The organism is Persicirhabdus sediminis (assembly GCF_016595495.1).
GTDB lineage: Bacteria > Verrucomicrobiota > Verrucomicrobiia > Verrucomicrobiales > Akkermansiaceae > Persicirhabdus > Persicirhabdus sediminis.
Genome location: NZ_JAENIM010000023.1, coordinates 1 through 57,671 on the forward strand (window position 1 = coordinate 1; position 57,671 = coordinate 57,671).

Sequence of the window (57,671 nt, forward strand, 5' to 3'; positions counted from 1 at the left end):
CTACGTAAGTTACTCGGAGATCATAAGTTCAAGCAGTCGATGTCAGCCAAAGGAAACTGCTACGACAATGCGACATGTGAGAGTTTTTTCGGCTCACTTAAAGCAGAACTACTTCCGAGCTGTGGCTATTTCGCAAGCAGAGAACTAGCTCGCAAAGCTATTTTTGAGTACATTGAGGGCTTTTATAACACCTACAGACGCCACTCATCACTGGGCTATATATCGCCATTTGAGTACCTCAAAAAACAAAATCAGGTTGCTCTAGCAGCCTAATTCAACTAAAAAAATTAAAGGAGACTTGCTGTACGAAATTTGAGGGGAAGATCATAGTCTCTCGGTCCTTCGGACCTTTTGTCATCACTAGCACCAGCTTGATAAATGCAAATAAAACTAGCTTGTGCCGCTGATATGCGACTCTAGCTGGTGCCGCTGACATGCTCTCCTTTTTTTATGCTATCTGCTAGTCTGGGGCTGGCTGCAGTCTCTCGGTCCTTTGGACCTTTTTTCATCACTAGCCACCAGCTTGATAGATACAAATAAAACTAGCTGGTGCCGCTGACATGCTCTCCTCTTCTTATACTATCTGCTAGTCTGGATCTGGCTGCAGTCTCTCGGTCCTTTGGACCTTTTGTCATCACTAGCACCAGCTTGATAGATACAAATAAAACTAGCTGGTGCCGCTGATATGCTCTCCTTTTCTTATGCTATCTGCTAGTCTGGGGCTGGCTGCAGTCTCTCGGGCCTTTGGACTTTACGTCATCAATATCACCAGCTTGATAGATGCAAATAAAACTAGCTTGTGCCGCTGATATGCGACTCTAGCTGGAGTCAATGATATGCAGCCACCTCTTATGCGATCCGCTGGCATGGGCACTAAAGTGCCTAGGGCACCGTTAGTGAGTCATGTTAGCTGGCTAATGAAAGCGGTGCTAAAGCACACGCACTCTAGACGCCTCTCCTACCTTAACACTTGAAAAATCACGCTGCCATCGAGCATTCGTACCTCTACCTAGCCCCCTGCGCCATTTTCCGCCTGAAAACTGAAAACTGAAAACTGAAAACTTTCCAACTAAGCGAAGCGTCCCAGCTAGCAAACTGTGACCATCACAAGCTGAATGGCTTGTGAGTATGTGGCGGAGCTAGCTGGCGGATATGCGTGAAATTACTAAAAAACAAGATTGCCAAGAATGCCGCTATGCTTATATTCGCGCCGCAAGAAAACGGGGCTGTAGCTCAGTTGGTTAGAGCAGGGGACTCATAATCCCTTGGTCCAGGGTTCAAGTCCCTGCGGCCCTACTTTTCTTCCAAGTATCACACCACACTATACAAAAAAGCCTGATCGGATATCGATCAGGCTTTTTTGATTTTTGAAATCTAGCTAATGATTAGATACCGAGCAGGTCCATGAATGGCCAGGCTTCGATTTCTTCTTGCTGGTAGATGACGTCGGTAAGCACTTCCACGCCGGAGAGGTCTTCGATGACACCTTTGTTGGAGATGGTAGCGGAGTCGAGCTCGTCGCTGAGGTTATTGAATACCAATCCAGCTGGCTCAACACCACGCGAGCGCATCGCTTCGATGCTGAGCAGCGCCTGGTTGATGGCGCCGATGCGGTTATTGACCACCAATACGATTGGCAGGTCGAGCTCTTTGGCAAGATCGGCAAAGTAGTAGTCGCGCTGGATAGGAACCAGCCAGCCGCCTACGCCTTCAACGATAACACACTGGTGTTCTTCACCGAGCTGCTGCGCGCCTTTGACGAGGTCGGCAGGATCGAAGTTCGCTTTTTCAAACATATCCGCGACATAGGGAGCGGCCGCGGTGCGCATGTAAACGGGGTTGATCTCGTCGATGGATGGGACGCCATCGGCAGCCTTTTGCAATGCGTAGGCGTCTTCTCTGCCGCCGCAGCACAATGGCTTGTAACCCACTGCATCGACTCTTTGCTGACGCAGCGCCTGGATGACCAGGCTCGTTAGATAAGTTTTTCCAGCATCCGTATCCGTTGCTGTAATAATCAGTCCTTTCATAAAAAATCATTCTACTAGCTGAAAACAAGCTAGAGTTAGCGCAACCCCCTAATCTTTTTGGTGAGTAGGTTTCACGCCGGAGTCGCTTTTTGCGCCTTCCTGGTTGAGGTAACCGTTAATCAGAAACCAGACTGTCAGAGCTAGAACTAGTGCTGCCAGTTTCTCTGGCCAGTTGTGTGTCAGAATCTTCTTCATCGTCGTCAGTATTTTCTTCAGGCAGGAAAATTTGCTCCATGCGGTTACGGAAATCTTCGTGTGAGAGGTTTCGCTCTAGCCGACCATCAATGCAGATAGACAGCATGCCGGTCTCCTCGCTCACCACTACGGCTACGGCATCGCTTTCCTCCGTGATGCCAATGGCGGCGCGGTGGCGCAGGCCCGTGCTGCGGTCAGCGAGCTCTTTGTTACTCACCGGGAATACGCAGCCAGCGGCGGCGACACGGTTTTCGGCAATGATCATGCCACCGTCGTGCAGTGGGGTTTTTGGGAAAAACACAGTTTTTGCCAGCTCAGGCGTGAATACGGCGTCAATCTCCACACCGGTCTCTTGGTGTTCTTTGAGAGAAATGCCTCGCTCGAAGGCAAACAAGGCGCCTTCACGTGCATTCGCCAACTGGGTCACTGCCAGCGAAAAGGTATCGAGAAATTCGATGCGCTGGGTATTGGAAAACGAGAAAAACTTGCTGCTACCGAGACGCGCGAGCGCATTGCGCAGTTCTGGCTGGAAAATGATCAACAAAGCAACGGCAAGCAGCGCAGCGGCACGGGTAATGATCCACTCGATCACCTTCAGCTCAAGCACGGATGAGAGCAAGGTGAGCACCACCAACACTAGCACGAGACCAACAAGAATTCGGGCGCCTCGGGTAGATTTGAAGGCGCGGTAGATCTGGTAGATACAGATCCACAGGATGATAATCTCAATGGCGTGGCGCCAAAAACTGGCTAAGTTACTTAATAGCTGCATTGCGGTGCCATGAACATACTGGCATCACTGAGCAGTGGAAAGAGAAAGTTGTGTCCAGTAGCTACTTTTTCCAGCTAGCTGGCCATCGCTAAGCTATTGAGCATTTCCACGAAACGAAAAAACGACGCCCAGCTAGTGGACGTCGCTTTAGAAATTGTCTGTCTTCCCCTAGCCTTCGACGTAGGTGAAGCTCTCCACCTTGTCAGATTTGTTAAAAGCAATGATCAGGGTTTTGCTATTTTTACCCCAAGTAGATTCCGCGGAACGATAACCCCAGAGTTCTTGGCCTAGTTCGTTAGCTGCCTTCATGCTTGGCGCGCCAAACTGCTCAACCACTGACTGTTTGGTGGTTTTATTTTTCACCAGCATCTTGGAGACAGAGCTAGGGTCTTGCACACGCAGCGTATCATTGCCCACAGATGAGGAACAAGCCACCAGAGCCATGCTCAGCAGAGAAAGTAAAAGTAATTTCATACGCAATCCGTGTATGGTAAATCCCCTAATGACTCAATCGTTAAGTTAGACAGTATCATTAGTGTGTAGGCTGAAAATTTCAGCTAGCTAGAAACAAAAATCCAGCTGGCACCTGAGCACCAGCTGGAATGAAAATGATCAGCTAGAAATATCATCTAGCTAGATTGGCTTGCGAGGAGCTTACTCCATGCCAGCTTCTGCGAGTCGCTGATCCATCTCAGCTGCTTGCAGTCGCTCAGTCACCTCAAATAGCTCACCCTGCATGACGCCGTCGAGGTTGTGTGAGGTAAAGCCGATGCGGTGATCGGTGATGCGTGTTTGCGGGAAATTGTAAGTACGAATTTTCTCCGAGCGATCACCTGAGCCGATCAGGCTACGGCGCTGAGCTGAGTACTGCTCTTGTTGCTCGCGCTGCTTCACCTCGAAGAGTTTGGCACGGAGAATTTCCAATGCTTTCTCACGGTTTTGTGTCTGGCTACGACCGTCTTGACACTTCACCTGCACACCGGACGGCAAGTGAGTAATCTGCACAGCGGAGTCAGTCGTATTGACGTGCTGACCACCTGGGCCACCTGAGCGAGTCGCCTGAATGTGCAGCTCGTCTGGGCGGAACTGAATGTCCACCTCTTCAGCTTCTGGCATCACCGCCACAGTAACAGTAGAGGTGTGAATGCGGCCTTGAGTCTCAGTAGCTGGCACTCGCTGGACGCGGTGCACGCCTGATTCGTATTTGAGGAAGCGGAATACTTCTTCACCTGTCACCTTGATGACGGCTTTGGAAAATCCACCAGACTCAGATGGCATGGCATCGATGCTCTCAAACTTCCAGCCACGCAGCTCGGCGTAGCGCTGCAGCATGCGTAGGATTTCACCACAGAAAATAGCAGCTTCATCACCACCTGCACCGGCACGAACTTCTACCAGGGCGTCACGATCTTCCGTCTCATCACGCGGCAGCAGTGCGTATTGCACGTCGACACCGAGTTTTTCGATCTTCTCTTCCAGCTCAGGGATTTCCATCTCCGCCATTTCAGCGAGTTCCGGATCACCATCTTTAGCTAGCTCACGGTTGTCGATGAGGTCGCTTTCAGCGGTTTTGAGCTCGTCCCACATCTCGAGTAACTCCTTGAGGCGACGGTGCTCGCGCATGATTTCAGTTGCCTTTTTTTGGTCGTTGAACAGATTTGGATCAGAGATCAGTCCTTCGACTTCAGCAAATCGCTCGCGGCGTTTTTCAATGAGTGAGTCGTAATTCATGGGCGTGAGAATCTAGAAAGTTGGTGATTAGTCAAGTAATGGCTTTGATCAATTGCATTTGCGGCGCCATCAAACTCCGCGAATTTCTAAAACTTCTTCCAATGTCAGCATGGATGCCAGCAAATCTTCGCGCTTGCCGTGCTTGAGCTGCTCGGTAGTTACCGCGCGGCTGAGGTCGAATTTACCCGAACGCGTACGGCGCAGCGCAGAAAGGTGAGCACCACAGCCGAGGTCTTGGCCGATGTCGTGCACGTAAGTGCGCACGTAGAATCCTTTAGAACATTGAACCACAAAATCTACTTCCGGCAGTTCGGTGCGCTTGATCTGGTAATCATAAACTTTCACCGCACGTGGTTTGCGCTCCACCACTTTGCCTTTGCGCGCCATTTTATAAAGTGGCACCCCTTTGATTTTGATGGCTGAAACCATTGGTGGAATTTGCTCAAAATCGCCAACGTATTCGTTGAACGCATCGTCGATCTGCTCAGCGGAAAAATCAGGCACATCCTTTTCTTCTTCCACTTCACCTTGAGCATCTTGGCTGTTGGTGGTTTTGCCCAGCACCATGGTGCCTTCGTATTCTTTTTCCTCACTCATCAGTAGGTCTGAGAGCTTGGTCGCCTTGCCAATCACCAAAATCAGCAAACCTGTCGCCATTGGATCCAGCGTGCCACAGTGACCAATTTTACGAATCCCAAGAGCACCACGAGCCACAGCGACAACGTCGTGTGAAGTGAAGTCTTGCGCTTTATCGATCAACAATACACCGCTTGGTGTTTCTGGCTTATCATTCATAGTTTACTGAGTCTTTTGGTTCTGGCTGGATGCAGTCAGAGAAAATTATACTTTGGCTTCAATCGCCGCCAATACTTGTGGTTTGGCATCGCTCATCGGCCCGGGCATGCGGATGCCAGCTGCCATTTTATGACCACCGCCACCAAACTGCTGAGCCACCTGACAAACGTCGATGTTCTTATTCTTAGAGCGCATGCTGACGCGAATTTGTCCATCCATTAGCTCTTCGAAGAAAATAGCAACCTCCACGCCCTGAATCGCGCGGATCATATCAATCAACCCTTCGCTGTCTTCAGGCAGCAGTTCCAGCTGCTCTTTTACCTCACGAGTCAGCTCCCAGTGAGCCACTTTATTTTGCGCGCACAGCTCGAGCGTATTCAGCAGCGAGCGCAGTAGCTCGACGCGACGGTATGGGTGATTGTCGTATGTGAGCGCGTTGATTTCACCCACCTTCAGCCCTTGGTCGACCATGTCAGCTGCCATGCGGTAAGTCGCCGCCGTGGTGCTGCCGTATTGGAATGAACCCGTATCCGTGGAAACGGCAACGTAGATGTTGTCGCGAGTCACCGCTGGCAGAGGCAGGTCTTGGTCCTTGATGAGATTGTACAAAATCTGCCCGGTAGCTGGAGAAGTGGCGTCGATGAGGTTCAGATCACCGTAAGCTGGGTTGGAAATATGGTGGTCAATGTTGATCCACAATTTGGCCTTGGCTGCCGCCGCGAGTGATTTTTCACCAAGCCGTGGTTTGGTCGCGCAATCGAGCGCCACTACCACCTCGATGTCGAGTGGCTCCGCTGGTGGCAGCTGGATTTTTTCTGAGCCAGCTAGAAATTCTAAGTTGGTTGGCAGCCCGTCTTCATTGACGTAATAAACCGTCTTGCCCATTTCCTCGAGCACGCCACCCATAGCCAGCTCAGAGCCGATGGCGTCACCATCTGGGCGCACGTGGCTAAGCATCAAGAAGCTTTGATGATTTTTCAGGGCATCGGCGATTTCTGCGAATGTAGATTGTTGGCTCATAGTGGGAAATTTGATCTTGTCGGAGATGGCGGATTCTCAACATCCCCCCAGCTGAAGCAAGAAAAACTTGTACGCAATCGCCTAGATCATACCACAAGTTCCCCACCATTGCTCAAGATCCGCGCACTGAAACACAAGTCTCCCATTGAGCCAGACAGCCAGCTGTGCTAATCATACTGGTGAATAAGCTATGAGCGCCTCATTAATTTTAACCATCCATGCCAAGGATCGCCCTGGCATCGTCCGCACCGTCTCCCAAACTGTTGAAGCTGGCGGTGGTAACTGGCTGGAAAGCCGCATGGCTCGCCTAGCCGGCCAATTTGTTGGCATCGCGCGCATCCACTGCGCCATCGACGATGTCAAACCAATGGCCTCATCACTCAATGCCCTACAAGCACAAGGTATCTTCATCGATACGCTCGGCGCTGAAACCGACGCCATCAAAACTTACGACCGCTGCCTCGCAGTGGAAATCTTCGGCAACGACCGCAAAGGCATCGTCAACGAAGTCACCACCGCCGTCACTAAAGTAGGTGGTAACGTGGAAGAACTTCACACCAGCATCGAAAGCGCTGCCATGGCTGGCAACGACATGTTCAAGCTGCAAGGCACCATCTGCCTGAAAGACGAAGCCTGCGAAGAAGAACTCATCGCCGCCATCGAATCTATCAGCGACGACTTGACCATCGAATTCAAAATCGGCGGTAACTAATACTCACCAATCATTCCCAGCCAGTTGCGCTCACACCGAGCCAGCTGGCTATATTTTTACCCAGCTAGCTAGCACACTAACTCATCTCGATGAGATAGAAAAAATCTCTCTCGTCAGCAAAGTGAAGGTGCCAATTGCCAAAGCCAGCGAGCCGTGCTGATTTCTGCCACCACGACTTCGTCTGCGGGTAATCTTCCCTAGAAATGTGCTGACGAATCGCCGCCAGCTCATTGTCGTCAAAGGTCTTCCAGTCGTCATCGATGTGACTGAGCAATCGCTGATTGAATTCATCTCTAGTTTCCTGATCGCGGCGCACCACATCATAAACCATCAATGTGCCCTGTGGCGACAGCAACTGACGCGCTCTGGCGATCACCGCCAATTGCTCCGGGCCAGATAAATGGTGCAAGGTATAACCAGCAACAATCACATCGTAGGGACCTTCCAGCTGGTCGAGTTTGTCGAGAAAATCACCATCAATCATCTCCACTTGCCAGTCGATCTTCTCCAATCTCTCGCGCGCAATTTTTCCCGCTGATGAGGAAAAATCAATGCCCGTATAGCGCACTTCACTCTCGTGGCTCCACGCATTTGCCGCCACATGCGCATCACCAGAACCGAGATCAAGCACACGTGCACGATATGGCAATGCCAACTGCGACCAATTCTTTAAGGCTGCAATCAGCTCGTCATGATGCATGTAATTTTGCTCAATAACATTCTGATACAGATCCCATTTATTGAAAAAAACCTTTGTTTCAGCACTGTCCATTTCCTCACCCATAAAGAGTAATACTGAAAAAAAAAGAAGTTTCTTCTGAATGACCGATATTTTTTCGCGCAGATCTATTCATCGCCCAGATGAGCATTCGCCACAAATGGTGGCATTGCGCAGCCCATGGCATCAGCCACCGCACGCAGCATCTCAGCCTCACGGCTGTGAATTTCGCCGTCAAACATCACCGCCGACGCACACATCTGAATCAACTGCCTCTTCACCAGTGGCGACGCCAAATCAAACTTCTGCACCGCGGCATCAATCGACTGTAGACCACAGTCAGCTGGCTCCATCAGCTTCATTTGGGACCAACCTTGCGTGGCGCTGGCAAAAACTTCAGCAATCTCACCTTCCGCGCTCATCGACGAAATCGTCGTCACAATGATAGACGCTTCGACCATCAGATCTTCAATGCGTCGGTATTTGATCTTCTGGTGACCACGTGGGTTGAAATGTGATTGCAAATGGCGCTCGACTACTTTCTGCAGCATGAACTCAAACAAATCTACCTGCCCGTCGCTAGAAATTAACCAACGGCTAACATCGAGAAAACGTGTATACTCGCCAGGTGATAGATTGCGCAGACTAGGAATACACAAATCTATCAAAGCTATCTTCTTTGACGAATGCAAACCGAGTAGTTTTTTGCTCCAAGATTCAGCTAGCTGAGAAGCCTCCTCCCCTAACTTCTCAGTTAGGAAGCTGAGCTCGCTTGCGTGCAACTCGGCATCTTGCGCTAACAACATGCCTAAAACCAATGCCTGAGCAGACTCACGCTGGTGACAGGCTTCAATCCAGCTAGCATCTAGCGATTTCATGATCTGCTGACCAGTCGCCAGCTGGGTAAAATCAGACTCGCCAACGTCGCGAGCTTGCGGAATTGGCGGCGGAACCGTTGGACGCGATGAAGCTACAGCTGCGCCAGCTAGACCTGCAGCCATACCAGCTGATGGCCTGCGCGCTGGCATCTGTGAGCGACGTGGCGGCAATGAGCCAATTTTGTCTAACTCCACGTCAGAAAACTCGCCATCCCAGTCCGGCTCAACCGCACGGATGCGCACATCTATGGGCGGATGGGTAGCCATGCCAAAACTAAATAAACCAGCATCAGAGAAAAACATGTGGCTAGCTTCACCAGCCTTAGAGGCATGCATCCTCTCACCCATACCGCCGATTTTTTTCAATGCTCCAGCAATGCTAGCTGGCTCACGGGTAAATTGCACCGCAGATGCGTCAGCTAGATATTCACGCTGGCGAGAAATTGCCGCCTGGATCATGCGCGCAAAAACCACGCCGATAGATCCAACAATCATTAAGCCAATGCCAACAACCAATATAAGTATTCCTAGATTGCCGCTATTTTTATCACGCGACCTAGAGCCACCAGTGAAATAAATCGCATCCATCAGAACTCGCCCTATCAGCGAAATCATCATGATGCCAAAAATCCACCCCATGATGCGCATGTTCATCTTCATGTCACCATTGAGAATGTGGCTGAACTCGTGAGCAACAACCCCCTGCAGCTCAGCGCGGTTGAGATACTGCAGACTACCACGCGACATGCAAACTACCGCATTACCTGGATCTGTACCCGCCGCAAAGGCGTTGATAGACATCTCATCATCCATCACCCAGACCTGAGGAACCGGCACGCCAGATGCGATCGCCATTTCCTCAACGATATTTACTAAGCGTTTCTCTTCTCTATCACTTGTATTGGGATCTATCTGGCGCGCCCCCATATCGCGCGCCACCACATCACCACCGCCACTTAGCTGTAATGATTTGAAAACACTACCACATACAATTAGCGCACAACCTATCAGCGCCGTGTTCATCAGCACATTTGGCATCCACAACGATACATTGCTAAAACCGCCAAAGTACAAACCTAGCAAAATCACAAAATATAGAGAAATCACTATGCCCACAACGGCGAGTACAAAGTAGACAAATAACCACTTAGTGCGCCGGTGGGCGGCATCCTGTGCTTCGTAAAAATTCATGACCTAACTGTGTGATGAGAAAAAAACGAGCATCACCGCAGTGATGCTCATGCAAATTTATGTATTGATAATTAGAAAGAAACTTTAACGGCTTCGCGCTGCTCGGCTTCAGTAACCTCAAATAACTGAGCTTCACCAAAGTTGAACATGCCAGCTACAATGTTAGCTGGAAATACTTCGCGCTTGTTATTGTAGGCTGTCACCGAATCATTGTATGCCTGACGAGCAAATGACACCTTGTTCTCAGTCGATGTAAGTTCTTCGCTAAGCTGCATCATGTTTTCGTTAGCCTTAAGATCTGGGTAGCTCTCAGACAGAGCAAACAAACGGCCCAAGCTACCACCAAGTGAAGCTTCAGCGCCCATCAATGCCTGCATACTGCCGGCATCATCAAGGTTCACATTTTTACTAGCAGAACTAGCAGCATTACGCGCAGCAATAACCGCCTCTAAGGTTTCACTTTCGTGTTTCATATACCCCTTAGCAGTTTCAACTAAGTTAGGAATGAGGTCATAGCGACGCTTCAACTGCACGTCGATTTGCGAAAACGCATTCTTATAACGGTTACGGCTAACAACAAGACCATTGTACTGGCCCATTAGCCAAAAACCGAGCACAACCAATAGGCCGATGAGAACCAAAAGGACAATCATCGAGCTAGACATACTAGCGAGTGTTACATTTATCATCATTTATGTGGATTGAATCTAATTTCTGATCGCCACCAACATAATCATCCAATCGATTTGCGCCATTATAAATCGTCAAGAATTTCACACTGAGATGATTTAAACATCAACAAGGCAATAAATAATGACTCATGCACCACATCTAATCATACGCTTCACTACATCTTTGCGTGAATAAGCCCATCCCCAAAACCGTCTAGCAAACAACTTTACAAAACCGTAAGGCTAAATTATTATCTCATCATGTTCAGAAAAGCATTCATACCTCTCATTGCAGGCGTCGTCCTTCTCAGCTCATGCGCTCAAGACTCCATGACTGGAGATACATACAACCGCGCTGAAGCTGGTCGCGCTCAATCAGTTCGCACTGGTAAAGTAACTTCTATCAGAAACATCAAACTCGAAGGTGATAACCAAGCTGGCGCTGTACTCGGCGGCATCGCAGGTGGTTTCCTCGGCAGCAACATTGGTAGCGGCCGCACAGCTAACACAGCTGGGGCCATCGGTGGCGCAGCAGTCGGTTCTGCTATCGGCTCAAACCTCGAACAGTCCATGGGCTCACGCGCTGGTATCGAAATCACTGTAAAACTTGATAGCGGTGGTTCAATCTCAGTACCACAGGAAGTCAACCCACGTGAGGCATTCAATGTAGGCGACCGCGTTCGCGTTCTCGGCAATGGATACAAAACTCGTGTAACTCACTAGTCAAGCACATCATCACGAATTTCTTAAATCCCGAGGCCAGTTGGCTTCGGGATTTTTTTGTGCCGAAACTTTAGTGCCGAAACCTAACCACACTAAACCAAACAATGTTTAGATTTAACTTGTCGGCACAAACGTACTCATATTAGACTGCAGATTGATAACTAGCTACTTATGAAATCAATCCCTATCATCACAGCCTCAATAATAGTCAGTCTAGCCGAGTCTCAAGCAACGACCTTGCTGATTGATAACTTCTCTAGCAATGGCGATAACCCAAGCGCCGAAGTTGAGATCTCTACACCAAACGGAGCCAAAGTTATTAGTGATTCTAGCATGACCAATATCGGCTCAACAGCCATTGGCGATCGATCTATCAGCATCAGCTCAGACACTAGCTACACAGCAGACGATCAAGCTAGCATGAGTTGCAATACCGCCAGCGGTGGTTCGCTAACGCAACAAACTAACGACATCGCAGGCATAGCACCAACCTTTAAAACCGTCTGGAACGTTAGTGATGACGACGGTGATATGTTATCCAACATGGGCATAAGCCAGGCTAGCGACATCACATTCAACCTGCTGCTAGGATCCCATACATCAACAACTGGCTCCTTGGACATGTCATTTAATATTAAGGACAGCGCTGGAAACCAAGCTTGGTTTATTGGCTACATTCCAGACACATCAACCAACCCTAGTTCATCATTTCAAGTATTTTACATTAATGAACATGTAGGTTTTGACGGCAATGATGTGGTCGAAATCTCCATGTTTTCTAGTGTTGAAGGGGCCTCAAACAATACCATCGAAATCACCCAAATCACCGCCGTTCCCGAACCGAGCTCAATTGCCCTCATCGCCCTTGGCTCTGGCATGGCTCTGATTAGAAGAAATAAAAAATCAACCCAGTAGGTATTCCTCGATGGCGCGCACGCTTATGAGTACCGTGTTTGCTAGATGTGAAGTCTCATCTGCATCCAATTCCATCTTGGCTGATTTTATCTTCTCTTCAATGTCAGCTAGATTATCAGCTAACAACTTCATCCCAAAGCTAGCCCCCGCGCCCTTGAGTTGGTGCAGTACACCTAGTTGCACGTCAACAGGTTGATCAGCTAACTGAACCAGCTGACAAACGGCATCATCTTTGAAGTCATTCATAATCGCTGACACCTCATCCTTTGCCCCTGAAAAGATTATATCAATTTGATTAGAATTTATGATTTGCTCCATGATGACTTGATAGTAATATGCTAGACGCGCCTTTGCACCGTCAAGCTGGAATCTATATACAGCCCCCGCCCATTGCCATGAAAAAACCAAAACAAGCTAATCTAATCATCGCAGATGACGATACCGTGATCACTGGGCTGCTCGAGATTCACGCTAAAAAACAAGGATTTCAGCCTATCATCACTCACTCAGGTGATGAAGTATTGCAGCTGATTTCTCCAGCTACTGAGGTCGTCTTGCTAGACTTAAATATGCCAGGCATGAGTGGGCTAGAAGTTTTGAAGAAGTTAACCAAAGATCACCCACACCTGCCAGCGATCATCCTAACGGCTAGCTCAGAAGCAAGTGAAGCGGTGACCGCCATGAAACTTGGCGCCTACGATTATTTGACCAAACCTTTTGATCCTAGCGAACTTTTTGCCGTGCTACACAAAGCGCGCAAAATGCGCCAGCTAGCTGAAGAAAATTCCACGCTGAAGGAAATGATCAATGACACTACGCCTGTTAGTGACATTATCGCGGTATCACCATCCATGCAGGTCTTGCTAGATCAGATTCAAAAGATAGCAAGTTTAGAGGCCACTGTCTTACTAACCGGAGAAAGCGGCGTAGGTAAAACAATGATTGCTAGACAGCTTCACCAGCTGAGCCAGCGCAATCAACATGCACTCGTTACCGTTAGTTGCCCAGCACTCCCTCGTGAACTGTTGGAGTCTGAGTTATTTGGCCACGAAAAAGGCGCATTTACAGGGGCAATGAAGAAGCGCATCGGCAAGATTGAGATGGCCGATAAAGGCACATTGTTTTTAGATGAAATTGGCGACCTACCACTAGACCTGCAACCTAAGCTGCTCAATGTTCTGCAAGACCGTGAGTACTACCGGCTCGGCAGTGAGCGTATTCTCAAGACTGACGTTAGAATCATAGTCGCCACCAACCTCGACCTTGAGGAAAAGATAGAATCAGGAAGCTTCCGCGAAGATCTTTACTACCGACTTAATGTTTTCCAGTTAGTTGTGCCTGCGCTGCGCGAGCGAGTGCAGTGCATCATCCCACTGTGTGAACGCGCCTTGCAAAAAATTGCCGAGCGACGCGGTGATCGAGCAGCCTCTATTAATAAAGAAGCCCGCGACATGCTGCTAGAATACCACTGGCCTGGTAATGTTCGTGAACTCGAGAACATGATGGAACGGGCATCGGCATTCTGCCAAAATAACACGATTTCCGCTAGCGACTTAGTTAGTCAGCTGAAATCATCCTCAGCTGAAGGTGAAAGCAATCAGCCCAATCTCGGAAATATGAAATGGGCTGATATTGAGAAACTATCATTAGAACAGACACTTGCGGCATGCAGTGGCAATAAATCAAAGGCAGCCAAGGTACTAGGAATCGCGGAAAAGTCTGTTTATAACAAAATGAAAAAGTACGCGATAGAGAGTTGATAGACGTTAATTATTAAAACTCTGAACCACAACGGCGACGACGTAGAATAAGCAGAATAGCGAGGCTTGATAATAACATCACGCTTGGCTCTGGCACCGATCGAGCGTTATCTGCAGGCTCAACAATACTTACCAGAGCTGAGTTTATTTCCAGCTGGCTGCTAGGCAGATTAGTAGCAAAAGTTAGCTGACACATGAATAGCAAAAGGCTGACGATTGCTAGGCTTGAAGATAATGGTGTTTTCATTTCTATTTGGGGGTTACATTGTGGGCTTATTTGATAGAGAAATTGTCATTTTGCGCTAGCACCAATGGCTCCGAATCAGTCGTGCCTGACTTGTGCTCGACGTATTCAACCGCTGGCTCAGCTACTAACACTGCAGCTACTTTTTGCTGTTTGATGCCTTTTTTCATCAAACCAAAACCAGAAACACAGGACAGGGCACAGCATGCTGCTAGCGCGTAATTTGTGATCTGTCTGTAGCTCAATGAGCTGAAATGGAAACGGCTCGCTAGGTAGACCACAACAGGAACAAAGCTAACCAGGGCGGCAACTGCTGCAGCGAGCACAGGGATGGAAATTGGCGCACCATCCTTGCCTAATAACAAGTAGACTAAGGCAATGCTAGATCCAGCACCAGCTGTAGCTAAAAAGGTGTGCTTGAACAAAACATCTAGCAAAACCAGCAATACATTCAATGGTGACTTCTTGCTAGACCGACTAGCACGGCGGCGTCTTTTTAGCGGTTCCATTTTTGCTAGAGGTGCGGCACCACTGCGACGTGTTGGCTGAACGCGGGGCTCAGACTGACTATCGCTTGTTGCTTGGACCGCTATGGTCTGAGTGGCTGCAAACTTCTTGTATCCCACCTCAGTCGCGCTTAGCTGTTTGATTCTTGCGGCAGCGTAAATTGACATAGCCTTGTGATGATTGCCGCCAGACTGAGCATGAGCTAGAGCGATGCAACTCGCTTCAAATTGTTCACTCATGATCTCCTTGCCTACCTGCTCGTAGATGTGCTGGGAGATATCGGCTTGGTTGGGGGATGTGGTGGAGTCATTCATAGCAAGGAGGGTCGACATAGGTATTACACAAGCTGTGCCAAGTCCCCAAATCACCGTGAAAAATCGCCACAATGCTATATAGAGCAATGGAAAATCAGATATGTATACAGAATACAAAAAATGGCCGCTCACTAGAAAAAGCTGTAATTTTTACAGTCTAAAAACCGCGCTCTGTAATTTTTACAGCATCTTCCAGCTAGCAAATTGCACCCATTTTCGACCACGCACGGACAAAAAAACGCCCTCTCCAGCTAGCAGCCAGAGAGAGCGTTTCTAAATGAGTAGTTTATTATTAGTGTCTAGCTATGCTTACTAATCCATCTCTAGCAAGCTCTTTGCTTTATCACTTTGCAGAATTTCACGCAGAGCAGCCGCATCTGTAACAGGCTGTTTGCAGGTATAATCTTCGCATAGATAAGCTGTTGTTTTTTCATCTAATGAATCCAGTTTTTGGCTAAATGCCCCCACTGCTCCTTGATTACCCATTACCACAAGCCGAGGTTTATAAACCTGTTGAGCTACCACTAACATCTCAACGAGCTGATCATCATCCCCCTCAGCTATCACCAGATGTTGTTTGGCTTTTAGCTGCCTATCCAAAGCTGAGGCCAAAAGACTCATCGATGCCGGTGAACTCGACAAGATAGACTGATGCGCGGTGAATGATTTCTCCACTGCTTCTAGCCACTTTTTGTCACCCGTGATTTCAGCTAACAAGTGAAATTGCATCGTCCCCACTGAGCTGGCTGTTGGCGTCGCTCCATCGTACTCCCCCTTCAAGCGCAAAACCAAATCATCCCGCTGCGGGCTGTTATAGAATCCACCATTTTCTTTATCGTAGAAAACTTCATAGCTGGCGTCTGCTAGTTTGATTGCCATTGCTAGATATGCTGGTTCTAATGAAACTTGATAGATGGCCAAGCTGGCCTGCAACATATGCAGGTAGCTCAGTGCTTGATCACTATCATCTTTGCGACCTCGGCACCAAACGTGCGCCAATCGATTCGCCTCTGAATCGTGAAGTTCTTGCACAAGGAACCCATACGCATTTGTCGCTGCATCCAAATATTCAGGCTTCTGTAATACTCGAGATGCTCTAGCTAGTGATGAAATCATCATGCCATTCCAGTCCGCTAGAATTTTATCATCAGTGGCAGCTGGAACACGAGCTGCACGGAGCTCACGCATCTTAGCAATGCCGTCAGCTAGAGAATTTCTCTCATCAGCCGATAGCTCCATAGCTGGATTAGCTAGGTGTAATACGTTCAAGTTAGGCAGCGGGTCAGGATCGCTGAAATCAACAAAGTTTCCAGCTGGAGACATGCCAAACCATTTCACCACCACATCGCGCTGGTCATCAGTTAGTTCGGCAAGATCGCGCATGGTCCAACAACAAAACTTTCCTTCCTTGCCCTCACTGCCAGCATCCTGCGCACTATAGAAGGCGCCTTGCTCGTGGCGCATCTCGCGCAATACGTAGCCAATCGTATCCTCAACTACCTGTTTGTATGCAACTTTCCCAGTGATCAACCAGGCATCTAAGTACAACTCTATCAACTGCGCTTGATCATAGAGCATTTTTTCAAAATGCGGCACCAGCCAAATACCATCGACTGAGTATCGGTGAAACCCACCACTCAGCTGGTCGTAAATGCCGCCATTCATCATTTTATCACAGGTCAGTAAAACAAACTGACGCGCTTGCGCATCACCACTCTGCAATAGATATCGAAGGTTAGATACCTGCGGGAATTTTGGTCCTGAAGCATTCCAGCCACCATTTTCCCAGTCTACGCCGCGCATCAACTGGTCGACGGCTAACTTCAAGTTAGACTCATCTAGCTGACCCGCTGGATTTTCCGCAGCACCAACTTGCAAGCGAGCTATCAGCTGATCATGAAATTCGTTAGCGCTCTTCACCACCTCAGCGCCCTCATTTTCCCATGCCTGTCCGAGATGGGCAACGACTTGCTTAAATCCAGGCCTGCCATTCTTCGACTGCGGTGGAAAATAGGTGCCACCGTAGAATGGCTTCAGCTCAGGAGTGAGAAACATGTTCAGTGGCCACCCGCCACCGCCGCCCTGCATGGCATGATAGGCCGCCATGTAAATTGCATCCACATCGGGACGTTCTTCGCGGTCCACTTTTACACTAATGAAATACTTGTTTAGCACCTCCGCCACCGCTTCATCTTCGAAAGATTCACGCTCCATAACGTGGCACCAATGGCAAGTTGAGTAGCCAATGCTTAAAAAAATCGGCTTATTTTGCTTCTTGGCTAGAGCAATTGCCTCCTCTCCCCACGGGTACCAGTCGACCGGGTTGTAGACATGTTGGGCCAAGTAGGGAGAAGTTGATTGTGCTAGATGATTCATTTTTCGCACATCAGTATCGTCTGAATAAGTAGGAGCCATAAGGGATAGAGAGATTGTGACTAGGGATGAGACCAATGCTTTTGTCGGGATGATGGCAAGCTGGCGCATGAATTCAAACTAGCGCTTGATGACCGTCCGACAAGCTTCACCTCAAAACATGTAAAAAAAACTCGCGGAGATCATCGCACATTAGTATTGAAGCCGAGCGCCTATCCCCCTAGATTACGCGCTCGATGGTGGAAAATCAGCTGAGCCACCCGAACAAATCACAACTACCTACGCTACAGTCATGCTAGAAAACATGCGCAAATATACGGGTCTTATGGCCTTCGTGTTCATTCTGCTCGCAGCAGGATTCTTATTCACCATGAATAGCGGAAGCAATTCCAGCTTAACTGGTGGACCTGCTCTCCTCACTGTGAATGGACAAAAATTCGACCAGAAAACCTATCAACGTGAAGGCTCCTCAACTATCCAACTGGCAAATGCAGCCATGCTCTACGCCTATGTGCAGCAGCTCGGAGTAGACTGGCAAGAGCTCAGAGGTGGCAATCTCTCAGCTGAAAGCACTAACCAGTTCATCGCTAACCGTGCGATCACTAAGGCTGAAGCGCAGAAGTTAGGTCTTTACGCTTCTGATGAAGCCGTCACTAAGTTCCTTCACGAGCGTTCTATCTTCTCCATGGGTGGTGAATTTGATCAAGCTGCCTACAACGACTTCGTTTCAGAAAGACTGCCACGCATCGGCATGCGCGAGTCTGACCTGCTCGAACTCTTCCGCGACCAGCTGATTTTCCAACAACTCGTCGATCTCATTGGCGGCAACATGCAAGCGCCTCTCGATGGATTCACGACTGACTTCCAGTCAGACCAACAGCTGGTTACTGTAGAAAAAATCACTTTCGACCGCGACGAGTTTGTTAAACAACAAAACCCTAGCGAAGAAGAAGTGAAAGCATTCTGGGAAGAAAACCGCGACCGTTGGCTCACCGACGAACAGCGCAAAATCTCATATGTGATTTTCAACTCTACATTACCTGAAGACAAAGAAGGTGATGCTGCGCTCAGCGAAACTGAAAAAGAAGCTGCCCGTGCCGAACACGTAAAGCAAGTTAACCGCAACGTAGAACTAGTCTCAGACCAGATCGATGCTAGCCACGGTAAAGAATTCAAAGCAGCTGTGGAATCTAATGGCTACAAGCTAACTGAAACTGAACTCTTCACTCGCGGCACCGTGCCAGCTGAGCTGATGGTGCCAGTTAACAGCCGAGACAATAAGTACAGACTCCTATCAGATGCTATCTTCGATGATGCCATCTGGGAAAATACTCTCTACGAGCGCGTTTCTGACCCAATCTCTATCGGCGACAAAAACTTTGTTATCTTCCAGATCACCGAGCGTGTCGAACCACAAGTTAAGGAATTTGAAGCCGCTAAAGTACAAGCTAAAGCTGAACTCATCGCCGAAAATGCAGACAAAGCCGTGGCCGACGCTGCAGCTGCAGCCCTCGCGTCTATCAACGAAAAGGTAGCTGCTGGCAAATCATTCGAAGATGCAGCTAAAGAACTCGAGCTCGAAGTGGTTAAAGTTGACACCTTCGGCATTCGTGGTGGTGATCGTCCACAGAACGAAAACAATCCTAACCTTGTTTTCAACGCAGCTAAGAAACTCAACCCAAACCAAGTTTCTGAAGTTCTCACTGACCGCGACCGCGCATTCTTCATCCACCTCGTCAAGCGCGAGCTCGAAGATAGCGAAAGCAACCGCAACCAGCTAGAACAGGCATACGAAACCTACAATACTAGCCTCAGCTACTACATCTTCAGCAACTGGCTGCGCGAGCAATTCGCCGCGGCTAAGGTGACTGGCCGCCAAGTGAGCAACTAATTTGCTTCACTAGCCAGACCAACAATCAATCAACAAAATGCCTGGTTCAGCCAGGCATTTTATTTCTAACCCAACTACTCTAACCTCTTTCATAAGCCAAATCATGTTCTTTGCCACAACAGCAATCGACTACACTAACGGAGCTCCACACATTGGCCACGCGTACGAAAAGGTACTCACCGATGTGATCTGTCGCTACCGCCGCCTAGCTGGAGATGAAGTTTTCTTCCTCACCGGCGTGGACCAGCACGGACAAAAAGTCCAACAGACAGCTGAAAAAGAAGGTGTCAATCCAGCTACCTTCTGCAAAAAGAATACCAAGAAGTTCCTCAACCTGTGGAAAAAACTTGGCCTGCAATACGACGGCTGGGCTGAAACAATCGACGCCAGACACAAAGCTTGTGTGCAAACGATCCTGAACGATCTGCACGACCGCGGCCAGCTATACAAAAAGGCTTACAAAGGATTTTACTCCGTTCGCCAAGAACAATTCCTAACCGACAAAGAGCGTGGTGAAGACGGTGAGTTTGGCGCTGAATGGGGCGAAGTAGTAGAAATCGAAGAAGAAAACTGGTACTTCAAACTCAGCGAACACGTCGCTTGGCTGCGCCAGTTTGTTGAGTCTAACGAAGACTTCATCATTCCAGCATTCCGCCGCAGTGAAGTCCTCAATGCCATTGAGCGCGCTGAAGGAAATGACCTGTGTATTTCTCGCCCGAAGTCACGCCTACGTTGGGGCATCGAGCTTCCATTCGACACCGACTACGTCACCTACGTTTGGTTTGACGCGTTGATCAACTACATCTCATTTGCTGGCTACCTAGCAGCAGACGACGCTGAGCTTCCAGAATTCGAAAAACTCTGGCCAGCTAACATCCACGTGATAGGCAAAGACATCATGGTGCCATCACACTCTATCTACTGGCCAATCATGCTCAAAGCTATTGGCTTCACAGACGAGCAAATGCCACAACTCCTCGTTCACGGCTGGTGGAACATCAAAGGTGAGAAGATGTCTAAATCACTTGGCAACGTCGTCGATCCAGACGTGCTCGCCGACAAATTTGGTACCGATGCACTGCGCTACTACCTCGTTCGCGACATCATCACCGGTAAAGACGCCGACTTCAACCTCGACCGTCTCATCACTCTCTACAATACCGAGCTAGCTAACAGCCTCGGCAACCTCTGTAACCGCTCGCTCAATATGACCAAGCGATTCCTTGGTGGCGAGCTGAAGTCATTTGAGTACGATAGTGATGACTGTATCGCCCTACGTGAATCACTAACAAAGTCAACCGCCGACTACCACGAAGCGATGCAAAAGTACGATACCTCAGCGGCAATGCGAGCTATCTACTCGCACGTTAGCTACTGCGATGGCTTCGCCCAGCGCAACGCACCGTGGGAGCTAGCCAAACACGAAGACAAACAGGACCAGCTAGCAGCCGTTCTCTATCACATGGTAGAAAGCGTTGCTCACATCAGCATTCTGCTAAGCCCAGTACTGCCTGAGTGCAGCGCAAAAATCCAAAGCCAGCTCCTCAAGCCTGAACTCTCTGAGCTACTGCTTGACCAACTGAAATGGGGATTGATGCAAGCCGGCGACCAAACTGGTAAACCAAAACCAGTCTTCCCACGTATCGTCGTAGAAGAACTACCAGCTGAATAGCCCACCTATCAGCTCAATATTCCAGCTAGCTGGAAATACAATCTAGCAAAAAGCCGAAGCTCATCGCTTCGGCTTTTTTTGTATCTGAAAATCATTAGCTGGACATACAATCACACTAATCATTAGAGTGAGATAAAAGCAGACACAACATGCCGACCGTAACTATATCAGACGAAAAATTAGGCTCAGGTTCCAGCGCTAGCTCTAAGATGACCATCTCATTCTTGGACGAATCCATGACGGTACGAGAACTCATTAAAGAGCGAATCTACCAAGAAGTCGCAGAGTACAATCTATCAATTACTCAAGAAACTAAGCAACCAACACTTCTCATCACACCAAACAGGGATGAGCAACGCCTAAACGCAGGCTCAGATAACAGCCGCAAAAAGAAACCCAAGCCGCAGCCAGTCGATTGGCTGCAGCAATACGATACCGCCTGTGATGCCTTTGAAAGGAATGGCTTCTTTATCGTCATAGGAGAAAAGCAAGTTAGCGATCTGGATGAAGTGGTTTCTCTCACTGCTAACACAGATGTAAGCTTCGTGAAACTCACACCCTTAATTGGAGGTTAATGATTATGTGCAAAATTGAAAATCTACTAGAGCAATACCTACGGTCAGTTGAAAACATCTCACCACACGATAGTGAACGAATCACCTCACACCCAAGCTGCAAAGCTCTGCTAGATCTCCCCCCTTCCGAGCAAGTAGAATTAACATCTCTATTATGCCAGCATTATGATTCAATCAGCAAGGCTATGGAGCTTCCGGAAAGCAAGCGAGCTGCGGCTCTCGCTGACAGGGTAAATATAAAGCTAATTCTAGCCAGCCTACTACGAAGGAAATTACCCTTCACTGATAGTGTTCTACGGCAAGTCGCCACAGTTCTTGCTCAGTTAAGCAGCTGGGGATCCTGCCCTCAGGCCTACTTTGGCACTACAGTTAGTAGATACCAGAAATCTGGAAAAGAGCTTTCGCCCCGACTCATTGACGCCTGCGCAAAGCTGATCAAACAATGGGGAAACGGCAACCCTGAGCAGAAGAAATGGGCTGCAAAACTTAGGGATCCACTAGGAGACGACTTCAAAGAGTTGCCTAAAAACCCTATCAACAAGAACGGCGAAGTATTTGCTGAAGCCCTATTAGATGACCTCGAAGAGATGAACGACACCTCACATATACAGTGGGTTACTCTCATTGATCATGCCTCAGACAGCCAACCAGGTAGCCCAACGAAAAAATGGCTGCGCACCGCTGAGAAACACATTGACGCTATAGGACAACAATCAGTCTGTAACAACCTTATCAAATGGTTTCCACTAATCGACAAACCGTCTACAGCTGAAGACTCTGATGAAGAGACATACTATTTAGACAGCTCACTATTATTCTGTGAACCCCACTTAGCTGTACTTAAAGGTTTAGCTTGGACGGCCGCGCTCGTAGCAAATGACGAGCTAACTAGAGTCATTGGCGAAGCTGGCATAAGCAGCTACAAAAAGGTACCTGGCATTGGTGCCAGAGCTACTCGTGTAGGGAACGCATGTGTCTGGGCTCTTGGACACATTGGCTCAGACTGCGCTCTAGCACATCTTGCCCTAATGAAAACCAAAGTAAAATTTGGCACTGCCCAGAAAAGTATTCAAAAAGCACTCGTCAAGCTAGCAGCTCAAATCAATGTCACTACTGACGAGTTAGAAGAAATGAGCGTTCCTGAATACGGCTTAACTGAGGTTGGTGGCTATCAAGAGCAGTTAGGAGAATACACTGCAGTTGTCACCGTCATTGATAAAAAACCAACCTTGAGCTTCATTAACCCAAAGGGGAAAGCTATCAAGTCAGTGCCTGCAGCAGTCAGAGCTGATTATGGAGAAGAACTAAAAGAGCTCAGAGCGAGCCTTAAAGATCTTGAAAAGATGATTAGCGCACAGAGAGAGCGGCTAGATAACATCTTCCTGCTAGAAAAGTCTTGGTCGTATTCAATCTGGAGCGAAAGATATTTGAACCACCCTGTCGTAGGCATACTTGCACGACGACTGATCTGGACTTTGACATTAGACGGTAAGATGACTGAAGCAATTTGGCTAGAAGGAGGTTTAAAGGACATCAATGGAGTGGAGGTTGATATTGATATCAATAATACCACCGTCCAAATATGGCACCCTATCAACTCTGAAGCTGATGTCGTCATGGAGTGGAGACGCTTTCTATTTGAATATATGATTCAGCAACCATTCAAGCAAGCTCACCGAGAAGTTTACTTGCTCACGGATGCTGAGAAAAATACCGAGATATACTCCAACCGCTTTGCATCACATATACTCAAACAGCACCAATTTAGTTCACTTTGCGCCATTAGAGGCTGGAAAAACAAACTACGCATGATGGTAGACGACTGCTACCCGCCCGCCTATAAAGAACTACCTAACTATGGATTGCGTGCTGAATTCTGGATCGAAGGTATTGGCGATGACTGGCACGAAGATTACGTCGTTGATTCAGGAGCATACCGCTATCTATCTACTGATCAGGTTCGTTTCTATAAAATCGACTCCCCCTTACTATATGCTCATGCTTGCGGAGGCTCATACGGTCAAGGTTGGGGAAATGAAACTAGTGAAGCCCCGCTAGACATAGAAGACATCCCGCCATTAGTTCTATCTGAAATCTTACGAGACGTTGACCTCTTTGTTGGTGTAACCAGCGTTGGCAATGACCCTAATTGGAGTGACGGCGGCCCAAATGGAAGTTTCCAAAATTATTGGAATGAGCAATCATTTGGTAACTTAGGCGAAACCGCTGAGATGAGAAAAGAAATTCTCCAACATCTACTTCCGAAACTCAAAATCGCAGACCGATGTGAACTAGAAGGAAAATTCCTCAAAGTAAAAGGGTCAATACGTTCCTACAAAATTCATCTAGGTAGCGGAAATATTCTGATGACGCCAAATGACCAGTATTTGTGCATCGTCAAAGCTCCATCCAGAGTTTCTAGTAAAAATATAGTATTCTTGCCGTTTTCAGGCGACGACAAGTTATCGGTAATCTTATCCAAAGCATTTATGTTAGCTGATGATGATAAAATAAAAGACAGCACTATCCTATCACAAATCAACAGAGACTTCGTCTAGCTATTACACATTAACAAACTCGTACCCACCATCCAGCTAGCAGGAAATACAATCTAGCAAAAAGCCGAAGCTCATCGCTTCGGCTTTTTCATTGCTAGTCACATCAGCTAGAAACTACATTATTTAGAACCAGTGATAGAAAATTAGCTGCGAGCCAGCTAAGCCCACAGCTAATCACTCCTATCAATGAAAACGACTGGTTTTCATTATTATTTACTCCTTCTCCACAAAAGACTGATGCCACCTAAGGCTACGAGCAATATAGAACTCGGTTCAGGAACGGCCTGTGATGCGCTAGCACCAGCACCTACCTCTGAGACTAACTTCTTCTCTAATGAGCTCTGCACATCAGAAAAGGTATCCGTAGGTTGGGCAAAAGCATCCACACCGCCAGCCTCTCCACCAATGACGTAAGTTTCATAATAGCCAACCAAATCGCCACCAGCATTACCGATAGGCAGACCATTAATCATGTCGACGCCGGATGCTAGAGCCGCTTCTGAAGCGGCCTTCACATTGAGGGCTCGGTTAACATTGTCGGGCGGAGTATTGTTATCGTAGCCGTCGCCTGAGATATCAATAATCTGCGAAATGGAAGTGAATCCATTGTCAGTTAGGCCGCCAGTTTCAGTACCGAAGGTTGTGGCACCATATTCCAAAGCCGAGCCAATGGCCGTCATGCCACTGTATGGGCGGACCGTCTGGCTGATAGCGTCCGCAAAGGCATTCGCTGATTCAGAGCTATTGATCGCTGTCCAATTAACAGCCATCGCCTGATCACTGCTGCCAGACCAAAATGCTAGAGCGACGGCAATCGTACCTTCGCTGCCAGCTTGAATCGCACTCAGCACATCGGAACTTCGAAATGCCTCTGCGTAACCTTGCATCATTAGATTGTATTCGTTAGAATCAACACTGCCTGATACATCAACAAGTAACAGGAGCTCAGTATCTACTATCGTGGCCGCCTGCAACTGAAGGGTCGCGCAAGAAAGCATGGCGACCACCGAAGCTGAAGCGAACATTTTCGAGCCTGAGTCCAATCGCTGTTGGATATTTTTTATGTTCATCATTCTTAGGGGTTATGAGGTATCGGGTTAATTGAGCACCTATATAGAAGCTCAGCCCCATTCATTGCACACACTATGCCAATCTAAATAGCCCCACTGGCAAACCCCCATTCCATATAGCATAATTTAGATATCCGCGAAATTTGCTGTGATCACAAGAATCTCAAAAGCAGTAAAACTTACAGACAAGTCAATCAACGATTGTAATTTTTACAGCCTCGTATTTACCCCCTTAAAACATTCTGACAAAACAGTTTGTAGCAACTACCAATGGCTGTTATCTATACATCATGGGTAATAATTTCGCTAGACCGTTAGAAGATAGAGTCCTTGTCTATGCGCTCATCATAATTTCGTCTATGGTTGCTCTTATTTCAGCCTTTATCGTCAACCGCAAACATGAGAACCGAGAGCTCATGAACCAGACTGAGCCGGAAATCATTGCCCATGAGGTGGCGCAGACTAACAAGGGGAAATGGTATTCCCCCTACCAGAGTAATCTAGAAGAAATAAGCAATACTTTCCGCCAGCTCACCAACGAAAAACGCTCCTACGTCATCTTTACTAATGGCAGCGTGGTACCCATCACCGAACCCAACAGATCTCCAGCTGAATCGGCCAAACAAATCATCGAACGCTATGCCTGTCCCGAAGTAAGATTCCAGCTGGCTGAAACTAAAGAAGGCAATTTTATGGTCAACTTCGAAGGCCGAATCATCGTTCTCGTTTACGCCAAGGACATGAACGAAAATGCCGAAGTGCTGCAAGATTACTACAGAGGATTAACGGCGGATGAAATCAATGCCTTATACCTCAAAAAACAAGAACTCCCTTACAAATCACGCATTGGCATTCTAGCTAGATCACTCCTGCTAGCAGACAAAAAAGAGCCCGAGATCTATAAGATTCTCAAGCTCAAAGAAAGCTAACAAGCGAAGATACCCAATCCACTAATCTAGCTAGAAACGGCTTGGTGGCAGTATTTTTCAATCACCTTGCGAAGATTATCAACGTTGATAGGTTTCGCTAGATAGCCATTCATGCCCACTTTCAAACAGCGGTCTTCATCTTCAGGTAAGGCATTGGCTGTCATCGCTACGATGGGAATCGACTTATTGGCTTCACCAGCTTTGCCTTCGCGAATCAGGGTCGTCGCTTGTAAACCGTCCATCACAGGCATCTGGATATCCATCAGAACTAGCTGGAACGGTGCGGAATCTGCAATCACCTTGATAGCCTCTTCACCATTGTTAGCTAGCTCAACTTCCAGCTGCTCTTTGCTAAGCAAGACCTTAGCCAAGCGAGCATTGATTTGATTATCCTCTACCAAAAGAACTCTATCACCAGCTGTGATAGCCGCGCTACTATTTGGATGTAACTTCTTCAGCTGCGCTTGGTGGCTCATCAATGCATCTATCAGGCATTTCTTAAGAATCGCCTTTTTCAAAGGTTTATAAAGCACTGTCTGATAGCCGAGACTATGCGCTAGGTCACGCTGGCCAGCTAGACGAGATGAGGAAAGTAAGACCATGCCCGCTTTTCGTTTGGTAAATCTACGTGTCACCTCACGGGCAAACTCAAAGCCATCCATCTCGGGCATCAACATATCTACAACAAACAAATCAAATCCAGCGCGGTCTTCGTGAATGATCTGCAAGGCCTCGCGACATGAGGAAACCATCGTCACGTCACATTCCCACTGAGTGAGCCAGGCTTGAAGCAGGAGTAGGTTTTCAATTCTATCATCAATCACTAATAGCCTCTGACCTTTCAGCACATCTGCCTGAAGATCGCTTTCTTGTTCTTTATCCTGCACGGCATAAACTGGCAGGGTGAAATGGAATGAAGATCCTTTGCCACGTGTCGACGTCGCATCGATGGTTCCGCCCATCGCCTCTACCAACTGGCGACAAATCGCCAATCCGAGGCCGGTTCCGCCATACTTACGTGTTGTCGACGCATCAGCCTGCTCAAATGGGTTGAAGATACTGTCCTTGGTTTTTGTATCAAAGCCGATCCCTTCATCTTCGACGCTGAATTTAATAAAGTGTGGCCCGCAACTCTCAACGACAACTCGCACCATGCCTTCGTTAGTAAACTTAATGCCATTAGAAATTAGATTGAGCAAGACCTGTTGGAGCCTGGACGCATCGCCATGTAGGACATCGGGAACCTCCTCGCCAATTGAACTCGTCAGCAAGATTCCCTTAGCTGTAGCAGCAGGCAGCTGAATATCGATGCAATGTTCGATACTTTCGACGACATCAAAATCGACAAACTCCAGTTCGACCTTACCGCTGTCTAGGCGGGAGAAATCTAAAATATCATTGATGATATGCAGCAGCATATCACCACTGCGACGAATCAAATCGAGATGTTGTTTCTGCTCTTCTGATAGTGGTGAATCCATTAGAATCTCGGTGAAACCTAGAATGCCATTCAATGGCGTACGGATCTCATGACTCATTGTCGCTAGAAAAAGTGACTTCGCCTTGTTAGCTTTAATCGCCTCAGTGGTCGCCTTTTGCAGCTCCAGCTGAACTTCCACGCGGCCTGAAATATCGCGCACAATCCCTTGGCAAATGGTTTCCCCTGCTACCTCAAACTGAGTGGCTGAAATTTCCACGGGCAGCGGAGCGCCTTCACTGCGAACCATCACCGTTTCAAAGCGTACCAATCCAATCCGCCTAAGTTTTTCGGCGGCGTTAGCTGAAACCTCACGCTCTTCGCGCGGGTGAAGGTTCATGATATTTCCCCCTATCAGCTGCTTACGCGTCATCTTCAACAGATCACAAATGCTGTTATTAACATCAATGATTTCGCCATCCTGGTGGTGTAAAATAATGCCATCCACAGAGGAGTGAAAGAGCGCGGTAAACTTCTGCTCTTCTATATGATAGCGTTTCGCCTCTTCTAGGATTTCCCTCTCTAGCTGTTTATTTGCCTCGTAGAGCTCGGTGCTCTTGGCTTCTAGCAGACCCTCAGCTTGCAACCTAGCGGATTTCTCCCTCAGGTAGCGCTTTTCCCACTTACTGACGTCGTCACCCGGCATCGCTAACTCGTTTTGATGATGAACAATTCACGACCACCTTCTAATGGCTGGCGCTCAACTTCGGCGTCAGAGTGAAACCATTTTAGGCATCCTTGAATCAAACCGTCGCAAACATCTTCTAAATGTCTGCTAGATGAATAGATCATGTGTAAAACTTTACCACCGGGCTGGCGCTCACATTCAAATGTAGGCAGCTCAGCATCAGGATAGAGTTTTCGCACTTCGACATGGATGTAGGTTTCTACTTTTTCGAGGAAATCTAGAGCATCTCGCGCACCATCCATGAACACAGGGTGCGCGTTCGCCAAACTGCTAAAAAGGTAGCTACCAAATGCTGACAGGAGTTCGCCAGTAGGTACGCCAGTGATTTTAGACATAGAGACGACTAGGTCTACCATCTCTTTGTGATCGTAGGTCCCAACAGCCGTGTAGGCACCACCTGACGGCACATCCGCCTGCTCGATGATGTCGTCCACCATATCCAGACCGTGCTCGGCCTCCACCATTTTTAGAAATTCAACAAAAACAACCCCTTTCATAAGGGCATCATATTGAAACACTTTTAGAATAAATAAAAGTCAATTCTGGTAGATTAGATAATTTAATCTATCTGTATACTCAGGATTGCAGATAGATAGCAGGATTTCAGCTAGCTAGCAGCTAGATATCCAGCTGGTTTCTTACCAAACCATCTTTGACTATCAATGTGCGATCGCCAAGCTCTGCGAGATGTTCGTCGTGAGTAACCACAACTAAAGTCGCGTTACTTTCGTCAACAATCTCCATCAGCATCTGCAGCACTTCCTTACCATTTCGCGAATCGAGATTGCCAGTAGGTTCGTCGGCAAAGACGACTTCTGGCTGGTTCACCAACGCTCTAGCAATAGCTACACGCTGTTGCTCCCCACCTGATAGCTCAGATGGCAAGTGATCGAGACGATTTTCTAATCCTACTCTAGCGAGCGATTCTTTAGCTAGTTGGAATTTATTTTTCCCACCAATCATGGCTGGGACCATGACATTTTCCAGCGCGGTCAGCTCGGGCAGCAGGTAGTAATTCTGGAATATATACCCCATCTTGGCATTTCTCAGCTGCGCCTGTTTTTTGCGGCTAAGCCCGTAGAGGTCAATACCATCAATCTCTACTCGCCCTTGCTGAGGCGCCTCCAAACCAGCGAGCGTATACATCAAGGTAGTTTTGCCCGCGCCACTTGGCCCACAGAGAAAAACTTTCTCACCGCGACCAATTTCCAAATCAACACCATGGAGAACCTCCACGCTTTTTTTAGCGAGTTGATAGCTACGGTGAACATCTTTGGCGACAATCCATGCTGGCTGATTCATGGCCACTACTTACTGCATTTTTCACAGCTCGACGAGCAGGAATTTCACCGCAGTGCGCTGACCTTAATCAAGCACTGGTGGCGAAATTCTACCTAGAACTTTTTCCATGCACGCACACTCTGGCAGATGGCCGAGACACCTAAACCTGACGCCATGCCAATCCACATGCCCTGAGCACCAAAATCAGTCATTTTAGCTAGAAATGCCCCCACTGGCACGCCGATGATCCAGTAGCTCAAACCAGCCATCCATGCTGGAATTTTCACATCCGCGATACCACGAAGCGCAGCCGCGGAGATGACCTGCATGCCATCGACGATCTGGAAAACACCAGCCACGATCAACAGGCTCGCAGCCAGCACAATCACCTCACGCTGCTCAACAATCTGAGCGGCAATCCATTCTCCAGCTAGTAAAAATGCCGCCATCGATACAAAGCTAGACATCAAACCAAACATCCAGCCACTCACTAAGATTTTCTTCAATCGCTGATGTTCACCTGAGCCCGTGACCTCACCAGTGCGCACGGTGATAGCCATCGATATGCCCAGCGGCACCATAAATGTGATGCCTGAACATGTCAGCGCTACTTGGTGCGCCGCCAGCGGCACCTCACCTAACGAACCGATGACCAAGGCGCCAGCTGAAAACATGCCAACCTCCATCATCAAAAATAAGGCCACGGGCACGCCTAGGTGCAGCATGGATTTGAACTCGTCAATGTGCCACGCACGCAGCCACTTTCGCGGCGCCCATTTTTTCACTGACGGCGCATGATTAATCCAAATGAAAACCGCCACCGCAGTGTAGATGCGCGAAATCAAAGTCGCCCAGCCAGCGCCTTCCAGCCCGAGCTCAGGAAATCCCCAATTGCCGTAAATAAGCAGCCAGTTGAGCACGATATTGGCAAATACCCCGGAGATAAAGATCCAGAACGATGGCCATGGATGATTAAGCGCATCACCGTGGTATTTCCAGCCAAGCGCTAACATGGCTGGCAACAATGACCAGGTCACCAATTTCAAATATCCCGGTGTGATGGCGGTGACTGACTCCGGCTGGTCAAATAAATCCAATCGAGGAATCAGTAACATCACCACCGTAAATACGAGGGCAAAATACAGACAAGCTAGCCAGCTGCCGTGGCGAACGGCCTCGCGCACCGCAGCAAAGTCTTTGCGCCCCCGCCCCTGCGCCACCTTGATAGAAACCGCAGCGAGCAATCCCATGCTGGACACCAGAGGCACCATCAGCAGGGTATTGGCAAAAGTAGACGCGCCCAGCGGCACCACGCCGATTTTACCAATCATGATGGTATCCGCCAAGCCGATGAGCATTTGCCCGATCTGACCAACGATCAGCGGCAGCGCTAACAGGATCGTTAATTTAGCCTCTTGCCAATAGCTGCGACCAACAGGCTCGTCGGATTGCGTCTTTTGCATAGCGCGTAGTCGTGTAAAATTTTGTTTCTGTCAAGATTTTCGACGACATACCCACACCTATTTGGGAAACAACCGTGTCCCTAGCTTAGTCTAAAAACTCACCGTTTCACCTAGCTGAGCAATATTCACTTCGCCATCGTGAACCTCCTCAAGAGCCATGCACAATGCCTGCGAACGACGTGGTTCACCGTGGACTAACCAGACTTTTTTCTTAGGTCCGCCCATTTTGTGGAAATAATCCATCAGCTCAGAATGATCGGCGTGCCCGGAGAATGAATCCATGATTTCCACCTTCGCTTTCAGCTCATGCGGCTGACCAAAAATATTCACCGTTTCGTGACCGTGGCGGATTTTCCACCCTAAGGTATTTTGCGCACAGTAGCCGACAAAGAGGATCGTATTTTTGGGATCCGCAATGCTGTTGCGCAAGTGGTGGAGAATGCGCCCCGCCTCACACATGCCTGATGCCGAGATGATGATGCTCTGGCCTTCGCGTGCATTGAGTTTTTTCGAATGTTCAACCGAACGAATCAATGTGAGACCTTCAAAACCAAATGGATTTCGCTTCTCTTGCAGGAATGTATACACGTCGTCGTTGAAACACTCTGGGTGCAGGCGGAAAATTTCCGTCGCATTCACCGCCAGCGGGCTATCTACAAAAACCGGCACCTCTGGGATTTTGCCTTCTTCTAGCAGCTGGTGAAGAACATACAGAATCTGCTGGGTTCGCTCGACGGCAAAACAAGGAATGATAATCTTGCCGCCACGGTCTAACGCGCGGTTCACAATCTCTGCAATTTCCTCACTAGCGCGTGTACCGAGCTCGTGCTCGCGGCCACCATAAGTGCTTTCCATGAGGAGAAAATCGACATGATCCGCAGCCTCTGGATCTTTGATAATATCATTATTACCTCTACCAACATCACCAGAGAATAGGAACTTCTTGGTTTTTCCGTCCTCTTCGTCCTTAATCGTTAGTAAAATCTGAGCACTTCCAAGAATGTGGCCGGCGTCGAGAAACTTTAAGGTGATCCCATTACCTATCATCATCTCGCGACCGTCACCAATATTGACAAACTGCTTCATTGCGCGGTCTGCATCCAGTGCTGTGTACAGCGGCTCTATCAATGGCAAACCCTTTTTCTTGTTCTTTTTATTCACCCAGTCAGCGTCGCTTTTTTGAATCTTCGCAGAGTCTGTTAGCATCACCTGACACAAATCTCTGGTAGCAAAGGTAGCGTAAATATTCCCTTCAAACCCTTTGGCTACGAGGTTTGGCAAGTTACCACTATGGTCAATGTGAGCGTGAGAAAGGATCACACAATCAATCTCAGCTGGGTCGAAGTGTGGAAAACAACAGTTAATCTGACGCGCATCATCGCGGTGACCTTGATAAAGGCCACAATCTAGCAAGATCTTCATTCCGTTGACCTCTAGCAAATGCTGAGATCCCGTCGTTGTGCCAGCGGCTCCACAAAACTTTAATTTCATAATGATTCAATGTTATCTGCCAATATCAGACATAAATCACATTGTGGCCAGCAGATTCCAGACGATTTCTCACAAGCCATTCATAATGAAACCGCAAAATCTAAACAATCACTCAAACCATCAATGATGAGCTAGCTAATCTACCACTTCTTCCAGCTGGCAATCCACTAGATCATCCATCTCTAATTCCCCGTCGCTAGATGGCTTTGATAGAAAATAACAAAGCGCTGCGTGACCGATTAAAATAAACATCCAGCTACCAACAGCTAGGCCAAAAAACTGCCAGTCGTAAATGCCTAAACTGGCAACCCAAATGAACTGAACCGCGTTGATGATGAGAAATAGAATCACATGATAGACCAGACCAATAATCATCGCGCTGCAGCTATCAGACTCTAGCTGGCTCCACACCGAGGCATTGGCATACATCAAAATACAAAACACAATACCTACTGATAGAGTGAGTAAAAAATCCTGCCGGCGAATGGCAACATCCATCAAGGCGACAAAAATCACAACTAGTAAAAAGCTGTATGAAGAGAACCGTGCTGTAGCTGAGCTTAAGGGGATATTCATGAGGAGGTCTGGTTGCAAATTAATTGACAACTAGCAACTTAGCCCAAAATCAAAGTGAAAATCAAACAGTATTTTTAATTAGGCAAATTCTCAAGCCACGGGCTCACCGCCTCAGCTAAGAGATCAAGATACTTTTCCCTTGGGATTTCTTCCCCGCCAAACTGCCTCAAGTGATCGGTCATCCACTGGGTGTCTAGCAGCGTCATCCCTTCAGCGCGCATCCACTCCACCAAATGCACCAAGGCAATTTTGCTGGCGTCGGTTTTACGCGAAAACATGCTTTCGCCAAAAAACGCATCGCCCAAGCGAACCCCATACAGCCCACCCTGCAGGCCATCTTCATCCCAACACTCAAATGAATGCGCCAAGCCAAGTTCAAACAAATCGTGGTAGCTGGTAAAAATCACCTCATCAATCCAGGTCTGCTCACGGTCAGCACAACCTTGCATGACCTGAGCAAATGCCGTATTATGCCTTAGCTCAAATGGTTTCTTACGCAGCGACTTACGTAGCCCCTTGGGGATATGGAAGCGCTCATCAACAGGGATAACTCCGCGCATCATCGGCGCAAACCAATAGATCTCACCGTCTTCTGCCATGGGGAAAACACCTTCCGCATAGGCACCTATCAATATCTGTGGAGGAATTTGCTTCATACTTAGCTCGTTTTGGAGATCGCACTCATGATGCACCAACACCATACTAACAACCACAAGAAAGCTCGACAGTGAAGCTTAAAAGAGCCATTTTCTGAGCTCATCTCAATGCGCGTTCTCGACAGATACATAGCCAAGCAAGTTCTCCAAGCCACTATCTTTGGCGTTGCAGTTTTGACGGCTATTATGCTCTTGGGACATTTATTTCAGCAGATCCGTACGCTTTTGGTAGAAAATGGAGCTTCACCAGTCCTGCTGCTCCAGTTCATGGCCATTCTTGTGCCCTACTCACTTTTGTACACTGTGCCTTGGGGATTCCTAGCTTCTATCCTGCTAGTATTTGGGCGCTTATCATCTGAGAACGAGCTTGTTAGCATCCGCATGGCTGGCTGCAGCCTGCTGCGCACCGCCATGCCAGTTTTCATCATAGCAGCCATTCTCAGCATGCTCGCATTCTGGATCAATACTACGGTGAGCCCGCAGTCAAAGGATCGCAGCCGGACACTGCTGCGTGAAATTGCACTCAACAATCCACAGGCCCTGCTCCAACCAGGCATCGTCAGTAATCGAGAAGAAGTTAAAGTCTTTGTAGAAGACATGATCAAAGACGACGAACTGAAGGGCCTGCACCTCTACCAGGTCAATGATGAGGACAACGGCGGTTTTCCTAAGAGTTTCATTTACGCAGAAAACGCCCAGCTGAAGGTGAACAAAGAAGCACGTCAAATCAGCCTCAAACTCAAAAACGTCTACGCCGAAACCCGCGATGCAGACGGCAAGACCGACATGGCCTTCATTGGCGAGCAAGAACCTGTGATCTATACTTTCAGCAAAGACAACAAACGCGAAAAGAAACCGTCTGAGCTCACTAGCTGGGAACTCATTGAGCTCGTCAAAAGCGAGTCGATTGAAGCCTATCAGCTAGCTGGAAAATTGGGCCAGCCAATACAGGAAAAGGATCCATCTCGCTACAACAGCATGGGCCACGAGGTCCACAAACGATATGCATTTTCCCTTGCTTGTTGGTCACTTAGCCTAGTTGGCATCCCTCTGGGAATCAACGCCCGACGAAAAGAAACATCAACAGGACTTGCGATCAGCCTAGTTATTGGCTTAGGCTATTTTGCCTTCTTCTTTATCGCCGATGAATTTAACCGCTCCCCAGCCCCTACTGCCACCATTCTGTACTGGACACCTAACTTGGTCTGTCTGCTTCTCAGCGTCTGGTTATTCCGCCGTACCCGTGGCTAACCTGTTCACCCTCAGTTTAGCTGAATTATGAGAACGTGGCGTCACATCAAACACAATATGTTGCGCACCAGTCGGCGGGTGGCGAGAGGCAATGGCATTAACTTATTTCCATTTGTTGGCTCGCTGAAGCGCTATAACAGAAATAAGTTCAACTACGACATCCGCGCCGCCATCAACGTGGCGCTACTCGCCATGCCGCAGGGCATGGCCTACGCTGCGATTGCTGAAATCCCCATTGTTTACGGGGTGATTTGCTCCGCGCTAGCTGCGCTAGTTGCTCCATTTTTCTCTAGCTCACGACATACGATTCTCGGGCCAACTAATGCCACCGCATTGATGGTATTCAGTTTTTTTGTCACCAGCGGGCTAGAAATGGATGAAAAACTCCGCCTGCTTCCATTGCTTGTCTTTATGGTGGGCATTTTCTCGGTAGCGGGATCCTTCCTTAAGGTGGCTGATCTATTACAATATGTTAGTCGCAGCGTACTCGTCGGCTATATCAGCGGCGCCGCCATCCTTATCATTTCTAACCAATTCAAGCATTTATTAGGCATTGCGCCCCAGCTGAGGGCTTTAGATAGCCATTCCTTTGTTGGCAATTTACAAGGCATGTGCACCTTGTATCGAGAATACCTTTGGCAACCATTTCTAATCGGAGGGCTAACACTTGCGCTGTTTTTCCTCTTACAGAAAAAATTCCGCGCCCTGCCCAACTTTGCCATTACCCTGACAGCCATCTCGGTGCTGAGCTACTTTTTAACATTTGCCGGAGTTGGATTTGACCAGGTAGCCACTTTCCAGAGTTTCAGCCCAGAATCACTCAAACCACAATTTCCCGACTTCGCTAGCTCAACGATATTCAACGATATCTCCATCTTGATGGCAGCCGCTTTTGCCATCGCCTTCCTTGCCTCGCTAGAAAATACATCGATGGCTAAATCACTAGCTAGCCGCACTAGCGATCGCGTGGACCTGAACCAAGATATGTTCTCAGTCGGCATGGCTAACATCGCCTGCTCATTTGTCTCCGGCATGCCATCATCAGGGTCGCTCACACGCTCAGCGCTTAACTACGAATCCGGCGCACAAACACGTTTTGCTTCATTTTTCTGCGGCCTCATCTGCCTAGGAGGCACCATTCTTCTAGCCTTCATTCCGCTAGTGCAATTCATCCCCAAAGCAGCTCTAGCCGCCTTAGTCATCGCTATCGCGCTGTCACTATTCAACCCACATGCCATCCGCATCTGCCTGCGCTCAACTAGTGATGACGCGCTCGTTTTGCTAGTCACATTTGTCGCCACCTTGCTCAGTCCACTATACGTGGCCATCTTTATTGGCGTTGCGCTCAGCATCACCTTATTCCTACGCAAAGCATCCCAGCCACATCTCATCGAATACGAAATGAACGACGAGGGAACGCTGCGCGAACTCGGCGAGAGACGAGAGCGACCAAATCCAGCCATCTCCATTGTACACGTCGAAGGTGATCTGTTTTTTGGCGCCGCGGAGCTCTTCCGCACTCAAATCCAGCGAACCATTGCCGACCCCAATCTCAAAGTGATCATTTTGCGACTCAAAAATGCTCACCACCTAGATGCCACCAGCGTGATGGCCTTGGAAGATCTTTTCAAACAGACCCGCAGAAAGGGACGCCACATTATTATCAGTGGTGCCACTCGTGACGTCTACAGAGTACTCAAGCAATCTGGTGTTTTGCAGACCGTGCAAGAAGGCTGCGACAGGAGCAAACGCGAATCCAATATCTTCATGCACTCACCGAGCAACCCCAACCTCTCGACCCGAGATGCGCTGAAAAGATCCCAGCAACTGCTCGGCACCGACAAGGCTGATATTAAAATTTACTTTGACCCGAATAAGGACAAATAGCATATTGGGTGGTACAACTAGTTCCCACTGATGAAAAACAAACTTTGCATCACCCTGCTTTTCTCTCTCACCCTGTTGGTTTTTACTCTGGGAATTAAAGCAAGCATACCGCCAGCTTTCACTCCTGCCTATCAGCTAGAAACGGGTGACATTGTCTTCCAAGAAAGTAACGATGGACAAGCAATCGCCGTCAAAGCGGCTACTGGCTCGCGCTGGTCGCATACCGGCATCATCTTTTTCCGCAATAATACCCCCTATGTGCTCGAGGCGATCCAGCCAGTCACGGTAACTTCACTCGAACGATTTGCCGCTCGCAGCCGTGGTGAAATCTACGCGCTGCGGCTTAAAGACAAAAGTAAAATCAATCACGCTACTTTGAACAAAGCTGTGGAGTTTTCTAACACCCACATGGGCAAAAACTACGATCGCAAATTTCTCTGGAGCGACGACAACATGTATTGCTCAGAATTAGTCTGGAAATTGTACAAAGAAGCCTTTGGCATAGAACTATGCAAACCTCGCACCTTTGGCAGCTACGACGTAGACCACCACAAAGTGAGGTCGCTCATCAAACAGCGCTTTGGTGATGAGAGCCTATTTCCACTGGACGAACTCGCCGTCGCTCCATCTGATATTGCTCAGTCAAATCTATTGATAGAAGTCCCTATCAATAAATAGATAATCTAGTCTTCTCTAGAACATTTCATTAGAAAATTCATCCGCAATTTCTAATGTCTCCTTGATTAGACAGCTGAGTTCCATTAGTGACTCAGTATGACAAATCCTAATGAGTTGCATCCTGACATCCACCGTCAATTTGCCCGCAGCTGTTTCAATGATGCTTGGAAGCTCATGGAGCTAGCAAAACGCAAAAAGTCAGAAGATGCGCAGATGATCACTCTCGCTCATACATCGCTTTGGCACTGGCAGCAGTTAGAAGAATGCTCTGAGCTAGAAATCTCGGTGGGCTACTGGCAGATTTCGCGCATTTACAGCCAGTTAGCAGACTCACAGATGGCCATTCACTTTGCCAAGTTGTGCCTACGCGTGAGTCGCAAGCTCCCGCCATTCTACCTCGGCTATGCCTACGAGGCGTGTGCTCGTGGCTACGCTATCGCTGGAAATAACGACGAAGCTCAACAACTTCTCGAGCTAGCTCACACAGCTTGTGCGCAGATTAGTGAACTCGAACAAAACAATCAGTTAGAAAAAGATCTGCACGACATCTCACAGATATAGCGAGTTACGAGCTATGCAGAATGCCTTTAGCTAAAAATCTATCAACATCAGGAAATATGAATCGTTAATGTACGTATTACCTTATCCCGCCTTCACCCAAACCGCGGATAAAAAACATTTTCACATTCAAACTTTACAGATGCACTGCAACCAATCAAGTATTCACATCACACTCGCACAATAGCTATAACACATGAGCACTGAAAATAACACAAAAGTTGAAGTCATACCTAAAAAGTATCTTCTGTCCTTCATCATGGTCACCTCACTGTTTTCACTGTGGGGCTTTGCCAACGATATCACCAACCCCTTAGTAGCAGCATTCAAAGATGTCTTTGTCATCAGCAATGCCCAAAGTAGCTGGGTGCAAGCCTGCTTCTACGGCGGCTACGCGACCATGGCGATTCCGGCGGCGATCTTCATTCGTAAGTATTCCTACCGAGCTGGTATTATTCTAGGCCTAAGCCTGTATGCGTGCGGCGCGATGCTCGCAATCCCAGCGGCTAACATGGCTAACTTCAACATCTTCCTCGTAGCCTTCTACGTTATCACCTTTGGTTTGGCCTTCCTCGAAACAACAGCCAATCCATACATTCTATCAATGGGTGATGAGAAGACCGCTACTCAGCGTCTCAACCTAGCCCAGGCATTCAATCCAATCGGCTCACTAACGGGTATGGTTGTTGCCAGCATCTTTATTCTTTCTAACCTAGCCGTTGAAGACTTCCGTAGTGACGTCAAAGGATATAACAGTGAGCTCAACGGAGTTTCTGAAAATGTCGAAGAATTCAACATTCTCCCCATTTTAAAAGCGGATCCTAACGGCCGCGTACATGACAAAAACATCGAAGCATACGTCATCGAAAAAACAGCTGAGAAGAAAGCTGTAGCTGTACAAGCTCTTGAAGGCTACCAAAACGGTGCCTTCTCAACACCAGCTGAACTAGCCACTTACGCTAGTGAGCAAAATATACCTGAAGCTGATGCTAATTTCGTCGATGATTACTTCAGTACACCAAAAGGCGACGCCTTACTTCCATTAGAGCAAGTGATCTCAAAGGTAGAGAAATTCAAAATCCCTAACGGCGACCTCATCAACATGGCGCTTAGAGATTATAAAAATGGAATCATTCCGTCATTCACAGGAAAGAACCATGCAGATTTCCAAGGTGATGACCTCGACATCATCTCAACGCCCTACATGATCATTGGTTTTGTTGTACTCACTGTGCTCGTGCTCTTTATCGTGGTGAAGCTTCCACACACCGAGAATCCTAACTCGAACGACCATGAGTTGCATTTCTCAGCTACTTGCAAGCGCTTATTCACCAACCCACGCTACGTCGGTGGTGTGATTGCCCAAGCCTTCTATGTGGGCGCCCAAATCATGTGCTGGACCTACATCATCCAATACGGCCAGCAAAACCTTGGCATGGATAAAGCTACTGCACAGAACCACAATATTCTGGCGATGGTTATCTTCCTGTGCAGCCGCTTCATTTGTACCTTCTTCCTGAAATTCGTTAGCCCAGGCAAACTACTTGCAGCTCTATCACTAGTAGCCATTGCGCTGTGTTTGGGTACCATTCACCTTCAGGGCATGGGCGGCATCTACTGCCTCATCCTCACATCAGCATGTATGTCTCTGATGTTCCCAACTATCTACGGAATCGCGCTGGAAGGTGTGGGGCCAGATGCAAAACTAGGCTCAGCTGGTCTAATTTTTGCAATTGTTGGTGGTGCATTTATGCCTCGTTTACAGGGTGGAATTATTGACATGGAAAGATTTATGGGCACTACAGGTATCCGTGGGTCATTCTACCTGCCTCTAATTTGCTTTATCGTGATCGCTATTTACGGTTTTCTTTTCAGCAAGAGAAAAAACGCTTAATTTTCTCATCAGATAGCACCAATTAAAGATCATGAATCTGCTTCCCAAAAAATACTGTGCTGGTTTCACCTTCTTCAAAGACGGTGAGCTTGAGCAATACAAAGCCGCTAACGCGGAAATGCCTAGCGGCACCCTAGATACCCTTGCGGCTAATGGCGCAACTAACCTTTCCATGTTTACTGCTGAAGTAGACGGCAAAGATGTCGCCTTTAACCACTTCCGCCTAGACTCACCAAATTACTACAAGCCATTTGCCAAAGCGGCTAAAGTTCCGCAAATCGCCGAGTGGTTTGGCAAATGTGCCCAGCACCAACAACCGCATCCGTTTTCTGCCAAGCAAGGCAAAATGTGGCGCGCGCTGGAACCGGTGTATTTCACAGAAGGTAATAAGTCAGAGCCAAAGGGACCAGTTCGCAAAGTAGCTGCCGTCACCGGGCTGAAGTTTGAAAAAGAGATGCAGTACCGCACACTGCACCTCACCCCGTGGCAAGGCGTTCTCGATACCATCGCCAAAGCTAACATCCGTAACTACAGCATCTACCTCACAGACATTGGTGATAAGCTCTACCTCTTCTCTTACTTCGAGTACATTGGTGACAGCTACAAGAAAGACATGGAAGCCATTGGCGACTGTCCTGTGACGCAGCGCTGGTGGAAACATACTGACCCGTGTCAGATCCCACTGCCAACCGCAGCAGCTAAAAATGAGATCTGGACGGTCATGGATGAAATTCCATGGGGCGCCCAACTCAAGTAGCCGACAGAATATTTAATATATCAATACAAAGCCACCCTCACAGCCATTCTGTGATGGTGGCTTTTTAATTATCATGACCTAACGAATAACATGACTTCCAGTAGCACGGAAGCAAGCGCCATTAACTCCCTATTTTAAGCAGATAAGAGAAGCAAGTTAGCCATCGATAGAAGATCAAATAAACATTCAACACTAAAAATCAATTTAAATAGATTGCACCATCCGTCATACAGAATGAAGAAAATGACAAATTAATGGCAAAATCTAATTGATTGATTTAGCTAAAGCACTTAAACATAACATCATTCAATCGTTTAAGTTGTTTTATGAAAACTTCACCTAACAGCAATAAAGTGTTCGGCCAATGGTCGAATATAGGCTAATAAAGTCAATTAACGATTAACAACCCAACCGCCCTATGTCATCTCGTACAAAAATACTCGCTCGCATTCAGCAGGCACTTGAGCCCGAGAATGCTCCCATGAGCAACGAGACCGAACAGGCTGGTATCCCCGTCATCCACCCTGCCAATCTCTGGAGCAGATTTGCGCATACATTCACTGATAAAAATGGTGTCTGTATCACTAACGTTCAGGCGCTTAGCAAAATTCTCCAGAAAAACGGCCTCACAAACGGCTACTGCCCAGCGGAACTTCATCCGCTTATAGCGTCTACGCTCACCCAACAAGACATCCAAATCAATGCTGAGTTTCCTGTCAATGCAGTCGGCAGCATCGATTTCTGCATTCATAATGCCTACGCAGCTTGCGCTAGAACCGGCAAGATTGTCTACAAACACGCATTAACCTCACAGCGTCTAGCAAGCGTTACTCCATGCGTGCAAATTGCGATCGTTCGCAAAGAAGACATCAAGCAAGACCTATCAAGTCTTGCATACAGTAGAGCTGAGAAGAGCGACATTATCGAGTCACTCTGCCCAGCTGACACACAAAACATCGAAAATCCTATTATTGCCAATAGCATTACACAGCTCATCATTATCATTTGATGCTGCTGGAAAGTTATCGGTACCATAGATTTACGCAACCATAGTATTCTCCTCAGCTGGACCGCATCTTGCATGCAGTCCAGCTGGAGAATCCCCAACTAAATTATTAGTAAATCTATTTGTGCGCATTTTCTGTAAAAAAGCGACGTCTTGACGCGCAAAATGGTTGCTATCTGAAATAGTCTGACATACTCACCCGTTATCTAAGCGTCTGATGGACTATTCAAACTTAGCGCAAAAATTTACGGCTCCTAAGCCAGAACAACTCGACCGACTAATGGCTGAGTACCAGATTCTGCGTCTTCTGGAAAGCCGTCAGCGCTCAGCCATCTACGTTGCACGCGACATCCAGACACGCCAGAAAGTAGCGATTAAGATCCTACCTAAGCGATATACTACGGACAACGCCTTCCTCGAGCATTTTGAAAAGAGGATGCAAGCGCTGATGCTAGTAGACAACCCACACATCGCTAGAATTCTCAATTACGGCATTGTCGACGGCATGATCTTCTTGGCCATGGACTACATCCGTGGCCGCAGACTTAGCGATCTCGTCACTGAGCACCGCATCAACCAGGCCAAGGTCGCCGTACTTGTTTCTAAATGTGCTTCTGCGCTCAGCGCTCTGCACAGCGAGCTCATTGTCCACCGCCGTCTCTCCCCAGAGAATATCTTGATCAACGAGTCGGCGGAGCCAGTAATCATCGGTTTTGCCCTAGACCGCCCCATCAAATCAGGCCCAGCTCTGTTGCAGGATAACTTTGTCTCACCTTACCGCGCCCCTGAGCTCAATGACAAACAGGCTCCGGTCACCCAGCGTGCAGATATCTACTCACTTGGTGTTATCCTTTATGAAATGGTTTGTGGTCAACTTCCCACAAGGCCGTATTCATCAGCCACCAAACTTGGCGCCAGCGCTCGTTTAGACGACATTATCCGCAAGGCTGTGGACCCAGTGCCGTCAAAACGCTATGCCAATACTAAGATCATGCGCAAAGAACTGGAAAAGTTCCGCGAGCATTTGGCTGTAGAATCTCAAGCTGCCATTCTAAAAATCACCACCTCAAGGCACCAAACCGTCGCCGCTGTAGCTGAGCACAAAAGCTCATCAGTGAGCACCTACTCGGCGCCAACACCAACGGTTCCGCAACCACGACCACGTCCTCGTCGCACCTCAAATGCAGCGATTGCACGCCCAGTATCCCGCCAAATACGCAGGAGCGCCAGCTATTACCCATCAGCTAACGAATCCGTATTTTCCCCGGGGATTATAGCTCTCATCGGCCTAATCGTCGCCGTGCTCGTCATTGCTATTCTCGCGAATAACCGGACACCGGCACCGCAGGCTCAAAACTCACCACCACCAAACAGTGGTATCCTCACAGCTCCAGTAAATGCGGTTCCTCAAGCTCAACCGGTAGTAGCCCCATATACCCAACAGCGCAAAAGACATGAGCGCCCAGATTTCCGCACCAAAAAAGGTCCGTGGGAACCACTCGAGCGTACTGAATAAGTTTCCCCCAGCTAGCTCACCATTCAGCTGAATGACTCCATTCCTAGCTGGTCAAATTCCTAGCTGGCCTAATTTCTAGTTAGTCCAATTTCTAGTTAGTCCAATTTCTAGTTAGTCCAATTTCTAGCTAGTCCAATTTCTAGCTGGTCAATTTCTAGCTGGTCAATTTCTAGCTGGTCAATTTCTAGCTGGTCAATTTCTAGCTGACCCAATTTCTAGCTAGCTGCCATTGGCTAAAACAAAAGCGCCCTGCGAGCTGGGCTCACAGGGCACTAAAAACTACGCTAGTAATTTGGTGAATTAGTAGTTCTTCACGCCGTTAGCGATCAGCTCAGAGAAGCTGTCCGCAGCGAGAGAAGCACCGCCAACCAGACCACCGTCGATGTCAGCTTGAGCAAGAAGCTCTTCAGCGTTGCCGCCGTTTGCGCTGCCGCCGTATTGGATACGGATCGCGTCAGCTGCGTCTTGGCCGTATACTTCAGCTACTACTGAACGTACGAACGCGTGAGTTTCTTGTGCTTGTGCAGAAGTAGCAGTTACGCCTGTACCGATTGCCCATACTGGCTCGTAAGCGATAACAACGTTAGCAAGATCTTCAACTGAGATACCTGCAAGACCTTCTTTAACCTGTGAACCGAGAACAGCTTCCAGCTTGCCGCCTTCACGCTCTTCCAGAGTTTCGCCGATGCAGAAGATTGGCTTCATTCCAGCTGCAAGAACTTTCTTGTTCTTCGCATTCACTATTTCGTTAGTCTCACCGTAGAGAGTACGACGCTCACTGTGACCAGTGATAACAAACTCAACACCGAGCTCTTTGAGCATGTCTGTGCTAGTTTCGCCGGTGAATGCACCGTTGTCGTTTTGAGAAACGTTCTGTGCTGCAAGAGCAACAGAGTCACATCCCTTAAGCGCAGCAGAAGCTGCAGCCAGAGATACCATAGGAGCTGCTACGACGATGTCGCACTTAGCAGCAAAGCCTTCAACTTGGCTGATGAATGATGGGAAGAAGTCAGCTGCAGCAGCTGGACCGTGGTTCATCTTCCAGTTAGCAGCGATGATTGGTTTACGCATAATAATTTGTTGGTTGATATAAGGTTAAAATTAAACTTCGTCGAGAGCAGCAACACCAGGAAGTGTTTTGCCTTCAAGCAGCTCGAGAGACGCGCCACCACCTGTAGAGATGAAGCTGAAGTCTTTCTCGTCGCCAAACTTCTTAACAGCAGTAACAGAATCACCACCACCTACGATTGAAACAGCGTCGCTCTTGGCAACTGCTTCTGTGATCGCGCGTGTACCTGGTGCAAAGTTCTCCATTTCAAACACACCCATTGGGCCGTTCCAGAGAATAGTCTTAGACTCAGCTACAGCAGCTTTGAAATCTTCGATCGCCTTTGGTCCGATATCCAGACCCATCCAGTCGTCGCCGATTTCACCACCGTCAGCAAATGACTCAGTCATTTTGCACTCAGAAGTTGCGCTGAACTCTTTAGAAACACAGCTATCAACAGGAAGAAGGAACTTGATGCCTTTTTCCTTAGCGTTCTTGAGGATATCAAGTGCAAGGTCGAGGAAATCATCTTCGCAAAGTGATTTGCCGATCTTGTAGCCCTGAGCTTTGAGGAATGTGTAAGCCATACCACCACCGATGATGAAAGTATTTGCTTTGTCCATCAGTGAGTTGATCACCTGGATCTTGTCGCTCACTTTAGCACCACCCATGATTACGAGGAATGGTGACTCAGCGTTAGCAATCTTGTCGCCAAGGAACTCAAGCTCACGAGCGATCAGGAAGCCCATTGCGCTCTGCTTTACGAAATGTGTCACACCTTCAGTAGATGCGTGTGCACGGTGTGCTGTACCAAATGCGTCGTTAACAAAGATCTCTGCATTGCCGGCAAGTGCCTTAGCATACTCAGAGTCGTTCTTTTTCTCTTCGTTGTAGAAACGTGTATTCTCAAGCAGAAGCACTTGACCATCGGTAAGAGCGGCACGCTGAGCTGCTACTTCTTCACCAATGCTGTCGCTTGCAAACTGCACGTCTTGACCAAGGTATTCACCCAGGCGCACAGCAGCAGCCTTAAGTGAGAATTTTGGATCTGGAGCACCAGCTGGACGGCCCATGTGCGAGCAAAGAACAAGCTTAGCGCCACCTGCGATGAGGTGCTTGATGCTTGGCAGAGCTGCCTCGATACGAGTATCGTCAGTGATTTGGAGTTCAGCATTTACTGGCACGTTGAAATCAACACGCATCAGCACTTCACGACCTTTTACATCAAGGTCTTTGATAGAAAGTTTAGCCATAATGGAAAATTATTTTGTTTGGTTGGAAAATAAAAAAAGCCGAGGGGAGGGTTTCCCCAGCCCTCGGCTCTGTAAAATAATTCAGAGACGAATTAGAGAGATGCGCCGAGCATGATGAGTGCGTCAGCAGCGCGGTTTGAGTAACCCCACTCGTTGTCGTACCATGAGCAAACCTTAACGAAGTTGCCACCGATAACCTGTGTGCAACCTGCGTCGAGGATTGAGCTGTGTGGGTTAGAAACGATGTCTTGAAGTACGAGTGGAAGCTCGCTGTACTCAAGGATACCTTTCATTGCGCCTTCAGCTGCTGCTTTGAATGCTGCGTTTACTTCTTCTGCAGTTACGTTAACGCCTGCTGGGAGAAGTGCTGTGAAGTCTGTAAGTGAACCTGTTGGTGTTGGAACACGGAATGAACCACCGTCAAGCTTGCCCTTCATTTCTGGAAGAACTTCACCGATAGCCTTAGCTGCACCAGTAGAAGTAGGAATGATGTTCACTGCTGCTGCACGTGCACGACGGAGATCAGCATGAGGAAGGTCAAGGATGCTCTGATCGTTTGTGTATGAGTGAATTGTTGACATGAAGCCACGCTCAACACCCCAAGTGTCGTTAAGTACCTTTACGAGAGGTGCAAGACAGTTAGTTGTGCATGATGCGTTAGAAACGATGTGATGCTTAGATGCATCGTAGTCTTGATCGTTGATGCCGAGACAGAATGTAAGATCTGGGTTCTTAGCAGGTGCTGAGATGAGAACTTTCTTGGCGCCAGCAGCGATGTGCTTAGCTGAACCTTCGCCAGAAGCGAAGAAACCAGTTGACTCAAGAACAACGTCTACACCGAACTCAGCCCAAGGAAGCTTAGCTGGGTCACGCTCTGCAGTTGCGTGGATTTTGTGACCGTCGATGATGATGTACTCGTCATCGTAGTCTACCTCTGCGTCAAAGATACCCTGAGTAGAGTCGTACTTAAGGAGGTGAGCAAGAGTCTTGTTATCTGTGAGATCGTTGATTGCAACAACCTTCTTACGTTCGTCAGCGCTGAGTGCACGGAGCACGTTGCGTCCGATGCGTCCAAATCCATTAATTGCGTAGTTAGCCATGGTTTTCTTTGGTTATAAAATGCCTCCACCTGAGCGGGAAGCGCGACGCAAAGTAATCCCCCCACCTAGGATTCGTCAATACCTGCTTGGCTCAAAAGCAAGAAATGCACACGGATTCTCGTTCTGTGCTTCATTCTCCCCTTAATATCAATAAGCCCCGCGACCAAGTGATCTAGCGAAACCACCATCGTCACAAGCAAGAACAAACAACATATCACTGAAAACCAAAGCATTATGTAAAAACCCAAGCGAAAAACCAAAATAAATCCCAAAGCAAGCGCGATTTCACAATTTTCCTCACCACCACGCAGCATTTGCTAAAACAACAAATGCCCCCCCCAGAACACCCAAAAATCCCGCAAAAACCGAATCCCACACAATACTACACACAAAACCCTGCAGCACTCAGCTCCCCCAACGCTCCATCAGACCGGTCTGAAAACTGAACACGGAAAACTTTCCACTCCTTCCCTCCCCCAACACTTCATCGTCCCAGCATGAAAACTGCACACGGAAAACTTTCAACTCTCCCCTTCATCGTCCTAGCCTGAAATCTGCACACGGAAAACTTTCAACTCCAAAAACCACCATCTTGAGTTGTGTCAAAGATGGGGTAATTTCTGCGACCAAATTTTTTCCTTTATAGAGTCGCATTCCCCTTGCCTAGCACGCTGATCTTACTAGGATGCCGATTCTTTCCAAGCCCCAGCCAAAAACCGAGAGTCCAATGAACCGAATTTTTGTCGAGAAACAATCCGAATTTAATACCCAAGCTCGTGAGCTTCTGCACGATCTGAAGGAAAATCTCAACCTCCCCCAGCTTGATGGGCTTCGGGTCATCCAGCGCTATGATGTGGATGGTCTCAGCGATGAGGAATTTGCCAATGCTAGCCAGCTGATCCTCTCTGAGCCACAGGTGGACGACGTTTCCAGCCAGCTGAAGCTGGCTGCTGACGAGCAAGCGTTTGCGGTAGAATTTCTTCCAGGTCAGTTTGACCAGCGTGCTGATTCAGCCGCCCAGTGTGTGCAGATTCTTACTCAGAAACAGCGCCCGCTGATCGCCTCCGCACGTGTCATCGTGCTCGCTGGAGATCTCACCGCTGAGCAGATCGAGAGCATCAAGGAATATACTATCAACCAAGTGGACTCACGCGAAGCTAGCATGGACGTACCAGCTAGCCTCGAGCTTAAGGTGGACGTACCCGCTGATGTGGAATTCCTCGCTGGCTTTAATGAAAAAAGCGCTGACGATCTCGCTACCATGCGTGCAGACCTTGGCCTAGCAATGAGCCACCAAGATCTCATCTTCTGCCAGAAATATTTCCGCGACGAAGAAGGCCGCAACCCAAGCATCACTGAAATCAAGATGCTGGATACTTATTGGTCTGATCACTGCCGCCACACGACTTTTGCTACCAAGATCGAAGCTGTCGATTTTGATGACAATACTGAAGTGGTGCAAGACGCTTACCGCCGCTACCTACAAGTGCGCGCTGACGTATACGGCGACAAGCTGGAAACTCGCCCACAAACACTGATGGACATCGCGCTCATCGGCATGAAAGAGCTGCGCAAAACTGGCGAGCTGGATAACGTGGAAGTTTCTGAAGAAATCAACGCCGCGAGCATCGTGGTTCCTGTTGACGTCGACGGCGAAGAACAAGAGTGGCTGGTGCAGTTTAAAAACGAAACTCACAACCACCCAACTGAAATCGAGCCATTTGGTGGCGCTGCTACCTGTCTCGGCGGATGTATTCGCGACCCACTTTCTGGCCGCTCATACGTGTATCAAGCGATGCGCGTCACTGGTGCTGCAGACCCACGCACACCATTTGCTGAAACTCTAGCTGGCAAACTCCCTCAGCGCAAAATCTGTAAGGGAGCCGCAGACGGATACAGCTCATACGGCAACCAGATCGGCCTCGCTACGGGTCAAGTATCTGAAGTCTACCACCCGAACTACGTTGCCAAGCGCATGGAAATCGGTGCCGTAGTTGCTGCCGCGCCTAAGGAAAATGTTTTCCGTGGCACTCCAGCTACTGGCGATGTGATCCTGCTCATCGGTGGCCGCACAGGTCGTGATGGTGTAGGTGGCGCTACTGGTTCTTCTAAAGAGCACACGGATACAGCGCTGGAAAATTCCGCTGAAGTTCAGAAAGGTGATCCGCCAACTGAGCGCAAAGTTCAACGACTTTTCCGCAACCCAGAGCTGGCTAAGAAAATCAAGATTTGTAACGACTTCGGAGCTGGTGGTGTATCAGTAGCGATTGGTGAAATTGCTCCAAGCCTGATCATCAACCTCGATGCCGTGAAGAAAAAGTACGACGGCCTCGACGGTACTGAGCTGGCAATTGCTGAGTCTCAGGAGCGCATGGCCATCTGCGTAGATCCATCTGAAATCGAATATTTCCAAGCTGAGTGCGACAAGGAAAACCTTGAGTGCACCCACGTAGCCGACGTTACTGATAGCGGTCGCCTCGTCATGAACTGGCGCGGAACCACTATCGTTGACCTGTCTCGCGAATTCCTCGACACCAACGGCGTTCAGCTTTCTACCAAAATCAAGGTAGATGCTCCAGCCGCTGACTGCCCACTCGGCAAAGCCATCCCAGCCGTGCAATCAGCTGATGGCCTCGAAGACAAATGGAAAGCAGCCCTTTCCGACCTCAACTCAGCCAGCCAGAAAGGCCTCGGCGAGCAGTTCGACGCCTCCATCGGCGCCGGCACCGTGCTCAACCCATTTGGCGGCAAATACCAGCTCACACCTACAGACGCCATGGTCGCCAAGATTCCTCTGATGAAAGGCGATACCACCACCTGTACGCACATGAGCTGGGGGTTCAATGCCAACATCGCTAGCTGGAGCCCATTCCACGGCGCACTCTACGCCATCACTGAGTCTGTATGCCGCGTGGTCGCTTCTGGCGCTCACCTCGGTGACATCCGCCTCACACTGCAGGAATACTTCGAAAAACTTGGCAACAATCCATCACGCTGGGGCAAACCATTCAGCGCGCTGATGGGTGCCTTTGTCGCGCAAAACGAGCTGCGCCTCGGCGCTATCGGCGGTAAAGATTCCATGTCAGGAACCTTCAACGAGATCGATGTGCCTCCTACATTGGTTTCCTTCGCCGTCGCTCCAGGAAAAACGCAAAATGCTATTTCTCCTGAGTTCAAGCTAGCTGGATCAGACATCTATCACGTAGCAGTGCCGCGCGATGACAACCAGCTGCCTAAGTTCGACCGACTCAAGGAAATTGCTGACCTCATCTACGCGATCAACGCGGACGGCAAAACTCTCGCCATCCACACGCTCGCCGAAGGCGGCATCGCCGTTGGCATCGCCAAGATGGCATTTGGTAACAAGATTGGCGCCGAACTCAGCATCAGCGAAGACGAGCTCTTCGGCGAACGCTACTTCGACTTCCTCATCGAAGTCCCAGCTAGCATCGAGCTACCTAGCGCACTCGCCGCGGTGAAGATTGGCCAAACAACTGAAGCTGAAAACATCTCTGTTGGAGCCGAATACATCGACCTCGACAGCCTACTCAACGCATGGACAAATCCACTCGAGTCAACATACGCGACTCAGGCCGTTTCTCCACACGACGAGCTGGAAACATTCAGCTACCAGCGCTCAGAGCCAGCTGGCAAATCAGCTAACATCGTTAGCGGCGCCAAGCCAAAGGTGATCATTCCAGTATTCCCTGGAACTAACTGTGAATACGACACCGCCAAAGTCTTCAACGAAGCTGGCGGCGACGCATCCACATTGATCTTCCGCAACCTCAACCCACAAGGCGTTGAGGAGTCACTTGCTGATTTTGCAGCCGCTATCCGCGAGTCGCAAATCCTCATGCTGCCAGGTGGATTCTCCGCCGGTGACGAGCCAGATGGATCAGGAAAATTCACCGCCACCGTGCTGCGCAACCCAGCCGTACGTGACGCTGTGATGGACCTGCTGAAAAACCGCGACGGTCTCATCCTCGGTATCTGTAACGGATTCCAGGCGCTCATCAAAACTGGCCTCCTGCCATACGGTGAAATCCAAGATCCTAAGCCAGGCACACCGACTCTAACGTTTAACGACATCGGTCGTCACGTCGCTTGCTACACCACTACTCGTATCGCATCTAACCTCTCACCATGGATGGCTAACTGCTCAGTTGGCGACATCCACCAGATCCCAGTATCTCACGGTGAAGGAAAGTTCTACGCCACAGCTGAAGACATCAAACAGCTCGCCGCTAACGGACAGATCGCCACTCAGTACACCGACCTCGCTGGCAACCCAAGCCTCAACATCGCCTACAACCCGAACGGATCACTCTACGCCATCGAGGGCATCAGCTCACCATGCGGACGTGTTCTCGGCAAAATGGGCCACACCGAGCGCCGCGGCACTGCAGTCGGCAAAAACATCCCAGGTGAAAAACACCAGCCACTCTTCAAGGCTGGCGTCGATTACTTCATCGGATAATCAACTCAACTGATAATAGTTAGCTGGCTGGAAATTCCAGCCAGCTAACGAAATCAATCATCACAAAAAAGCCCGCAGCCATCCAGCTGCGGGCTTATTTATTTCTAGCTAAAATCCCTAGCGATCTAATGATCTAGCTGCCTCAACTCGCCCGGTGATTTACCCGTCTGTCTTTTTATAAACTGACCCAAGCTCGACGCGTCAGGAAATCCTGACTGTGCGGCAATTTTCTCTAATGGTAGATTCTGCGTTTGCAGCAGCTTAATAATCGCCTGCGTCTTGATATCGCGCAGCACATGACCAGGGCTTGTGCCCGCATGCTTGCCAAATGCTCGCTCCAAACCACGGCGAGAATAACCACAAGCGGTGGCCACCTCAGACACTGAGGCACCACGCAGCGCATTCTGATCCATCCAATAAAGCGCACTTTGATAGATCTGCAGGTAGCGGTCAACGCGATGGCTAGAACCACGCGCCACCAAATACGGCGGACGAACTTCCTCTTCACGTGGCACCCTAGTTAGATCGAGGCGCCGCGCCAAGTGAATCGCCGCAGCTCGCCCAATGTCGATCGGGTTCAAATCAATACTACTCAGTGCAGGCGAGGCAAAATCACAGGCTAGAACATCATTATCCACGCCAATCACCGCAACCTCTTCTGGCACTCTAGCATTGATCAATACACAGGCCTGCAACACAGCTAGACCAACCTGATCACAGCAACCTAATACGCCGATAGGTTTTGTTTTGGATTCTAGCCAGTCGGCAATTTTTTCTATCGCCGTCCAGCCAGTAGATTCTTCTGGCTCCAGACGAAGCCACTCGCAGCCGCCCCAGTTAATCGACTCGGTAAAGGCATCACCACGCTGTTTGGACCACAAAACTCCCTCCCAATGGACGTAACCAGCACTCAAAACTCCTAGCCGCTGAAACTCAGAGGCAGCAATCTGACCAACCGCATAATCGTCTGCGTGTGGACCAATTTGCTCCTCGCTCACAAAGCCAGCTGGCCCACGCAACTCAACCACTGGAACGCCAAGCTGTCGCAAATAAACCAGTGTATCAGCAGCCACCCCACGTGCAATCACGCCGGAAATGCCGCCGCGAGCCACCAGCTTTTCCAGCTGCTGACGCTCACTCACAGCTGGCGAAGTCCACACATCCCACCACTCTCTTTCCTTAGAGACATCAATAATTCCACGCAGGAGTTCGCGCGTAAAATAACCAATGCGGTCAGACATAAATAGAATGCGTTTCTTTCTCATGGTTTGCTGAATATTCGTGTTTGCACTTAACGACTCTAAACGTCGTATTTTATAAAACGTAATTTCGCAAGCAGACATTGCATAAAAATGATTTCGCGACACAATGATCGTAATGAATGAAACAGATTACATCTTCCCAACAATCATCTTGATGGGAGTATGTGGCTGCGGAAAAACAACGATAGGCAAGCAACTAGCAGCAATGCTCGATGGACAATTTTTCGACGGTGACGATTACCATCCAGCCAGCAATATCGATAAGATGTCGCACGGCATAGCGCTCAACGACACTGATAGAAAAAGCTGGCTCGACTCATTGTGTCAACTTATCAACTCACGCAAATCTAGCGGCGAGCCCACCATCGTAGCCTGTTCATCATTGAAATCTACCTACCGACAACAATTAAGATCCTGCGCGGTGAAAACCCAATTTGTCTACCTCAGAGGAGATAGACAAACCATTCTGCAAAGAATGCAAAACCGCGCAAACCAAGAAAACCATTTCATGCCAGCGTCATTGATTGACAGTCAATTTGCGATTCTAGAAGAGCCAGTCAACGCAATCCAAGTAGACATCTCATCGTCCCCTGAAGAAATTTGCCCGCAAATCATTGCTGCTGTGAAAATGACCTTAGGAATGGATTGCCCCGTCTAACTCACATCAACACCTGCCACTACTTTAGCCCATTAGCCAATCATGGATTACCTTCACGACGATGTATTTCTGACCACTGCAACCTCTCGCTGGCTCTACCACGAGGTCGCTAAAAATCAGCCAATCATCGATTTCCACACTCACTTACCTCAAGACGAAGTGCTTGATGACCACCGCTTCGAAAACCTCTGGGAACTTTGGCTGAAATACGACCACTACAAGTGGCGACTCATGCGCGCTAGCGGTGTGGATGAAAAATTCATTTCAGGCACAGCCAGCCCGTGGGAGAAATTTCACGCATTCGCTAGCATCATGCCTCTAGCATTGGGTAACCCAGTCCACCAATGGGCTCACTTTGAACTCAAACGCGTCTTCGGCATTAACACCCTGCTATCAGCTAACACCGCTGAGGAGATCTGGCTGCAAGCTAACGACAAGCTGCAAAACGATCCCAAACTAAGTGTTCGTGGGCTGCTAGAATTCTTTAATGTAGAAACGATCTGCACAACTGATGATCCAGCTAGCGACCTAAGCAGTCACCTCAAGCTACAAGGTGTTGGAAAATGCAAAGTCCTGCCGACATTCCGTCCAGACTTGGCAATGAAAACCGACGAACCAGAAAAATTTACTAACTGGATCAACCAACTTGCTCAGCGTATCGGTTCGCAAATCGACAGCTATCAAGCGCTGATAGCGGCACTTAAATTGCGCCACGATGAGTTCCACCAAGCAGGCTGCCGACTCTCAGACCACGGACCTCCATTCAGCCCAACTGAACCAGCTAGCGACGAACAGCTAGAAGCCATCTTCCAAAAAGTAGTCGCAGGTTCAGCCTCAAACGAGCTAGAGTGGGATCAATTTGCTTTTGCCATCATGGCTAACACTGCGCGCTGGAACCACGAAAAAAACTGGACCATGCAGCTGCACCTCGGGCCACTCAGAAACACTAACAGCAAGCTTTTCCAACAAGTTGGACCCGATGCGGGATTCGACACCATGGGCAACTGGCAGCAAACCACTAAGCTCATTAACTTCCTCGATCAGCTAAATAACAATGACCAGCTGCCTAGAGTAATCGTCTACAACCTCAACCCTAACGAGAGCTCATCTATCTGCTGCGCACTGCAGTCATTCCAAGACGCCAGCTGCCCAGGCAAATTGCAATACGGACCAGCTTGGTGGCACCTCGATTACAAAAAAGGAATGTTAGAACAGCTGGATCTATTTTCCAGCTACGGCGCCCTAGGCACCTTCGTTGGCATGCTCACCGATTCCCGCTCGTTCACCTCCTACGTCCGCCACGAATATTTCAGACGCCTGCTTTGCCAATACCTAGGACAGGCTGCTGAGCTAGGAGAAATACCAGCCGATAAGCAAGAGCTATCCAAGCTCGTGTCCAATATCTGTTACAATAACTCGAAAAATTATTTCCACTGGTAAATTAAAACTTATCCACTATTAAGCACATATGTCCTATATTGAAAATTTATTCGACCTCAAAGGTAAAGTAGCCGTCGTCATCGGTGGCACTGGTGAACTCTGCAGCCACATGGCTTTTGGTCTCGCATCAGCTGGCGTAGAAGTCGTTCTAGCCGGTCGTAGCGAAGAAAAAGCCACGGCTGCCCTAGCTAAAATTGAAGCCGCGGGCGGCAAAGGTTACTTTGTCCAAACTGAACTCAGCGACAAAGGATCGTTAGAGGCGTTGTTAGCTACTACCTTGGAGAAGTCTGGTAAAGTTGACATCCTCATCAATGGCGCAGGCATCAACAGCGCACAACCATTCCTCGATATCCCATTAGAAGAATTCCACAAGATCATGGACATCAACTTGGGCGCTACCTTCCAAGCTTGCCAGATCTTCGGTAAATACTTCATCGATCGCGGCCAGCCAGCATCTATCATCAACCTCGGATCTATCTCCGGCCTCAACCCTCTCTCACGTGTCTTTGTTTACTCAGCCTCAAAAGCTGCCGTTCACAACATCAGCAAAAACCTCGCTCGCGAATGGGCTGAAAAAGAAATCCGCGTGAATACCTTAGTGCCAGGATTCTTCCCAGCTGAGCAAAATAAGAAAGTGCTCACACCTGAGCGCGTCGAGGACATTATGCGTCACACCCCTGCTAACCGATTCGGCAAACCTGATGAACTCATCGGCGCTGTATTGCTTCTATCATCCCATGGTGCAGGCAGCTTCATCACCGGTACTGAAACGGTTGTTGATGGTGGCTATGACTCCATGACGATCTAGCTCCTTTAAAAAGATAACCCCCAAATCTTCCACACACTATACCCTATGTCAGAGAAAATTGATCAAGCCATTAACGGCAACTTTCTAACAAAGTTGAAAATCTACGGGGCGATGAGCGGTCCCGGCTGGATTCAGGCAGCCGTCACCTTAGGCGGAGGCTCTCTGATAGGAGCTCTCTATCTAGGAGTGATAGGTGGCTACGAATTCATGTGGCTTCAGCCGCTAGCCATGCTGTGCGGAATTATCATGCTTTCGGCGATCAGCTACGTCACCCTCTCCACCGGCGAACGCCCATTCAGAACCGTACAGAAAAAAGTCTCCCCCACACTTGCTTGGGGCTGGCTGATAGCCACCGTCGTGGCTGATACCGTTTTCTGCGCCGCCCAGTTTGCTCTGGGCCGTGGCGCGCTAGAGCAAAACTTAGGCGTTCCCGACACTGTGCCCTACCTCATTACTGGCACCTTTTTTGTTATTTCTCTCTCCCTACTCTGGCTGATGGTTGGAGGTGGTAAAGCGGGCAAAGTAGTCGACAACTTACTCAAGGTGTTAGTCGCCATCATTGTGCTCGCATTCATGGGTGTGGTGATCACGCTAACACTCAAAGGAGCTGTTAACTGGAGCTACATCCTCAAAGGACTCATTCCTGACTTTAGCGCGCTATTCCAGCCAACAAAAAGCATCGGCGCCGCCATCTCAGCAACTGGCCCTGCCGCTGACTACTGGAGCCAATACGTCACCGACAACCAGCGCAACATCATCATCACTGCCTTTGGCACCGCCGTGGGCATCAACATGACATTTCTACTCCCCTATACACTGCGCCGGAAAGGATGGGGGAAAAAACACCGCGAGCTGTCACGCTTCGACCTCATGTTAGGACTCTTCGTGCCATTTATTCTGGGAACATCATTTCTAGTGATTTCCTCAGCAGCTAGCTTCCACGCCAAATACCAAGATGTCCTCAGCGAAGACGGCCAAGTCAAAGAACAATCTGCTGATATTTACTATAACATCGTCGATGCTAAGCTAGGATCAGCAAACCCTGATTTTGCAACACTCAGCGATGCAGAAAAACAAACTGCTAGAGAGTCACTTCCTCTAGCTGAGAAAAAACTAGCGGCAATGTTAGTGAAACGTGACGCTGGCGCCCTAGCAAAATCACTAGAACCTTTCCTCGGTAAATACGCCCAGCTCATCTTTGGTATTGGCATTCTCGCCATGGCCATTTCCACCATGTTAGTCCACATGATGATGAATGGTTACGCCATCAGTGAGGCATTTAACAAAGTCGACTCAAAGCTCGTCTTTATGGCTGGTGCAGCCATGCCCGCCATCGCTGGATTTTTCTCTCCATTCCTCTGGAGTGGAGCCTCAAAGGCGGCGTTAGCCGTTCCTGCCTCAGTGATCGCAACTACCCTCTTACCCATCGCTTACTTAGCCTTCTTGTTATTAATGAACTCCAAAGCTGCCCTAGGTGAAGAGTTACCTAAAAAACGCGCATTGGTGAACGTGCTGATGATTATCTCAGCTGGTGCCGCCACTTTTGCTTCTATCTGGAACTTGGTGAACAAAGGGCCAGCTGGAATGTACGGACTTGTTGGACTCGCTGTATTAGCCACCATCGGCATCTACGGATTTGTCAAAAATAACAAGCTAGCTAGCTAACACTATTTTCACAAGACACTCTCACATCATGAAAATTGGAATCATCGGTGGCGGCATGATCGCCCAGTTTCACGCCATGGCTATTCAGGCAATGGCTAATGGGACACTGCACTCAGCCTACATTCGCAATGAAGAGAAAGCAGCTGAGTTCAAAGCTAACTATCCATGCACCGTCTATCACGATCTCGACGAATTTCTAGCCGACAGCGAGCTAGAGGTCGTCACCATAGCCACACCTAGTGGAGCACACCTGCAGCCAGCACTGGCGGCTGCCAAAGCGGGCAAACACATCATTGTGGAAAAACCACTCGAGGTGACTACGGAAAAAATCGACCAATTGATCGATGCTTGTGATCAAGCTGGAGTAACCCTAGCAGGCATCTTCAACCGCAGGTTCCACCCTGCGATGGATGTCGCCAAGCTAGCTATTGTGCAAGGGCGCCTCGGCCAACTAACCCTAGCTGAAGCTTCTATCCGATGGTTTCGTGATCAAGCCTACTACGACTCTGGCGCATGGCGCGGAACTTGGAAGTT

The 57,671-nt window shown here is 48.6% G+C and carries 49 protein-coding genes and 1 tRNA gene (1 of these 50 running past the window's edge); 25 read left to right on the forward strand and 25 right to left on the reverse strand.

Features of this window, described 5'->3' with window-relative positions:
• Nucleotides 1-273, forward strand: a 273-nt coding sequence (locus JIN82_RS05085; protein ID WP_200310566.1) for an integrase core domain-containing protein, incomplete at its 5' end; no start/stop codon positions are given.
• A 949-nt stretch (nt 274-1,222) separates the two neighbouring features.
• Nucleotides 1,223-1,296 (forward strand) — tRNA-Ile (locus JIN82_RS05090).
• An 89-nt stretch (nt 1,297-1,385) separates the two neighbouring features.
• Here JIN82_RS05090 and bioD read toward each other — a convergent pair.
• The 6 genes from bioD to JIN82_RS05120 all read right to left on the reverse strand — a co-directional run bounded on the left by bioD (nt 1,386) and on the right by JIN82_RS05120 (nt 6,543).
• Nucleotides 1,386-2,030 (reverse strand): dethiobiotin synthase, encoded by a 645-nt coding sequence (gene bioD / locus JIN82_RS05095; RefSeq protein WP_200310567.1) that lies wholly within the window; start codon nt 2,028-2,030, stop codon nt 1,386-1,388.
• A gap of 115 nt (nt 2,031-2,145) precedes the next feature.
• The gene (gene cdaA, locus JIN82_RS05100; RefSeq protein WP_200310568.1) at nt 2,146-2,997 is read right to left on the reverse strand and encodes a diadenylate cyclase CdaA; all 852 of its coding nucleotides are present in this window, start codon (nt 2,995-2,997) and stop codon (nt 2,146-2,148) included.
• A gap of 168 nt (nt 2,998-3,165) precedes the next feature.
• Nucleotides 3,166-3,471, reverse strand: a complete 306-nt coding sequence (locus JIN82_RS05105; RefSeq protein WP_200310569.1) for a hypothetical protein — start codon at nt 3,469-3,471, stop codon at nt 3,166-3,168.
• A 180-nt stretch (nt 3,472-3,651) separates the two neighbouring features.
• The gene (gene prfA, locus JIN82_RS05110) at nt 3,652-4,728 is read right to left on the reverse strand and encodes a peptide chain release factor 1 (protein ID WP_200310570.1); all 1,077 of its coding nucleotides are present in this window, start codon (nt 4,726-4,728) and stop codon (nt 3,652-3,654) included.
• Nucleotides 4,729-4,797: 69 nt separating this feature from the next.
• Nucleotides 4,798-5,523, reverse strand: coding sequence for a tRNA pseudouridine(55) synthase TruB (gene truB / locus JIN82_RS05115; RefSeq protein WP_200310571.1), 726 nt, complete (start codon nt 5,521-5,523; stop codon nt 4,798-4,800).
• A 45-nt stretch (nt 5,524-5,568) separates the two neighbouring features.
• Nucleotides 5,569-6,543, reverse strand: coding sequence for a DHH family phosphoesterase (locus JIN82_RS05120; protein WP_200310572.1), 975 nt, complete (start codon nt 6,541-6,543; stop codon nt 5,569-5,571).
• A gap of 190 nt (nt 6,544-6,733) precedes the next feature.
• On the opposite strand from JIN82_RS05120, the gene JIN82_RS05125 reads away from it, so the two are divergent.
• Nucleotides 6,734-7,255 (forward strand): glycine cleavage system transcriptional repressor, encoded by a 522-nt coding sequence (locus tag JIN82_RS05125; RefSeq protein ID WP_200310573.1) that lies wholly within the window; start codon nt 6,734-6,736, stop codon nt 7,253-7,255.
• Between the two features lie 76 nt (nt 7,256-7,331).
• On the opposite strand, the gene JIN82_RS05130 is transcribed toward JIN82_RS05125, so the two are convergent.
• The 3 genes from JIN82_RS05130 to JIN82_RS05140 form a co-directional block, all read right to left on the reverse strand.
• Nucleotides 7,332-7,955, reverse strand: coding sequence for a class I SAM-dependent methyltransferase (locus tag JIN82_RS05130; protein ID WP_200310574.1), 624 nt, complete (start codon nt 7,953-7,955; stop codon nt 7,332-7,334).
• A gap of 146 nt (nt 7,956-8,101) precedes the next feature.
• Entirely contained in the window at nt 8,102-10,042 is a 1,941-nt protein-coding gene (locus JIN82_RS05135) for a M48 family metallopeptidase (protein WP_200310575.1), read from the reverse strand.
• Nucleotides 10,043-10,113: 71 nt separating this feature from the next.
• A complete protein-coding gene (locus JIN82_RS05140; protein WP_343221724.1) occupies nt 10,114-10,707 on the reverse strand; it encodes a LemA family protein in 594 nt (197 codons plus the stop codon).
• A gap of 267 nt (nt 10,708-10,974) precedes the next feature.
• Between JIN82_RS05140 and JIN82_RS05145 the strand changes: the two genes are divergently transcribed.
• Nucleotides 10,975-11,436, forward strand: a complete 462-nt coding sequence (locus JIN82_RS05145; RefSeq protein WP_200310576.1) for an outer membrane lipoprotein — start codon at nt 10,975-10,977, stop codon at nt 11,434-11,436.
• Between the two features lie 171 nt (nt 11,437-11,607).
• The gene (locus JIN82_RS05150; protein ID WP_200310577.1) at nt 11,608-12,351 is read left to right on the forward strand and encodes a PEP-CTERM sorting domain-containing protein; all 744 of its coding nucleotides are present in this window, start codon (nt 11,608-11,610) and stop codon (nt 12,349-12,351) included.
• Here JIN82_RS05150 and JIN82_RS05155 read toward each other — a convergent pair.
• Nucleotides 12,340-12,597, reverse strand: a complete 258-nt coding sequence (locus tag JIN82_RS05155; RefSeq protein WP_200310578.1) for an Hpt domain-containing protein — start codon at nt 12,595-12,597, stop codon at nt 12,340-12,342. The genes JIN82_RS05150 and JIN82_RS05155 overlap by 12 nt on opposite strands.
• A 149-nt stretch (nt 12,598-12,746) precedes the next feature.
• Between JIN82_RS05155 and JIN82_RS05160 the strand changes: the two genes are divergently transcribed.
• On the forward strand, nt 12,747-14,111 hold the full coding sequence (locus JIN82_RS05160) for a sigma-54-dependent transcriptional regulator (protein ID WP_200310579.1): 1,365 nt from the start codon (nt 12,747-12,749) through the stop codon (nt 14,109-14,111).
• A 13-nt stretch (nt 14,112-14,124) separates the two neighbouring features.
• Here the strand turns inward: JIN82_RS05160 and JIN82_RS05165 are convergent, their stop codons facing one another.
• From JIN82_RS05165 to JIN82_RS05175, 3 genes are all read right to left on the reverse strand, one after another.
• Nucleotides 14,125-14,358 (reverse strand): PEP-CTERM sorting domain-containing protein, encoded by a 234-nt coding sequence (locus JIN82_RS05165; RefSeq protein ID WP_200310580.1) that lies wholly within the window; start codon nt 14,356-14,358, stop codon nt 14,125-14,127.
• A gap of 26 nt (nt 14,359-14,384) precedes the next feature.
• A complete protein-coding gene (locus JIN82_RS05170; RefSeq protein WP_200310581.1) occupies nt 14,385-15,194 on the reverse strand; it encodes a hypothetical protein in 810 nt (269 codons plus the stop codon).
• 294 nt (nt 15,195-15,488) lie between these two features.
• On the reverse strand, nt 15,489-17,552 hold the full coding sequence (locus JIN82_RS05175) for a thioredoxin domain-containing protein (protein ID WP_234041785.1): 2,064 nt from the start codon (nt 17,550-17,552) through the stop codon (nt 15,489-15,491).
• Nucleotides 17,553-17,853: 301 nt separating this feature from the next.
• On the opposite strand from JIN82_RS05175, the gene JIN82_RS05180 reads away from it, so the two are divergent.
• The 4 genes from JIN82_RS05180 to JIN82_RS05195 all read left to right on the forward strand — a co-directional run bounded on the left by JIN82_RS05180 (nt 17,854) and on the right by JIN82_RS05195 (nt 24,245).
• Entirely contained in the window at nt 17,854-19,440 is a 1,587-nt protein-coding gene (locus JIN82_RS05180; protein WP_200310583.1) for a peptidylprolyl isomerase, read from the forward strand.
• 103 nt (nt 19,441-19,543) lie between these two features.
• The gene (metG, locus tag JIN82_RS05185; protein WP_200310584.1) at nt 19,544-21,112 is read left to right on the forward strand and encodes a methionine--tRNA ligase; all 1,569 of its coding nucleotides are present in this window, start codon (nt 19,544-19,546) and stop codon (nt 21,110-21,112) included.
• 209 nt (nt 21,113-21,321) lie between these two features.
• The gene (locus JIN82_RS05190; protein WP_234041787.1) at nt 21,322-21,687 is read left to right on the forward strand and encodes a hypothetical protein; all 366 of its coding nucleotides are present in this window, start codon (nt 21,322-21,324) and stop codon (nt 21,685-21,687) included.
• Between the two features lie 185 nt (nt 21,688-21,872).
• Nucleotides 21,873-24,245 carry a DUF4132 domain-containing protein gene (locus tag JIN82_RS05195; protein WP_234041788.1) on the forward strand — a complete coding sequence of 791 codons (2,373 nt, stop codon included), beginning with the start codon at nt 21,873-21,875 and terminating at the stop codon, nt 24,243-24,245.
• Nucleotides 24,246-24,454: 209 nt separating this feature from the next.
• Here the strand turns inward: JIN82_RS05195 and JIN82_RS05200 are convergent, their stop codons facing one another.
• On the reverse strand, nt 24,455-25,318 hold the full coding sequence (locus JIN82_RS05200) for a DUF1194 domain-containing protein (RefSeq protein WP_200310587.1): 864 nt from the start codon (nt 25,316-25,318) through the stop codon (nt 24,455-24,457).
• Between the two features lie 287 nt (nt 25,319-25,605).
• Here JIN82_RS05200 and JIN82_RS05205 point away from each other — a divergent pair, with 287 nt between their 5' ends.
• Nucleotides 25,606-26,244 carry a hypothetical protein gene (locus JIN82_RS05205; RefSeq protein WP_200310588.1) on the forward strand — a complete coding sequence of 213 codons (639 nt, stop codon included), beginning with the start codon at nt 25,606-25,608 and terminating at the stop codon, nt 26,242-26,244.
• A 26-nt stretch (nt 26,245-26,270) separates the two neighbouring features.
• Here JIN82_RS05205 and JIN82_RS05210 read toward each other — a convergent pair whose 3' ends face one another.
• From JIN82_RS05210 to aat, 7 genes are all read right to left on the reverse strand, one after another.
• The gene (locus tag JIN82_RS05210) at nt 26,271-28,367 is read right to left on the reverse strand and encodes a response regulator (RefSeq protein ID WP_200310589.1); all 2,097 of its coding nucleotides are present in this window, start codon (nt 28,365-28,367) and stop codon (nt 26,271-26,273) included.
• A 2-nt stretch (nt 28,368-28,369) separates the two neighbouring features.
• A complete protein-coding gene (locus JIN82_RS05215) occupies nt 28,370-28,906 on the reverse strand; it encodes a heme NO-binding domain-containing protein (RefSeq protein WP_200310590.1) in 537 nt (178 codons plus the stop codon).
• A 121-nt stretch (nt 28,907-29,027) separates the two neighbouring features.
• Nucleotides 29,028-29,711, reverse strand: coding sequence for an ABC transporter ATP-binding protein (locus tag JIN82_RS05220; RefSeq protein ID WP_200310591.1), 684 nt, complete (start codon nt 29,709-29,711; stop codon nt 29,028-29,030).
• A gap of 92 nt (nt 29,712-29,803) precedes the next feature.
• Nucleotides 29,804-31,153: an MATE family efflux transporter gene (locus JIN82_RS05225; protein WP_200310592.1), complete on the reverse strand. Its 1,350-nt coding sequence runs from the start codon at nt 31,151-31,153 to the stop codon at nt 29,804-29,806.
• 90 nt (nt 31,154-31,243) lie between these two features.
• Complete coding sequence (locus tag JIN82_RS05230; RefSeq protein ID WP_200310593.1) at nt 31,244-32,644, reverse strand: MBL fold metallo-hydrolase RNA specificity domain-containing protein; 1,401 nt, start codon at nt 32,642-32,644, stop codon at nt 31,244-31,246.
• A 135-nt stretch (nt 32,645-32,779) separates the two neighbouring features.
• A complete protein-coding gene (locus tag JIN82_RS05235) occupies nt 32,780-33,220 on the reverse strand; it encodes a hypothetical protein (RefSeq protein ID WP_200310594.1) in 441 nt (146 codons plus the stop codon).
• A 74-nt stretch (nt 33,221-33,294) separates the two neighbouring features.
• Nucleotides 33,295-33,876: a leucyl/phenylalanyl-tRNA--protein transferase gene (aat, locus tag JIN82_RS05240; RefSeq protein ID WP_200310595.1), complete on the reverse strand. Its 582-nt coding sequence runs from the start codon at nt 33,874-33,876 to the stop codon at nt 33,295-33,297.
• Nucleotides 33,877-33,984: 108 nt separating this feature from the next.
• On the opposite strand from aat, the gene JIN82_RS05245 reads away from it, so the two are divergent.
• The 8 genes from JIN82_RS05245 to JIN82_RS05280 all read left to right on the forward strand — a co-directional run bounded on the left by JIN82_RS05245 (nt 33,985) and on the right by JIN82_RS05280 (nt 43,423).
• Nucleotides 33,985-35,127, forward strand: coding sequence for an LptF/LptG family permease (locus JIN82_RS05245; protein WP_200310596.1), 1,143 nt, complete (start codon nt 33,985-33,987; stop codon nt 35,125-35,127).
• A 27-nt stretch (nt 35,128-35,154) separates the two neighbouring features.
• The gene (locus JIN82_RS05250; protein WP_200310597.1) at nt 35,155-37,014 is read left to right on the forward strand and encodes a SulP family inorganic anion transporter; all 1,860 of its coding nucleotides are present in this window, start codon (nt 35,155-35,157) and stop codon (nt 37,012-37,014) included.
• A gap of 30 nt (nt 37,015-37,044) precedes the next feature.
• Nucleotides 37,045-37,692 (forward strand): YiiX/YebB-like N1pC/P60 family cysteine hydrolase, encoded by a 648-nt coding sequence (locus JIN82_RS05255; protein ID WP_200310598.1) that lies wholly within the window; start codon nt 37,045-37,047, stop codon nt 37,690-37,692.
• Between the two features lie 96 nt (nt 37,693-37,788).
• Nucleotides 37,789-38,253 (forward strand): hypothetical protein, encoded by a 465-nt coding sequence (locus JIN82_RS05260; protein WP_200310599.1) that lies wholly within the window; start codon nt 37,789-37,791, stop codon nt 38,251-38,253.
• A gap of 193 nt (nt 38,254-38,446) precedes the next feature.
• Nucleotides 38,447-40,144 carry an L-fucose:H+ symporter permease gene (gene fucP / locus JIN82_RS05265; protein ID WP_234041789.1) on the forward strand — a complete coding sequence of 566 codons (1,698 nt, stop codon included), beginning with the start codon at nt 38,447-38,449 and terminating at the stop codon, nt 40,142-40,144.
• 31 nt (nt 40,145-40,175) lie between these two features.
• Nucleotides 40,176-40,901, forward strand: coding sequence for an L-rhamnose mutarotase (locus tag JIN82_RS05270; protein ID WP_200310600.1), 726 nt, complete (start codon nt 40,176-40,178; stop codon nt 40,899-40,901).
• Between the two features lie 418 nt (nt 40,902-41,319).
• Nucleotides 41,320-41,910 carry an LUD domain-containing protein gene (locus JIN82_RS05275; RefSeq protein WP_200310601.1) on the forward strand — a complete coding sequence of 197 codons (591 nt, stop codon included), beginning with the start codon at nt 41,320-41,322 and terminating at the stop codon, nt 41,908-41,910.
• A 214-nt stretch (nt 41,911-42,124) separates the two neighbouring features.
• Complete coding sequence (locus tag JIN82_RS05280) at nt 42,125-43,423, forward strand: serine/threonine protein kinase (RefSeq protein WP_200310602.1); 1,299 nt, start codon at nt 42,125-42,127, stop codon at nt 43,421-43,423.
• 300 nt (nt 43,424-43,723) lie between these two features.
• On the opposite strand, the gene tpiA is transcribed toward JIN82_RS05280, so the two are convergent.
• From tpiA to gap, 3 genes are all read right to left on the reverse strand, one after another.
• A complete protein-coding gene (tpiA, locus tag JIN82_RS17125; protein ID WP_234041790.1) occupies nt 43,724-44,494 on the reverse strand; it encodes a triose-phosphate isomerase in 771 nt (256 codons plus the stop codon).
• A 30-nt stretch (nt 44,495-44,524) separates the two neighbouring features.
• Nucleotides 44,525-45,724 carry a phosphoglycerate kinase gene (locus JIN82_RS17130; RefSeq protein ID WP_234041791.1) on the reverse strand — a complete coding sequence of 400 codons (1,200 nt, stop codon included), beginning with the start codon at nt 45,722-45,724 and terminating at the stop codon, nt 44,525-44,527.
• 92 nt (nt 45,725-45,816) lie between these two features.
• The gene (gene gap, locus JIN82_RS05290) at nt 45,817-46,824 is read right to left on the reverse strand and encodes a type I glyceraldehyde-3-phosphate dehydrogenase (RefSeq protein ID WP_200310603.1); all 1,008 of its coding nucleotides are present in this window, start codon (nt 46,822-46,824) and stop codon (nt 45,817-45,819) included.
• A gap of 727 nt (nt 46,825-47,551) precedes the next feature.
• Between gap and JIN82_RS05295 the strand changes: the two genes are divergently transcribed.
• The gene (locus JIN82_RS05295; protein ID WP_200310604.1) at nt 47,552-51,304 is read left to right on the forward strand and encodes a phosphoribosylformylglycinamidine synthase; all 3,753 of its coding nucleotides are present in this window, start codon (nt 47,552-47,554) and stop codon (nt 51,302-51,304) included.
• Nucleotides 51,305-51,429: 125 nt separating this feature from the next.
• Here the strand turns inward: JIN82_RS05295 and JIN82_RS05300 are convergent, their stop codons facing one another.
• Entirely contained in the window at nt 51,430-52,569 is a 1,140-nt protein-coding gene (locus JIN82_RS05300; protein WP_200310605.1) for a substrate-binding domain-containing protein, read from the reverse strand.
• A gap of 103 nt (nt 52,570-52,672) precedes the next feature.
• Between JIN82_RS05300 and JIN82_RS05305 the strand changes: the two genes are divergently transcribed.
• The 5 genes in view from JIN82_RS05305 to JIN82_RS05325 are tightly spaced (at most 45 nt apart) and all read left to right on the forward strand, a layout consistent with a single transcriptional unit that may run on beyond the window.
• Nucleotides 52,673-53,224, forward strand: coding sequence for a gluconokinase (locus JIN82_RS05305; RefSeq protein WP_234041792.1), 552 nt, complete (start codon nt 52,673-52,675; stop codon nt 53,222-53,224).
• A 42-nt stretch (nt 53,225-53,266) separates the two neighbouring features.
• Nucleotides 53,267-54,664, forward strand: a complete 1,398-nt coding sequence (uxaC, locus tag JIN82_RS05310; protein WP_200310607.1) for a glucuronate isomerase — start codon at nt 53,267-53,269, stop codon at nt 54,662-54,664.
• A 28-nt stretch (nt 54,665-54,692) separates the two neighbouring features.
• Nucleotides 54,693-55,472, forward strand: coding sequence for an SDR family oxidoreductase (locus JIN82_RS05315; protein WP_200310608.1), 780 nt, complete (start codon nt 54,693-54,695; stop codon nt 55,470-55,472).
• Nucleotides 55,473-55,517: 45 nt separating this feature from the next.
• Complete coding sequence (locus JIN82_RS05320; protein ID WP_200310609.1) at nt 55,518-57,137, forward strand: divalent metal cation transporter; 1,620 nt, start codon at nt 55,518-55,520, stop codon at nt 57,135-57,137.
• 28 nt (nt 57,138-57,165) lie between these two features.
• A protein-coding gene (locus JIN82_RS05325; RefSeq protein ID WP_200310610.1) for a Gfo/Idh/MocA family protein crosses the window boundary here: on the forward strand, nt 57,166-57,671 show its 5' end (the start). Its footprint extends 547 nt past the window's final position; only the first 506 of its 1,053 coding nucleotides appear in the window; its start codon is at nt 57,166-57,168; the stop codon falls past the right edge of the window.

Coding starts and splice junctions, on each gene's coding strand:
- JIN82_RS05140 (WP_343221724.1), bottom strand. CDS start 10,707: ATGTCTAGCTCGATGATTGTCCTTTTGGTTCTCATCGGCCTATTGGTT.
- JIN82_RS05235 (WP_200310594.1), bottom strand. CDS start 33,220: ATGAATATCCCCTTAAGCTCAGCTACAGCACGGTTCTCTTCATACAGC.
- JIN82_RS05170 (WP_200310581.1), bottom strand. CDS start 15,194: ATGTCGACCCTCCTTGCTATGAATGACTCCACCACATCCCCCAACCAA.
- cdaA (WP_200310568.1), bottom strand. CDS start 2,997: ATGCAGCTATTAAGTAACTTAGCCAGTTTTTGGCGCCACGCCATTGAG.
- tpiA (WP_234041790.1), bottom strand. CDS start 44,494: ATGCGTAAACCAATCATCGCTGCTAACTGGAAGATGAACCACGGTCCA.
- JIN82_RS05165 (WP_200310580.1), bottom strand. CDS start 14,358: ATGAAAACACCATTATCTTCAAGCCTAGCAATCGTCAGCCTTTTGCTA.
- JIN82_RS05215 (WP_200310590.1), bottom strand. CDS start 28,906: ATGAAAGGGGTTGTTTTTGTTGAATTTCTAAAAATGGTGGAGGCCGAG.
- JIN82_RS05150 (WP_200310577.1), top strand. CDS start 11,608: ATGAAATCAATCCCTATCATCACAGCCTCAATAATAGTCAGTCTAGCC.
- JIN82_RS05175 (WP_234041785.1), bottom strand. CDS start 17,552: ATGAATCATCTAGCACAATCAACTTCTCCCTACTTGGCCCAACATGTC.
- JIN82_RS05270 (WP_200310600.1), top strand. CDS start 40,176: ATGAATCTGCTTCCCAAAAAATACTGTGCTGGTTTCACCTTCTTCAAA.
- JIN82_RS05195 (WP_234041788.1), top strand. CDS start 21,873: ATGGAGCTTCCGGAAAGCAAGCGAGCTGCGGCTCTCGCTGACAGGGTA.
- JIN82_RS05210 (WP_200310589.1), bottom strand. CDS start 28,367: ATGCCGGGTGACGACGTCAGTAAGTGGGAAAAGCGCTACCTGAGGGAG.
- JIN82_RS05160 (WP_200310579.1), top strand. CDS start 12,747: ATGAAAAAACCAAAACAAGCTAATCTAATCATCGCAGATGACGATACC.
- prfA (WP_200310570.1), bottom strand. CDS start 4,728: ATGAATTACGACTCACTCATTGAAAAACGCCGCGAGCGATTTGCTGAA.
- JIN82_RS05120 (WP_200310572.1), bottom strand. CDS start 6,543: ATGAGCCAACAATCTACATTCGCAGAAATCGCCGATGCCCTGAAAAAT.
- bioD (WP_200310567.1), bottom strand. CDS start 2,030: ATGAAAGGACTGATTATTACAGCAACGGATACGGATGCTGGAAAAACT.
- JIN82_RS05205 (WP_200310588.1), top strand. CDS start 25,606: ATGGGTAATAATTTCGCTAGACCGTTAGAAGATAGAGTCCTTGTCTAT.
- JIN82_RS05245 (WP_200310596.1), top strand. CDS start 33,985: ATGCGCGTTCTCGACAGATACATAGCCAAGCAAGTTCTCCAAGCCACT.
- uxaC (WP_200310607.1), top strand. CDS start 53,267: ATGGATTACCTTCACGACGATGTATTTCTGACCACTGCAACCTCTCGC.
- JIN82_RS05180 (WP_200310583.1), top strand. CDS start 17,854: ATGCGCAAATATACGGGTCTTATGGCCTTCGTGTTCATTCTGCTCGCA.
- JIN82_RS05300 (WP_200310605.1), bottom strand. CDS start 52,569: ATGAGAAAGAAACGCATTCTATTTATGTCTGACCGCATTGGTTATTTT.
- JIN82_RS05260 (WP_200310599.1), top strand. CDS start 37,789: ATGACAAATCCTAATGAGTTGCATCCTGACATCCACCGTCAATTTGCC.
- JIN82_RS05145 (WP_200310576.1), top strand. CDS start 10,975: ATGTTCAGAAAAGCATTCATACCTCTCATTGCAGGCGTCGTCCTTCTC.
- JIN82_RS05295 (WP_200310604.1), top strand. CDS start 47,552: ATGAACCGAATTTTTGTCGAGAAACAATCCGAATTTAATACCCAAGCT.
- JIN82_RS05220 (WP_200310591.1), bottom strand. CDS start 29,711: ATGAATCAGCCAGCATGGATTGTCGCCAAAGATGTTCACCGTAGCTAT.
- JIN82_RS05155 (WP_200310578.1), bottom strand. CDS start 12,597: ATGAATGACTTCAAAGATGATGCCGTTTGTCAGCTGGTTCAGTTAGCT.
- JIN82_RS05275 (WP_200310601.1), top strand. CDS start 41,320: ATGTCATCTCGTACAAAAATACTCGCTCGCATTCAGCAGGCACTTGAG.
- JIN82_RS05280 (WP_200310602.1), top strand. CDS start 42,125: ATGGACTATTCAAACTTAGCGCAAAAATTTACGGCTCCTAAGCCAGAA.
- JIN82_RS05255 (WP_200310598.1), top strand. CDS start 37,045: ATGAAAAACAAACTTTGCATCACCCTGCTTTTCTCTCTCACCCTGTTG.
- JIN82_RS05305 (WP_234041792.1), top strand. CDS start 52,673: ATGATCGTAATGAATGAAACAGATTACATCTTCCCAACAATCATCTTG.
- truB (WP_200310571.1), bottom strand. CDS start 5,523: ATGAATGATAAGCCAGAAACACCAAGCGGTGTATTGTTGATCGATAAA.
- JIN82_RS05135 (WP_200310575.1), bottom strand. CDS start 10,042: ATGAATTTTTACGAAGCACAGGATGCCGCCCACCGGCGCACTAAGTGG.
- JIN82_RS05250 (WP_200310597.1), top strand. CDS start 35,155: ATGAGAACGTGGCGTCACATCAAACACAATATGTTGCGCACCAGTCGG.
- metG (WP_200310584.1), top strand. CDS start 19,544: ATGTTCTTTGCCACAACAGCAATCGACTACACTAACGGAGCTCCACAC.
- JIN82_RS05315 (WP_200310608.1), top strand. CDS start 54,693: ATGTCCTATATTGAAAATTTATTCGACCTCAAAGGTAAAGTAGCCGTC.
- fucP (WP_234041789.1), top strand. CDS start 38,447: ATGAGCACTGAAAATAACACAAAAGTTGAAGTCATACCTAAAAAGTAT.
- aat (WP_200310595.1), bottom strand. CDS start 33,876: ATGAAGCAAATTCCTCCACAGATATTGATAGGTGCCTATGCGGAAGGT.
- JIN82_RS05200 (WP_200310587.1), bottom strand. CDS start 25,318: ATGATGAACATAAAAAATATCCAACAGCGATTGGACTCAGGCTCGAAA.
- JIN82_RS05320 (WP_200310609.1), top strand. CDS start 55,518: ATGTCAGAGAAAATTGATCAAGCCATTAACGGCAACTTTCTAACAAAG.
- JIN82_RS05130 (WP_200310574.1), bottom strand. CDS start 7,955: ATGCATCATGACGAGCTGATTGCAGCCTTAAAGAATTGGTCGCAGTTG.
- gap (WP_200310603.1), bottom strand. CDS start 46,824: ATGGCTAACTACGCAATTAATGGATTTGGACGCATCGGACGCAACGTG.
- JIN82_RS17130 (WP_234041791.1), bottom strand. CDS start 45,724: ATGGCTAAACTTTCTATCAAAGACCTTGATGTAAAAGGTCGTGAAGTG.
- JIN82_RS05230 (WP_200310593.1), bottom strand. CDS start 32,644: ATGAAATTAAAGTTTTGTGGAGCCGCTGGCACAACGACGGGATCTCAG.
- JIN82_RS05190 (WP_234041787.1), top strand. CDS start 21,322: ATGACCATCTCATTCTTGGACGAATCCATGACGGTACGAGAACTCATT.
- JIN82_RS05225 (WP_200310592.1), bottom strand. CDS start 31,153: ATGCAAAAGACGCAATCCGACGAGCCTGTTGGTCGCAGCTATTGGCAA.
- JIN82_RS05105 (WP_200310569.1), bottom strand. CDS start 3,471: ATGAAATTACTTTTACTTTCTCTGCTGAGCATGGCTCTGGTGGCTTGT.
- JIN82_RS05125 (WP_200310573.1), top strand. CDS start 6,734: ATGAGCGCCTCATTAATTTTAACCATCCATGCCAAGGATCGCCCTGGC.